The organism is Spiroplasma endosymbiont of Labia minor (assembly GCF_964019845.1).
Lineage (GTDB): Bacteria > Bacillota_I > Bacilli_A > Mycoplasmatales > Mycoplasmataceae.
Genome location: NZ_OZ026465.1, coordinates 576,716 through 634,386, shown reverse-complemented (window position 1 = coordinate 634,386; position 57,671 = coordinate 576,716). Strand labels below are relative to the sequence as shown.

Genomic DNA, 57,671 nt, shown 5'->3' with positions numbered 1-57,671 from the left:
TGGTATGGATTGTGGTTTAACAATTAAAAACTTTAATGATATAAAAGAAAATGATATTATAGAAGCATATAAAATTGAAGAGGTAAAATAAATTATGAGTAATGATATTAAAGTAGAACGATTGCAATCAACTATTTTACGTGAATTAAATTTAATGGTTAGAAATTTTTTGAATTCAGAAATAATCCCAAGTTTAACAGTTCATGAAGTTAGATTAACATCAGATTTATCTAAAGCAAAAGTTTTTTATTCATTTGTTGGTGATTATTTAAAAGAAGAAGTAACAGCAGAAATAGCTAATTATTTAAAAGAAATTAGACATAATTTGGCTGAAAAAGTTAGTATGAGGGCTGTACCAGAATTAGAATTTGTTTTTGATGATTCACTTGAAACTGCAAATAGAATTGATGAAATTTTAAATGATATAAATAAAGAGAATTAATCTCTTTTTTATTTTATGGTAATTTTATGCACAGATATTTTGCATTAAAAATAGATGAGACAACTTTTGATTTGAGAGGAGAAAATTATTATCATTTCAAAAATGTTGTGCGCATTAAAAATAATGAAAGAATTGAAATAATATTTGATAATTTGGGTTATATTGGTAATGTTAAATCAGATAATAATGGTATTATTACATTGGAAAATATTTCAATTCATAAATCAAAACAAATTAAAACTATTGCAATTGTTGGTTTAATTAAAGAACAAAAATGAGATTTTATTTTGCAAAAACTTACAGAACTTGGAGTAACAGATATTATTCCAGTGCAGTTTAAAAGATCGATTGTAGAAATTAAACACGATAAAATTGAAAATAAAATTGCTAGATGAACTAGTATATGTGAAGATGCATCTGAACAATCTCATCAAACTTTTATTCCAAAAATTCATAATATTGTAAAAGATATAAATTTATTGAAAAATTATTTACAAGAACAAAACTTTCTTGCGTATGAATTAGAATCAAATCAAGCAATTTTTAATCCAAAAAAAAATATGACATCTTCTTTTATAATTGGACCAGAAGGTGGTTTTGATAAATTTGAAATTGAAAAACTCATAGATATAGGCTTTATTTCAGTAAAATTAGATGAAAAAATTTTTAGAACTGAAACTGCGGCAATTTATATGATGTCTATAATTAATTTTGTAAATAATTTATAGAAATATAGGAAAAAACTAATGAATTTTGAAAAATTAAATCGCGATGATGTTCGAAAAGACTATAAATTAATTAAAACAAGATTAAATGAAATTAGTATATCAAAACATGTCATAGAAAAAATTAATATTGAAATAAATAATATTAAGTTAATTTTAAAAAATATCGTTACAATAAAAATTCATGGCTCTTTTGCAACAATTGGATTATATAAAATTGATTCAGATCCAAAAATAGATTTATTAGGTATTGTGCATCTAAAGCAATCAATGTTTGATGTTTATGAAAATGAAATTGATAGTTATGAACATTTTGATGATTGTTTTATTTGTGATTATAATAAAATAGTTTATGAAAAATTATTTGAAATGTACAAAAATAATGATGAAATTGAAGTTGAATGGCAGAATCAAACAATCAGTGGCAATTTATTTCAAGATAATATAATTATTTCTGTGAAAATAGACGGTAAAATTTATAAAATTATTTATCGTTCTTGTCTATCATCTAAAAAAATTTACAAATTGATTTGTGTTCGTAATGTTTATCGTAGATCGTTTACATTGGAGTACGTAAGAAATTATAAAATTTTGGACAAATTATTATTGAAAAAATTATCATTTCTATTTTATGAAATATACTTAATTGCAAAAAATAATGGTTATAACAAAATGAAACTTTTATATATGAAATTAGCTATTTTATCAAAATTGCAATGATTTATTCAACAAAATAATATTTACATGCGAACTTGAACTTCGAGTTTATTTAAAATGTTTTTTACAAAAAATGAAGTTGTTGAATCTTTATTTACAACTAATGATTTTTATAATAAAAATGCAAAATTAATTACAAAAATTTATAGAAACGTTAAATTCAAAAAATTTAATTGAGTTTATCATGGTATGTTTCCTGATTTAAAAAACTTTGTCATTGAATTTACAAAATATGCAGAAGAACACAGTTCATTACGTAACGTTGGTGTGGAAAATAATGAACGCTCAATATACTTTATCTATGATATTAATGCATATATAATAAATCAATCTAAATCAAAAAATATATTAGTTCATAATTGAGAGAAAAAAATAGAAGATAGCGGTTTAAAAGTTACAAAAAAATATATATATCCAGACAATACAGACATAGGTACTTTTATGTTGTTTGCTATTTACTATCATATGGAATTAATATAAAATTAAAATGTATGAATGTTCAGGAGGTCATTACTTATGGCGGAAAACAAAAATACAGATTTAATCAAAAAAGCAAAAGCTAATTCAGAAAAAATTTTAACTGAAGCTTCAAAGGAAAATATTCATGGACAAGTTTATGAATTTAAATTTGATAAATCAGGAAATGTTATTGATGAAAATGGTAGTATAAGATTCACAAAAGAAGAATGGGATGCTTTGGAAGATACCGATGCCGAATAAAATAAGGCATTTATGGAACACTTTTGTGTTCCTTTATTTTTTATAAGGAGGCATGTTCATGATTTCAAATAATAAAATTCCTGATGTTTCAAAATTCACAAGAGCAGTAAATGCTAAAATTAATATAGATACAAATATAATCTCCGAAATTAATAAAATTTATAGCGAATTAAAAAAATTATTTTTAAAAAATAATTTTGATTTAAAAAAAATTGGTGAATATGCTTATAATTCATTAACAGATTATGATGATGTAATTAATATTGATTTAGCTTTAGTTAAATATTTTAAGCTTAAAAAATCAGATAATTTTAAAATTGTATTTCAAAAAATAGAAAATATATTGCAATCTTTTTTGACTAATAAATATAATATAACAATGTCACCTGATGATACATATGTCAAATTAAATACAAAAATTAAAAATAAAATTATCAATATTAGATTAATTTATGTTATTAAAGAAATAGATGGTCAATTTAATAAAATATATATTAATCGAAATGGAATTAAGCAAGAAGATGGAATACTTGATTTAACAAGTGCTTGAAAATATGCAAATAATCTTTCTTTAAATGTTTTAAATTCATTGAAAAAGTTAATAAAATTTATGTTAAAAGATGATTTTGAATATTATTATTTTTTAGATATGTTAATTCTTAGATGATGAAATGAACTACTTGCTACAAAATTAAACAAATATATTCGTAGAAAATTTTACGATACAATAAAAAATGAATGAAAACAAGTTAATGAAAAAGCATTTTTATCAAAAAAGAATTTAAAACATTTCATTAAAAAAAATATGAATTTTAGATTAATTATTAATTATATTCTTTCTAGAATATGATTGAAAAATACAGCGTATTTTTCAGAATTTTTATTTGAAAATGAAGAGCTTTTTTCTGGAATATCTAGATATTCATTATTTACAAATTCAATGTTTAAATTACCAGAAAATTGATTTGAGAAAATTGTTTTTTGTGATTTAAAAAATTATGACATTATGTATAATTATCAAAATAAAATATCAAATGATAATGGTTATTCTAAAATTATTTTTGATCATTCAAGAGATAAAGAAATTAGATATTTTATTTCGCCAATAATGAGAACAATTCCAGTTGGTTATCCATTTTATAAAAAATGAATTAATAATAAATCTAGTAATTTATATAAAAAATTAGATCAAAAAATTGCAGAGCAAATTAGGACTTTAAAGCAAAGAGAGGGAATGGAAGCTTTAAATAAAATTGCCCATCAGTGAATTACAATTTTGCAAAATAAAATCAGTTATTTAAAACCTTATTTTGACAAAAAATATCCAATGATATTGATAGATGAACCAGATGAATTAATTAATACAATTATCAATATGTCATCAAAATTAAAAGATAGTGATTTCTTAATTGGCTATGAAAAATAAAAAACACTAATATTGAAATTAACAATATTAGTGTTTTTTATTGATTGTTTAGGTTTCTTTTTAAATACTTATTTCTTTTTTCTATTAATGTTTTTTCATTTTTACCAATTGAATTATACATATCTCTAGATGAACGAATACGTAATTTTTTTAATTCTTCATCACAATAAATTCAAGTTAATCAAACAATATGAAAATGTCTTAAATATTTCAGTTCACTTTCATTATACATTTCATATGAAAGCATTGTTGCTTGACTTTGCGCAAAATCTATTCATTTTTGGGCATCAATATTTTGATGGTATGAATCGTGCGCAAGTTTTTGATATGAAGTTGTTTTTTTGATGATTGCATTTTCTAAAGATTGAAGAGTATCTGTTATTTCTGAAATAATTGCTCTATCAAATTGTTCTTTTGAATCATAGTGGTGTTTTAATAAATAAAACATTTTCACTTGTAAATTTGTAACTGGATTTCCTCCAGATAAAAATTCACGTTCAATAATAATATGAAATTCGCTGTCGATGCTTTTATAAAATTCAGATTTAAATTGCATTTGTATCTACCCCTAAAATGTGTTTACAAAAACCTTTATTCTTTAATTATATCACAATATGAATTTTATCTTTAAGATATTGAAGATGTACTAATTTTATTCAGTCCCGTGGTGTTTGTTATGTATCTATTCTGTTAAAAAAATGTTAAAATAGTTATAGAAATATATTTATTTCTATTAGAAACTTGCTTTTTAATTAAAATCAAAGTTTAATTTTTAGTTTTTAGAAAGGTTATTTATGAAAAAATTATTAAATTTATTATCAATTTTTGGTTTATCAGTTACTCCCGTTACTGCAGTATCGTGTGGTGTTGTAACCAATGACGAATGAATTACAAAAGACATCACTATTAACATTTCAATGTCAAATGCACCGACAATTGGAGCATTACGAAATTTAGTTCAGGGATATTTTAAAGTTAATGAATTAGCTTATTTTATATCTAATTGTGTAAAAAAAATGAACGATTATAATTTTCAAGAAAATATTGTTATAGGAAAAACTACTTGAAAGGATTTAACTGTAATAATAAGTGGTCATTTTATTGAAGATGGACCCTTAAAAGAATTATGGGATGCTGCAGAAAACAGTTTATCAGTTATTATGTTGTATGTAAAACGTGAATATTCAGAAGAAAGTAGTGATGACCCATCAAACACTAGTGATTATGTAATAACAAGATATCTTGTAGCAAGATTTAATATCACAAAAGAAAATGCCTAGATTTTTTTAAATAGTTTTTATGTAAATTACAATAAAAACCTGTCTAAATAAAATAATTATGAGTTTTTTATTGGTATTAGAAATTAGAAATTTCTTATTTTGCTTATTAAAACCTAAGATGAACCCCAAAAGTGGGACACATAAAAAAGTCAAAAAACATATCTAGGAAAATTAGTGTGAACCCCAAAAGTGGGACACATAAAAAAGTCAAAAAAACATATCTAGGAATAGATATGTTTTTTGTTTGTCTAAACCAGTAATTAATGGTTCCCCTGTCGTGAGATAGTGCTTTCTTCGTCATTTGTTACTGATTTAGGTAAAAAAGACATAATAGGAGAAAGTGCTGTTATGACAAAAAATAAAAAATAATTGATGAAGCTGAAATTATGTCAAAATATTTAAAAGAAATCACATTTGAATTTTAATTAGAAAACGAGATGACAGATAATGTAACAAGAACAAATAAAATTATATGAGGGCACTTTGAGCTTTTTAATTTTTTGTTTTTTACTTAAATATTAAAAAAATGCATACTAAAACACAAATGAATAAAAAAGCGTATTTTCCATTCCCTACCTTAAAGTTATGCACCCCAAAATTTAATATTATTTGCATTTTATTAATTTTTGGACTAGAATTATTTAGTCAAATTAAGGAGGACATTAGATATGAAAAAATTATTAAGTATATTAGCTATTTTAGGGCTTACAACAACTGCAACAACATCAGTTGTTGCTTGTGGCAAAATTCAAACAGAAGATAATGCAACTGATTTGAGTAAAGTTATTTTTCAAGAATATACAAACTTAGTAAATGACAATAAAAATATTAATGACCAAGAAATGATAGATGCAATTAAAAATGTGCAAGCAGAAATTTTAAATCAACTAAAAGAATCCATAACAAATAATATTACAGATATTGACTTTACAACAAACGCAGCAGATGTGATTATAGAAAATAGTGATTTATCAGCTGGAGTTGATGTGACAATTACTGCAACAGCTACTTCACAATATTTAAGAGGTAAAACAAGTATTGAAGTAATTTTTGGTTCGTTGTTAGATTTAAGTGCTTTAACAAATACTAATGTTGAATATCAAACATCAGGTGTTGCAATTACAGAAGCAGAAGCAAAACATAGATGATTTAATGCAAATTTGGAAACTTTAAAAGCAGCAAATAAAAGCGTAACTATTGATTGATTTGAAACATCAAATTTTAATCCTGGAGATGAAAAACATAATGGAAATGTAGATATTTCAGCAAATATAACTCAAAATAAAGAATTTTTAAATATATCAAAAACTTCAATTAAAACAGTTATAAAACAGTCAGGTACAATCGATAGTTCTGTTGACATACCAGAAGATAAAACTTTAGATTCCGGTTGCACTGCACTCATTCAACTTACAAATGGAACAATTCTTGCTGGAACAGGTTCGGGCTCAATTTACAAACTAACAGATGAAGGGAAGATTGATAAAAAAGTTGAAGATTTACTCGGTGTTGATTCGATATATCAACTTTCAAATGGTATTATTTTAGCTCTTACATATAATAATGCTAATGGTTCAATCTACAAACTAACAGACGAAGGAAAAATTGACACATCTGTAGGTAATGGAACGGGTATTATTGAAAGGGCACCGTTTGATGGACCAAAGATAAGAATTATAGAACTTTCAAATGGTTTAATATTAGTTGGGACAAGTCATGGTTCAATTTACAAACTAACAGCTGAAGGCAAAATTGATACCACTATTGGTGATGGAACTGGTAAAATAGTCGATGGAAAATTTTATAATTTCGGCCCTTTATCATTTACTCAACTTACAAACGGAACAATTATTACTGGAACAGCTGGTAAATCAATTTACAAGTTAACAGATGAAGGCAAAATTGATACATCAGTTGGTGATGGAACTGGTATTATAGAAAATGAAACTTTTGATGGTTATGTCACTTCTGTTTTTCAACTTTCAAATGGCACAATTTTAGCTGGTACAAGCTGAAAAAAAGATGAATACTTTGGTTCAATTTACAAATTAACAGATGAAGGTAAAATAGATCATTCAGTTGGTGATGGAACTGGTAAACTAGAAGATGAAGATTTAGAATTGGGTGTTTCTAATATTATTCAACTTACAAACGGAACAATTCTTGCTGGAACTGGTGGTCATTTATTTTATGAAGGAAAATTAAATGGTTCAATTTATAAATTGGTAAATTAATTTTTATAGATTAATAATTTAATGCAAATCAAAAAGTCAAAAAAACATATCTGGAATTAAGGGGAACCCCAAAAGGGGACACATAAAAAAGTCAAAAAGTATATCTATTCCTAGATATGTTTTTTGACTTTTATTTAGTATCACTTTTAAGTTTGTTCTAAATAGATATGTTAATTATTTAATATGCCATTAAAAATTATTAAATAAGCAAGTTTAAATTTACTAGATTAAAATTACTTTATTTGATAGTTTTATAAATTATATTAACTATATCATCAAAAATTCCATAATTTTATTAAGATAACAATTTACGATTCATTTAAATATAGTGATTGGTTAGTGCAATATACTTATGATATATCAAAAGATAAAGTTATTAGTGAATTAAAACCTTTAGCACAAAAGAAAGTTCAAAAAAGGAATATAAAACAAGTTATTAAAGATAAAAATTTAGAGAATGATCGAAAGCTAAAATGAAAAGTATACCGCAACTGTTTAAAATTAATTTCCAAAAAATGTAAACTTTTTGATTTGGCAATGGAAAAGGTTGAGAAATTAAATATTATTAATGATGCGATTATGAATTAGATATTAATACAATGCAGAAAAGGCAATTATTTAATTTTGGTGCAGAGACTGATAATTCAACTCTGCTCAGATTTGCAGAAGAAAAAATGCGGAGTTGCATTTCTATTAAATATAAATACATTTAATAGAAATAACTTATACTAAAAATGAATATAAAATTGGTTTGATTTTATATTTTTTTAATTCTCTTAAAAAAAATAAAAATGATTATCATAAATAACAACCAATAATACGTAGGTAGGGTTGAATAAAATTTGGTTCAAAAAAATGTTATAATTAAAGCATAAATGTATGTAACATTTATTTTCTGCAATTTTTTTATTTGCAAATATTAGTTTTAAAAATCATCAAATTAATTAAAGAGTTTTTATTTAATAATTTTAATAGCATTTCCTTTTACAAAAAATATTAATTTTAGAATGATTTTAATAACATATTAACATTTACTTCTAAATTAAATAATTATATTAATTAGAAATAAGGTATAATTTTTAATTTATAAGTCAGGAGGTCAATTTAATGAAAAAAATTTTATCATTTATAATATTAGTAAATCTGTCTACTGCAAGCTTCACTAATTTAATTTCATGCGCTACTATAGAAATTGATAATGGTTCAGATGGCAAATATAATAGAGAATTTAACAATGCTGTAAAAGAAAATAAAAAAGATTTTACATTAGATGAATTAAAATCAATTAATCAAACAGTTTTAAAACATTCACCATTTGCAACTACAAAATATTTCATAAAGCAAAATGATAGTATAACTATTAAATTCAAAATGGATGGCATTGAAACATATGATGAATTAATCACGAAATATCCAGATATGAAATTATTTAGTATTTCAATATTTTACGGTGGTATTTTTGCATCTTATGGTTTAACAAAGTCAAATAGTAAACAAGAATTACCTTTAAAAAAAGATAATGGTTTTCAGTACAACAAAGAATATACTTTTACTGCAAATATTTCTGGATTCTTATTTTTTACAGATTTTCCTTGATTTCAGAAAGAAGATATTTCAAAGATAAGAAATGGAATAACCGTTAAATCTAATAAATTAATGGAAAATTTATATTATAATTTTAATGAAAATTCTTATTCAAATTCAGAAATATGGAACGAATTGTATAAGCTTGAAAGTAGATATAAATTTACCAGAAATTCTGTGTTGGATGAAACCATAATACCTGATAATCCATTTATGATTCTTGAAGGAAAAAAATTTATATATATTATTGAAGTTAAGAGACTATTGACTTATTTGACATTCAGAATGGAAAAAGATATTGATTATCATAATTTTTCTATAAATGCATTAGTAAATTATTTAGATGCTGCAAGAGAAGCATCTGATGAAAATTATGGTCTAAATGAAAATTATTATGGTAATGATTATGCACCAAATTACAAATTAATGGCCTTTGACAATGATGCTGGTGCTGGTCAATATTATGCTACAGATATGTATATTTCTATGCATGATGTTTGTTTTGAAGAAGTTAATGGTAAATATGTGGGTAAAAGTAATTGAGGCTTAAATGTTAAAACTGTTTATGATTCGTTGATACTAAATCCATCATTAAATTTAACAAATGCAAAAAATGATAATGAGGCATTGAAAAAAATGAAGGCAGAAATTAATTGAGGTTTATGACATGAAATCGGTCACACATACCAAAATACAAACTATAAATTAAGTTGATGAACTGAAGTTACTGTTAATATAAACTCATTTATGATTTCCAGAAAATTTTATGAAGAGAATGCAGATCCTAGCAATTATGATAGCACAACAGGTTGATTAGTTAAATGATATGATAATAGTAACGAATATATAACAAAGATAAAAGCACTAGCAACTAATGGAATTACTTTTGCAAATCTTAATTTATATAACGAATATGTGACAACAGATTATGGAGCATTATTTTGATTTCAACTAATATCAGCTTTTGGTGACCAGTTTATACCGACATTAAATCACTATTATCGTGTAAATAAAGATGAATTAACGAATCTTAAAAATGATACGGAAAAACTAGATACACTAATAGAGGTTATTTCAAAAATAACAAGAACAAATATAACTAAATTTTCCAAATGATGAAATATTGAATTATCGGATGAAACAAAAACAATGATGAATGCATTGGGTGAAGATACCAGTGATAAAATAACTGATAATTTATTAAAAAATAAATGATATCAGCCATACGAAGATAAAATAGCTGTTGATAATTTGGGCAATTATTATGATAAACTTTATCATTTACCAGGTGATGACAATACACAAATATCAATTGATGAAACAATTATTTTAGAAGATTTTGGTTCGTATATTATTAAAAAATTAACAAATAAAAATATGAATTTTTCTGGGACAATTTTTGTGAGCAAAAAAAATAGTGACTAATTAAGATTGAATAAAATTGTTGGAGTATAAAAAGTTAACATTTTAATAAAAATTTTTGTTCGTTTTAAAACGAATTTTTAATTTGTGTAGATTTTAAAATAAAAAAGTGTTAATATGAAATGAGGAAAGAAAGGACGTATTTTATGAAAAAATTATTAACATTATTAATGTCTTCTAGTTTATTAATTTCTATTTCATCAACTGTGGTTTCATGTAAAACTATTGGCTTAATTTCTTATTCAGATATTATGAATTTAAATAGTGATCTGTCATTTCAGTTAGATTCGTATAAAAATAATTTAGAAGAATCGGTAGCAAAGGAATTATGATTTCAAAAAAATAAGGATAAAATAATTGGTGTAGCATCAGAGGCAACTGTTGATTGATTTGATAGTGCAAATTTTGAACCAGGAGATACTTTAAATTCAGGAAAAATAAAAATTTCTGCAACAAAGGAACATCCAGAATTTACAAATGAGGTTGAAATTACCATCAAAATCTTACCGGCTGTTGGAACACTTGACCATTCTGTTGGTAACGGAACTGGAATTATAGAAAATGAAACTTTTGATTCTGGTGTGTATTCAATGATTCAGCTTTCAAATGGAATTATTCTTGCCGGAACAAATGCTGGATCTATGTATAAATTAACAGATGAAGGCAAAATTGATACTTCTATTGGTAATGGAGGTATAATAGAAAATAAATTAGGATCTGTTAATTACTTGTTTCAACATTCAAACGGTCTTATTTTAGCTTCATTTGGAGGCAACATAATTTGTAAATTAACAGACAATGGTAAACTTGATACCTCTGTTGGTGATGGAACTGGAATTGTGCAGAGCTTTGATTCTGCTGGCAACGTGCAATGATTGCAAGAACTTTCAAACGGAAAAATTCTAGCTGGATTAGATAATGATAAAATTTATCAACTAACAAATGAAGGCAAAATTGATACATCAGTTGGTGATGGAACTGGAATATTATATGATAATATTGTAACAAAAGAAAGTTCAATTTCTAAATTGTCAAATGGAAAAATTTTTCTTTCATCTGATAAAATAATTTATCAATTAAATGAAGATGGAAGTATAGATACTTCTGTTGGTGGTGGAACTGGTAAAATAGATGAAGAATTTACTTCTACGATTAGTTCAATAATTCAACTTTCAAACGGCGTTATCATTTTGTTAGCGACAAATGGATCAATTTACAAACTGACAGATGAAGGCAAAATTGATAAATCTATTAATAATGGTTCAGGTATACTTGAAAATGGAACATTAAAAAAATATTTATATGCTCACTGTATTCAGCTTTCAAATGGTTTTATATTACAAGGAGCAGGAATAAATATTGAACGTGGTTCAATTTATAAATTAGTTAATTAAATTTAATTTTTATAAAATTGTATTAATAGTACTAAGTAAAATGATAGTAATTACATGGGTGTATAGGACTTATAACAAAGAAGTAGGGTCAAATAGGAAAAGACGATAAATATCGTCTTTTTTTGTTCTTTTGTAAAACCAAATAAACACTTCGTATAAATATTGGAAAGAGATTTTAATATGCATGCGAGAATAGAATTCAAATATATGAGTTTTTCCAGAAGTTCTAAAGAATTTAGACTTCTATACAAAATTGAAGAATTTAGTTCTTATCAATTAGAATGAGAAGAAATCATTAAATTTGAATTACCTACTTGCAGTAAAGTTAAAGAATGTTTAATTTAATTAAAAAATAATTTATATGAAGTGTATGAAATGTTAAATCTAGAAATTACGTTTGAGGCATTTAATTTAAATTTCAAAGAAGACCAAAAAGTATGAGAGTTGATTTATATGAATAGTTACTATTTAGGAATCGATATTTTTGGAAATAGAACAACCTCAATTTTTGATGGTTTTAATATTCATACTTTTTTAGTAAAGAGTGAAAAGAACATTTTAAATTTATCCAAAAAATTAGGGATTTATACCCATCAATAAATGAGACCTTTACAAAATAATGTAGCTAATACAGATATGGTTTCATATGCAAGCTAATAGGTACTATTGAAATTAAATATAAAAATATATTTAAAATTAATTCATTTATGATTAAAAACTTTAAAGATAAAATTCTAAATAATAAAAAATCGATTGAAGGTCTCATATCAAAAACTGGTCGTGCTGGGGGTTGATTTCGGTACTCCAAACGTGTTAATGAGCATGAAGTAGATGTAATTATTATTTATTATTATGGATCAGCAAAAAAAGAAAATCAGATAAGAATTATTTAAATTCTATTTATAGAGATTGGGTAGAGACACCTTATGCGACTTGCGAAAGCGGCAAAATTGTACTCCGGTTATGGTATACGTGAACCATTAGAGACGCATCTCTTAAAAGGCGGAGTAGTTTTGGAGTTGCGTTCAAAACACATCTAGCATTAGCTAGAAGTAGATAGTTTTAACTATGGCAGTCTTAACTCTTACGAGTTGCAAAAGCGAGACTCCTGAAAAAGTTTTTGGGGGCAGAAAATGTAAATGATGCTCGCGTGCATACTGGCCGTTGCGTGGTGACGGAAAGAATGGCACTTTGCTCTTTTGTAGGGCAAAGTGTGTCTAACCTGAGCGGGCTCTGGAAAGAATGTGATTTTTCTCGAAGGTTTTAAATAATTCAAGAAAAGAAAAATATGAAGAATAAATAAATGTAATAAAGAATTTAGTTACTATCCAAATTCAAGTTGTTTAATGGTAAAAGGTAAAGTTCTAAAAGTTTGTAATGAATGCAAGTTAATTGAAATTTCATTACGTTTAAAAAAATTATATAGAGGTCCAAATATAAAAATAATGAAGCATATTGAAGAGTTAATGGGAATTATTGACACTCAATCAAAAACTATTTCAAAATTAATTTTAGATAAAAATATAGATAAACCAAAAACTGTAAAAGTTGAAATGATAGAAGAGTGAGATTTGTAATATGGAAAAAGAAATAATTAAACATAATTTAATTCATTTATCGGGTTAAGTTTATTAAACTCAGAAGAACATCCTGGTAAAAATGCTAATGGCTCTGTTGAATGATTAATTAGGAAAATTAAGATAATATTTGATAATAATCAATGAATAGATTTAATTTTTGAAAACTTGGAATTATGAAATAAATATAAAAAAATTCCAATTGGTTATTATATTGAAGTTAATGGGTTATTAAAAAATTTATTTAATAGAAAAGCTAATCAATCTAAAGCTCAAATTGAAGTTCTTGAAGTCCTATATACGTGTCCAATTAAAACAACAACAAAAAGATAAATTTTTAATGTCTAATGATACCTTACAAAAAAGAAACTAAAGCTAAAAGGAGATAAATCATGATTGATAGATTTATAACCCCGCTAACATAATCTGGTGGAAAAAGTAAACAATGAAAATTATTGAAAAGTTATTTTCTCAAGAATACAAAAAATATGAAATATATTAAAGGTGCAAATAAAGCATTATCATTTTAGACTTACAAAAATAATTTAATAAAATATTATCTAGCACAGTTGATGTTGTTATGAAACCTATACAAAAACTGGTTACTAAAATTAAGAAAAAGGTAATTAAAAAAGCTGACCCATTAGTTAAAAAATGGGTATATCAAAATTAGATAAAGCAACATATAAAAACATTGATAAAATTTTAATTCAAGTTATTTCTGAGTGAATTTTAGGTTATAAAGTTCAATCCTTACCAACCGGAACATACACAGTGATGATCTATTTTAAAAATCCAAAATATGAACCAAGAATATTCTATTGAAATCAAAAAGAAATGATATCATGGTAACTGCATGTAATAAACAGAGAGCAGGAGAATATTACAAAAGAAATTTAGAACTAGGTTATCATTTAACGAATTCATCAATTCTAGGTGCATTGAATTTTTTACCACCAATAATGATTGGCTTTATTAAAGAAGGAATTAGAACATGAAATGAAATAAAAAAATAAAGAAACTTATTAATACATTAAAAACTGATTCAAATTCATATTTAAATGACGCAATGAAAAAAGCTAATAAATTATTAAATGCAAAGAAAAATAATTTTATTGTTGCTACAGTATTTTCATCTGTATTTTTTAGAGGAGCATTAAAGAATTTTTTAAATCATAAGTCAAATAAAAACTATTTTAGAGAACACTTAATCAAAAAGGAAATACAAAAATCTAACAATAAAATTAAAGAAATCAAGACAATTCATTAACTATTCTAAAAAACCAAACTTCTTTTTTAATTTATAAGAAAATATATCATTTTGCTATAGGAGGAATTCATATGAACAAAAATAAAAAATTTTGCAATTTTGCAATTTTGAAAGTATTACCTTTATTGTTATCATTAGGTCTTTTGATAGGTATTGGTTATATTGTTAACGCTATACCATTTATCAACAAATTAGATAAATCAGACACTATTGCTATTATTGCAGCATTTGCTGTAATCTCAGCATTTATTTTCTTTGGATTATTTTATAAAGCAATTCAAATGTTAGATAAAGCTCGTATTGAAAAAGCTATTGATGCAAAATTAATGCTTGGACATAGAATTGTGTCAGCTGATATTTCAAATGCTCAGGATGCAAAAGATTATGCAAAAACTAAAAAATTTGAAATGGAAAAAACAATTCAAGAGCATAATGCTGCAATTAGAACTGTTAAACATTTTGAAAAGGCGCATAGGGCGTATAGGGCGCATAACAAAATTTGTATTTTCTGATTGATTAAGTTAAAATAAAGAAAATATAAGAAATGAAAGAAGGAGTTCTATTTGCGTAAATTATTATGTATGATAGGTACAATTGGTATTACAGTAATGAGTACCTCATCAGTTGTGTCTTGTGTTACTGTTTCACTACATCCAACAAAAATAAACTTGAATACTATAAACTTGAATACTATTAATAACTATGTAAATAATAATAATAATGTAACAGATCAAGATATTGTTGAAGCCATTAACAATATACAGGCTCAAATTTTGCAGCAATTTCAAGCAAATGATTTAACAAGCAAAGTGACAGAGAATGATTTTACAACAGATGTAGTTAAAATTGTAAAACCTGGTGATTTATCACAAGGTGTTACAGTGACAATTATTGCTACAAGTGATTCGTTATGAATATATGGTTCAACAAATATCAGTGTTAGTTTCATTAATAAATCAGATGCTAATTTAGATTTGAGAAATTTAAAGAATGCTATTGAATATAAAACAAGTGGTACATTAATTTCTGAAGTTGAAGCTAAACAAAAATGATTTGATTTAAATATGACGGAATTGAGAATAATAAATGAAAATGTTAACATTTCTTGATTTACAACCATTAATTTCAGTGCAGGTAATAAAAATACGCTAGGAAATATTGATATTTCTGCAACAACAATTCATAATAAACAATTTACAAATACAACATCAGTATCCATTAAAACAATTATAAAGCAATCAGGTACGATTGATGATTCTGCAGCTAATCAAGGAATGATTGAAAGTATTGCTACTACTGCAATGATTCAACTTTCAAATGGAACTATTTTAGTTGGATCATTTGGTGGATCAATTTATAAATTAACAGATGAAGGTAAAATAGATCATTCAGTTGGTGATGGAACTGGTAAATTAGATGATAGTTTTGATAATTCAATTAATTCGTTTGTTGAACTTACAAATGGTCTTATTTTAGCCGGAACAAGTGGTGGTTTAATTTACAAACTAACAGCTGAAGGCAAAAATGATAATATATTAGAAGATCGTTTAGATCATGATGTTTTTTCACTTGTTCAACTTTCAAACGGAACTATTTTAGCTGGAACATTAAGTAACTCAATTTATAAACTAACATCAGAAGGTAAAATTGATACATCAGTTGGTAACGGAACTGGTAAAATAGAAGATAAAACTTTTGATGGTGTCGTGACTTCAATTACTGAGCTTTCAAATGGAACTATTTTAGCTGGTACAAATAATGGTTCAATTTACAAGTTAACAGATGAAGGTAAAATTGATACATCAGTTGGTAACGGAACTGGTAAAATACTAAATAATGTTTTTACAACTTATGTTAGGCCAATAATATTTCAACTTGTTAATGGAACTATTTTAGTTGGAATTGGTAACTCAATTTACAAATTAACAGATGAAGGTAAAATTGATAAATCAGTTGGTAACGGAACTGGTAAAATAGAAGATAAATTTAGATTTACTATTGCTACATTTATAGAACTTTCAAACGGAATTTTTTTGGCTGGAACATCAGGAGGAATTTATAAATTGGTAAATTAAATTTAATTAAGTGTTTTAAAATATATTTTTTAAGTTAATTTACATAAGGAAAGATAAGACAGTTATGTCAATTAAAACGTATTCTGTTATGTAAAAAAATCACGAAAAAAGATATATTGTTAACAATTAGTTAAAACCTGTACATAAATTTAAGATAACCTCAAAAGTGGGATACATAAAAAAATCAAAAAGCATATCTAGGAATAGATATGATTTTTGACTTTTATTTAGTATCACTTTTAAGTTTGTTCTAAATAGATATGTTAATTATTTAATATACTATTAAATAATTATTAAATAAGTAAGTTTAAATTTACTAGATTAAAATTACTTTATTTGATAGTTTTATAAATTATTATATTAACTATATATCCTACAATAATATAAATAATGAAATGATTAATTAATAATAATGATTTTGTAATTAAAATTTTTATTTGAATTATATTTATATTAACTAAAAAAAGTTTATACTATAAATATAATAAATAATGTGCAAGCAGTAATTTTTATTTTAGGAGGTTATTTATAAAATGAAAAATTTATTATATTTTTTGGGAGCAGTTTCATTAATAACTAGCACTACATTTGGCACATCTTCTTGTGCAATAACTACTATTGAATCTGGTAATCAAAGTGACGGTGATTTGGATTTATCAATATTAAGTAATGATGTCTCGTGAGATTTAAATCATAATAAAATGCCAACAGAGGATTCTATCATAGAAATATGATTTAAGCAAAATGAGAATAGGCTGAAAAAAGTAGATGATAAAGTCTCTGCTGATTGATTTGAAGCTTATAATTTTAGTGTTGAAAATAATAGTTTAAGAGGATCTGTTTATATTATATCGAAGTCTATACATAACAGTGAATTTAAATATGCAGCAAATGTTTCAATTTTTTTAAAACATTTTGGAACAATTGAAAAAGTTATTAGCACTATGCCAAGCCAAGAATACTCAAATGGATGTATTTATCAACTTTCAAACGGAATTATTTTATATGGAAGTGGTAATATTATATATAGACTAACATCAGAAGGAAAAATAGATACGTCCGTTGGTAATGGTACTGGTAAGCTTGATGAAGTTGGTTCTCATCTATATGACATAGTATCAATAATAGAACTTGAAAACGGTAACATTTTTGCTTTAACAAATTCAGCATTTTATAAATTAAAAAATGATGGACATATAGATAGATTAATTGGCAATGGAACTGGAAGAATTGAAAATGATTTTAAAGATGACATTAGTTCAATTATACAACTTTCAAATAACACAATTTTAGTTTCTGTAATCAATAGTGGCAAGAGTTCAATTTATAGATTAACAGGCGAAGGTAAAATTGATACATCTGTTGGTATTAATGGTAAAATAGAAGACAAAACTTTAGATGGTGCAGTTTACTCGGTAACAGAATTGTCTAATGGATTAATAGTTGCAGGAACAGCTTCTGGTTCAATTTACAAACTAACAGATGAAGGACATATTGATATATGAAGTGGTAATTCAGGAGTTATTGATTCTGATACAAGCATAAAATTGAATTGCATTTCACAATTTTCTGGTGTGATCATTGGTGCGACTTGAAAAAATAATGATAATTATGCTAAGACAGTTATATTAACAGATGAAGGTCATTTTGATAGAAATGCTGGATCTTTAGGAACAATTGAAAATTATCAGGGTACAATAAGTTCTGTGGTTACTCTTAAAAATGGAAAAGTATTTGCTATTTATAACACTCTAGAAAATCAAAATTGAAAAAGTCAAGTTGTTCAATTAGCTAATTAATTTTTGTTAGTTTACAATTATTTTATTGTGCAAACAAGTGTAATATTCAAATTTAAATAGAAATTTAACGAGAGTTTTTATTTTCAATTTCACCGGCTAAATTAAAGAGCAACAAAATTACGAATTATTTAATACTTGCAATAGTATTATTGACAATAGTTTTATTTATATTGATTATCATAATTTTTATTTATAAAAATAAATTTTAAAAAATATAGGTAAAATAATCAAACATATTTAACACAGTTAAATGAGATAAATAAAATAAAAAATCAGTTAATTAAAGAAAATCAAAAATGAATTATTTGTATTGGAAAATTTAAGAAATGAAAAGCTTGAAGAATACATAATGGATAATTCAAATAAAATAGACTAATTTTTTGCAGAAATCTCAAAGAGTATAAATGTAAATACTAATGAAAGTAAACTATTTGAAACCATAATGTTGAAAATTTGTGGCAGTAGTAAATTAAGATCAAAATTAATTATGACTCTTGTTGAATTTAAAAAACAAAATCGCTGAAATTTAATAATTAGTTTGTTTGGTACGTATTGATTATTTAATTCATCAAAACAAGAGAAAAATTCTTGAATTGTTAATTTTTTACCATTAAAATCGTTATCTATCCTGAATTTAGTAATAATTATTTAGATTAGATTATTTGTATAACATCCAATAGTCAATGTTGGAAAATTTAATAAATAATGAACAAAATGATATGGTTTTGATGACAATGATTCTTTGAGAAAATAATATTTTCCATTTTAACAGGATATAAAAAATGAAACAAATAACGATCTTGACAAATTAGATTTTAATGAAGTTTCACAAGTACTAAACGATATCAGTTAAGTTAAATTAATAAATAAAAAAGGAGCATAATAATTTTTATGGATTTAAATCAACTAAATATTGACATATGAAATAAAGCAATAGATTGTGAATGTGGTGATGAATCACAAGATAGTGGCGGTAAGCATAAACTTTGTGGTATTTGCAAAGAAACTATGGTTTTTGACGCACACGAAAGTAAAAAAGGACATCAAAATTCAATCTATAGATGAAATATAGATTATATAAGACCATTATCAAAAGGTGGTAAAAACAATTTTGAAAATATGCATGCAGTTCATGTAGAGTGCAATCAAAATAAAATAATCTAAATGATATTTTATATATTTAAAACCGTTAGTTAATCTGCAGTTTTTTGGTTAATAATAAAATTAATATTATTCTAACTCACTAATTGTAATTACAGAAGTTACATTCATGTTGACTTTTAACATTTTGTAGATACAATGAAAATGTGAAAAATAATTTTCACATGAATGGAAGGAATTTATTATATGAAAATATTATTAAATTTATTATCTACAGTAAGCTTAATATCTGGTGGTGCTAGTGGTGTAGTTATTTCAAATAATAGTTATGCAACAATGTTTTCATCATTTTATAGCAGTTCAATTTACAAATTAACAGATGAAGGTAAAATTGATACCTCTGTTGGCGATGGTACTGGAATATTGGAAGATAAAACACTTAAAGGACCTACGGCTTCAATCACGGAATTTTCAAATAATATGATTATAGCTACTATAAATTTAAATGACACCTCAGTTTATAAATTAACAGACGAAGGTAAAATTGATACCTCTGTTGGCGCTGGTACTGGAATAATTTATCAATCACCATCTGCAATAAGAACGGTAATTCAACTTTCAAATGGTCTTATTTTAGCTGGAACAGTTAGTAATTCAATCTACAAATTAAATGATGATGGTACTATTGCAAATATTATAGAAAATCAAACTTTTGATGGTCCTGTTTATTCAATTACTCAACTTTCAAATGGCACAATTTTAGCGGCAACTCGTAATTCAACAGGTACTTCAATCTATAAATTAAATCAAAATGGTACAATTAATAGTATTGTTGCAAAAATTATGGCAGATAGAATTATTTCAATTACTCAACTTTCAAATGGAACAATTTTAGCTTCAACATCAAATCTATTGGGTGAAATCTATAAATTAAATTCCGATGGTACTTTTAATAGTGTTATAGAATCTGGAACTTTAGATGGAATACTTCATACAATTATGCAACTTTCAAATGGTCTTATTTTAGCTGGAACAGATAGAGGGTCAATTTACAAACTAACAGATGAAGGTAAAATTGATACATCAGTTGGTGATGGAACTGGAAAACTGGAAGATAAAACTTTAGATTCAGGCATACTTTCTTTAGTGGAACTTTCAAACGGAATTATTTTAGCTGGAACAAGTTGGACTTTTCATTAATTATTTATAGATAGACAAAATATTTGTTTTGTTCATATTTTTTTATTTATGTGATTCAATTGCAAAATTTAGATATTATCATCAAAAAGAAATATTTCAATCATCACAGAATGAAAAAATTTTGATATTAAAAATACATATATTATGACTTTTATAGAATTAGCAGATTATAATTTTTATAATATTGATAAATATTTAATGAAAGAAGAAAATGACGACTATGATAAAAATAACGTGAATGAATGCTACTTTTTCGCCAATTGAAGCTTATGGTAAACATATAAAACACAACAAATTTATTGTGTTAATTTTAAAATTTTTGATAAGCAAATCACAAGTATTGAAATAGAATCCTAAATTTAAAATTGGTCATGATTCAAATACTGTTAAAGATGACATTAAAAAGCAATTAAGAGAAAAATTTGTGTCAACGGATATCGATACATTTATCACTACTTTTAAACCAGTTGGAAAATACGGATGAAGTATAATCGATAGACATTATGACATCAAGCGTTTGTTATCTGAAGGAAAAATATTTTTCTCATCAAATTTAACTGTAACCAAAAAAATTGGTGACAATGAAATTGTTGTAAAAAAATATGGTCATTTATATGATGCATTATATCGATGCATAAATAATCAAGATAAATTATATCGTGATGAAAAAAGTATCAAAAATAAAAGAATTTTGGATTATATTAATGCATTTGAACATGCCATAAGTTATTGAAAAAGCTATTTATTTCAATGATAAATAATTTTATAATTAATGTATGAAAAATATTAACAGTTATGAAATAAAAATGAACGGATTTAATGTCACAGCATTAGATCAGATTGAATTTTTTGATACAAATCATAAAAATGCTTTAGATGCTTGTGTTCAAGATATTGTGCAGCAAATAGAACAGAAGGATTTAGAAATTAAACACGCTAGCTTCAGATTCAAAGAGGGATGAATTATTGATGGTTATGTATCTAGAAAACTTTTAACTTCATTTGGGGAAATCAAATTTAAAGTTACTAGATATTTTAATAAAATTACAAAACAGTATAAAGTTTTGGTTTTTGATTTTATAGGAATTAAGAAATATGAAAGAGTGGCTACAGAATTCAAACAAAAATATTAACATATTTAAGAGGAGTTACAAAGTATCGATATATTATTAAAGCCTTTCCAAGAGCAATCATTCATAAATCAACAATATCTAGAATATTTAAACAAATTAATTTGGAAGAATTAATAGAGATTGCCCGCAGCAATCAATATCAAATTCCAAATGATATTGTAAAATATGATACTGTATATATTTTTACAGATGATACTTATAAGATGGCATTTGTAGATAAGAAAAAAGGTAATTACAAGCATATAATTAGAAATTTCACTTTTTGTTTGGGGAAGATAAATCAAAAAGACAGTAGAGGCTCAAAGTTAATTCATAAAAGAGTTAAGCATTTAATTTATGAATGCAAATCTGATAAAAATTATAATCTAATTAATAAATCGATAATTTTAATTTATCAAACTGTAAAACAAATGTATGGAGAAAAAGATTGAAAATTTGTTGTAACAGGTGATGGGGCATCATATATAAAAACGTTAGCTAGTCAATTAAATGCAAAAATAGTTTTGGATTATTTTCATTTAGTAAAAGAAATGCGTGTGTTATTTCCGCTTTGAAGAAGTAACAAAGAACATCGCGAAAAATTAGCAGAATTTTTAGCTGCAGTTAGGAAAGATCCAGAATATTTTATTCTAAATTATCTTAACCCTGCAATTAAACATGATTTTATTCCTGGTAAATTAATTCAACTTAAGTATCTAAAAAATTATATAAAACAAAATATACAAGGAATATTAAATTATAAGCAAGATTGATATTTTGGTTCATGCACAGAATCGTGTATTTGACATTTTATTAAGTCAAAATGTGTTGCAAAGACATACAATATTAAAACATTAGATAATATTCTATGCTCTGAAGAGGCGTGAATTAATAATATAAATCCATATGAAATCTGATTAGAAGATATTTATATTGATCAACAAGAACAAATTTATAGCAATAATTTTGTTCCAAAAGAAAGTGATGTTTATCAACACAATATTGATATTCCAATATTAAATTCAAATCTGAAAATAGCTGGTGCATTAAAAGAATTAATGTACAACTATTATTAGAAATAATTAAAATATCATATTTGATATAATTTTTTGCTTGGATAAATTTTAATAAAGTCAAAAATAAAATTTTATTAATTAAAATTATGATATTATTTTTTTGACAAAGGGTTTTTGCAACTTAAAAAATGTCTGTCTTTTATTATTTTTTTAAATTGCATTAAAAAAAAGCTCATATACTCCGATTAAATTGCAACTCCTCCATAGGGTTTATATTGCTAAATAAAAGTGCTATAATAAATATATAAATGTGAATTAGCATTTATTTTTAAGTAATTTTATACATTTAATGAAAGGTTTATATATATGAAAAAATTATTAAATTTATTAGCAGTTTTTGGTTTGGCTTCATCTGTAGCTTCATCTGTTGTTTCATGTGGAAATGTATCAAATGTTAACACATCATTAACTGGTTCAATAGACACATCAGTTGGTAATGGAACTGGTAAACTAGAAGATGGAACTTTGGATGGCAATGTTTATACTATCACTCAACTTTCAAATGGAATTATTCTTGCTGGTACTTCTGGGAAATCTGTTTATAAACTAACAGATGAAGGTAAAATTGATACATCAGTTGGTGATGGAACAGGTAAATTAGAAGATGAAACTTTTGATGGTGCAATAGAAACAATCACTCAACTTGAAGATGGAACTATCTTAGCTGGAACTGATGCCGGTTCAATCTACAAATTAACAGATGAAGGTAAAATTGACACCTCTGTTGGTGGTGGAACAGGAAAACTAGAAGACAAAACTTTTGATAGTCGTGTAGAAACAATCGAGAAACTTGAGAATGGAACCATTATAGTTGGAACACTTTCTGCTTCAATCTACAAATTAACAGCCGAAGGTAAAATTGATACTACTGTTGGTGGTGGAACAGGAAAACTAGAAGACAAAACTTTTGATAGTCGTGTAGAAACAATAGATCAGCTTCCTTTAAAAAAAACTAGTGTTCTTGCTGGAACTTATAGTGGTTCAATTTATAGATTAACAGCAGATGGTAAAATTGATACTACTGTTGGTAATGCAGGAGTAATTGAGAATCTAAAAAAAATAGCTTATGTAATTATTCAAGTTAAAAACGGCGCAGTTATTGTCGGTTCAACTAATGGAACTATTTTTAGATTAACAGATGAAGGCAAAATTGATACATCTATTGGTGACGGAACTGGGAAAATTGCGGATAATTCATTTGAAGGAAGTATGTTATCTTTGACTGAACTTTCAAATGGAATAATCATTGGTGGTTCAAATAGTACTATTTATAAATTAATTAATTAAAAAAATTATTTATCATTAGGAAATGATATTGCTTAATTTAAGAATTAATGTTTATATTGCAATTAACAAATAAAATATCTAGCAGATAGAAATAATGTCTATCTGTTTTTATTTTTTTTATGTTTAAATATTTTGCTTGTTAATTTAAATATAAAATAAAATCATTTTTTATTAAAAATTCAAGAATAGATTATAATATTGAAAACAGTTTATATTAAAAGATAAATTCAAAAAATGATTTAATAATGTATTAAAATAGAATTAAGAATGTGAGTAATTTATAGGAATTTAAAATGTTAAAAATATTTACAAACAAATTAATTAAGCTTTTATTTTATAATCACAAAATTATTATCTAAAAATGATTGAGATTCGATTCAAGCATTTTTAGATAATTTATTTTCTGAATTAAAAAGTAATAGATTCTCAAAATTAGCACAATATAAATATTTGTATAATTACATAAAAAATCATAAATTGGGTATTTTGAATATGCAAAAACAATATGGCCAATCTCATACCGAAGGACAAATAAGTTCATTTATAAAGCAATTATTTGCATATGGCAAAAAAATATATAGTTACTCTGCATTTTGCAATATTTTAAAAATAAAATTCTTAAAGATTAATGGTTATGATTTTAAAAATTTATTATTAATAAACAACGATGAATATTTTTTTAATAAAAATTTAAGTAATTATCATAAGAAATTTAAGAGCTCGTCAGATATTAAATTTTATTTAAATAAAAATAATAGTAGAATTAGTGCATTTACTCCAAATGAAAAATATAGATCAGATATTCATAAATTTTATGAGTTAAGATGGAAGAAAAAAGAGGACAATAATTCAGATAATTATTATTATCTGCAATTTTTTACTTGCATATTTTTATTATTTTATTGTAAAAAATATAGATATTTGATTTTAGATATGTTAAATTAATTGTGAGAGAAGAATTTTCACTAAACGTTTAACTGATACTTTTGATTGAAAAGTATTATTCCCCCAATAATTTTATTCAGTCTTTAGTTCAATTAGGACTATTATTTAGGTCGATTTAGTGTTAATATTTAAGTAGTATTTGATTTTTAATCTAAAAAATAATATATTTTAATATATAAAAAAATAGATTTCATAACAAATATTAAAATTTATTTTATAAAGATAAATCTATAAAATAAGGAGTCGCGATATGACATTAGAAAATTTTTTAATAAAAAAATCATCTAAAAAATCATTAATTGATAACTCACCTACATCAATTCTAATTATTTATAAACAAAAATTAAATTCAAATGCTGTTCAATTTTATTATTTTGATTCGTTTGCGGAAATCATTCCAGGAATAAAACAAAAATTTAATCAAAATGAAATAAAATATCTTTTTGATGCACCTTATTCTGTTTGTTTTTTGTACATAGAGACAGAAGAAAATTTTGATTTTATCACAAATACTGAATTAAAAATTAATGCAAAAAATCAAGGTGCGTTGACCACTAAAATTTTAAATTCGATTAAATTTACTGAAAATTATATGGAAAATTTTTATGCTCAATTTTTATTACAAAGACCAGATTCATTGATAAAAATTGTAGATCGCATAAAACAGAAAAAAAATATAAATAAAGAAAATATTAGTAAATTTTGAAAATCAGAAATTAAAGAAATTTTTAAGGCATCATATTTATTTTCATCAATAAATAGAACAAATAAAATTAATTGTATAGGATTAAATGAATTTGAAGACGAAGAAAATAATGAGACTTATTTTTTTGTAACTTTTTACAATAAAAATACTGATAATTATTTTTTTGAAATAGATAAATTACCGCTGAAATATTCAGAAAAGGATTTTTTAGCAATACTTAAAAAATTTGATCTTTCAATTCAAACTAAAACATCAAATTCTATTCAAACTCAATATAGAAATAAATTTTCTTGACAAGCCATAAAAAATAGCAGAGAATAATTTTTATGAATAAAAAATATGATTATAAAATAGATGAATCATGAATATATAGCATGGATAGTAATCAACCAAAAATTATTAATTTACAACCACAAAAATTCATTACAATTACGGGCAAAGGTAGTCCAAATGATGATGAATATAAAGAAAAATCTAAGGTTTTGTATAGTATTGCGCATTATATAAAAAATATTGAGCAAAAACCGCAATTATGATTTAATTATGAGATTTGACCTTTAGAGATATTTTGAACTTTAACAGATGATTTTAATTGATATTTTGATCAATCAAGATTAATTTATAAAATGATGATTAAACAACCTGATTTTGTGAATGCTGATATGCTCAGTTTTTATATTAATCAATTTATAGATGAAATAGGTAATAAAGAAATTGCTTCACAAGTGAAATTGGAAATTGTTGGGGAGTCTATGGTTTCGCAAATTTTACATACAGGTTATTTTGAAACAGAACCAAAAACATTTGCTATTTTAGACGAGTGATTATACAAACAAGGTTTTGCGAGAATAGAAAAAAATATTCATAAAGAAATTTATTTGATAAATTCAAATAATAATGATCAAACTTTTGTGCCAAAAACGATTTTACGATCAAGAGTAAAACAAAAAGAAATAAAGTAAATTATGTCTTTTCTTAACTAATTTTTTTTGTTATATTTTAGATAGTAAGATAGGGCGGTATTTATACATGATTCAACCATCTGGAATATTGCTGGTTAATAAACCAGCTGGTATAACTTCTAATAATTTAATTCAAAAAATAAAACATAAATTAAATATAAAAAAAATAGGACACGCAGGAACTTTAGATCCATTAGCTACAGGATTAATGGTTATTTTAGTAAATCAAGCTACAAAAATTTCAAATTATTTATTAACAAAAGATAAAGCATATGAAGTTGTTATGCAACTTTTTATAAAAACAGACTCAGATGATATTACTGGAGCAATGATTGAGCAAGAAGTTGCTCAAAAATTAAGAAAAAGAGATATTAAATTAATAATAGATAAATATAATGGTTATATGTATGAACAATTACCACCAATTTTTTCAGCAATAAAAGTAAATGGTGTAAGAGCGTATAAACACGCATTTGAAGGAACTGCAGATACATTAGTTTTAAGTCCAAGAACAGTAACAATTAATAGTTGTAAATTAATTAATTATGATTCAAAAAATAATACAATTACTTTAACTGTGAAATGTTCAAAGGGAACATACATTCGTTCATTGGTGAATGATATTGCAAATGATTTAGGGACTATTGCAACAGTTAAAGAATTAAATCGCATATCATCTGGTGAATTTTTACTTGAACAGGCAAAAACAATAGAAGAAATTCAAAATTCTGATTTAATTTCTATTTATGATGCTTTGATGACAAATTCACAAGTGATAGTAAAATATCATAATGATCGTGATGTCAAACAAGGTAAAACAATAAATTTATTGAATCAAATTGCACCTGTGGTTTTTATTGCAGATAATAAAAATAACATTATTGCAATTTATACTCACACAGCTAAAAATCTATACGTATGTAAGCGAGGCTTATGAGAAGATGATCCAAGTATAATTAAAACTGAAGCAGAAAGTGATGATTATCAATGAAATATATAAATATACAAGATGATATAATGAATTTTAAATTAAATGAGGATGTAATTGTTACAATTGGTAATTTTGATGGTTTACATAGAATGCACAGATTAATTTTCCATAAAGTACAAAATATCGCCGGTAATTCTAAACTTAAGAAAGTTTTAATTACATTTGATAAAAAAATTTCAGATAAAAAAGATTCGTTTGCCGGAAGAATTTTATCGCCAACGGAATTTAAAAAACGATTAGAAAAAAATTTTGAATTTGATTATGTCATTGAACTTGAAATTTCAAAAAAATTAATTGAAACAGGAGTTGATAATTTTTTAAAATGATTATCAAATAATTTAAATGTTAAAAAAATAGTTATTGGTGAAGATTTTTCATTTGGCCATAAAGCAGAAGGAAAGGTCAATGATTTAAAAAAACATTTTGGTAAATCGAATGTATATGTAGAAACTAGAAATGGAGATATTTCTTCATCATTAGTTAAAAAAGCTTTAGCAAATGGAGAACTTAGAAAAGTTAATTTTATGCTTGTAGAACCTATTGTTTTTGTATTTAATGACGAGAATAAATTAATTTTCCCAGAAACTGCTGTAAAATCAGGAACATATAGTTTTCATGATTTGAATCGTTTAAGAACCTTTGATTTAGATGAAAATCGTTATGCCAATAATTTAGGTGATAATAGAATTATCGAAGTTTTAAAAATAAAGTAATAAATTATAGTTTGAATCAAAATGACTTGCCTTTTATATAATTAAATTTAAATTTCTTTTTAAAACAAATAATTTTTTTGTTATAGTTATATATGGATTTGGTAACCATTAAGTTGATTTTCCCTTGAATTTCTATTTGATTACCGGTTTCTAAAAAAACAAAGAAGGGGATTTAAAATGATTTCAAAAGAAAGAAAAACAGAAATTATTAATGCATATGGTGCTACAGATAAAGATACAGGAAGACCAGAAGTTCAAATTGCTTTATTAACTGAGAATATTGAAAATTTAACAGGACATTTACAATTACATAAAAAAGATATTACATCACGTAGATCGTTATTAAAAAAAGTTGCGCAAAGACGTCACTTATTAAATTTTTTAATAAAAACAGATGTAGAAAGATACAAAACAATAATCGCAAAACTAAATATAAGAAAATAACTATTTATAAGGTGAACCCCACTTTTGGGGTTCACCTTATTATAATAGTTTTTTTATTTTTAAACCTTTAAAAAAACAGTAGATAAAACTTAAAATTCGTGCTATAATATAGAAGTATTTTAGCGAGTAGTCAGGTTACGACGCTACTAAAATGAAGATCAATCAGAAAAGGATGGTTATTTATATGGCAGCAAAAAACAAATTAGCTATTGAAAGAGCGGCTCGTAATGCAGCTAAGCAACGTCATTTACAAACACGAAAAAAAGATACAGATCCAAAACCTACAAAAATTAAAAATGAAACTGTTAAATTATCAGAAGTTCAAGAAAAATTTATTTGAGAAAAAGGTGAACCTGTTTCAGGACATAATCAAAATATTTATCGTCGTGATATTGCAGGAGCACTTTTAAAAATTCAAGAAAAAAATTTGGAATCAGAATTTGGATGAGTTTTAACTTTAATAGATCCAAAAGCAGAAGCAGATGATGTTAACAATATTGTTGCAATGCACTGAATGAATGCAAAAATTAGACGTGAAAATGGAATTCCTTGAATGGCACCTGTTGTTGGTTCATATGATACAAAAGAAACATATAATAAATTATTAGATCACAAGGTTTCTGGAGATGCATTAGATAAAGCTAAAAAAACTAATTTATTCCAATCAAATATTGTTGAAGCTAGAAAAATTAATATCAAAATCCGTAAAGGTTAAAATAAAAGGCTTCATGGCCTTTTTTTTATTTGTAAAATTTAATTATTTAATTGAAGTGTTTGACATAAAAAATTTGCTATAATTCTAGCAAAGGGGATTATTATATGAAAAATGAAAGAGATTATATAAATAAATTTTCAATGAATAGAAGGGAAAGTTCAGATATTAAAAACGTCTTTAAAAAAGAAAAACATATAAATTATTATGATTGTATACAAATGTTGCGTTATAAATTTATTTCATTAAAAGCAACATATGAACCAAAAAAAGAAGAAAACAGAAATTTATATTTAGAAAGAGATATTGATAATTTAGAGAAAGAAATTTATTTAATGGAAGTTAAATATAATGAAAAAATAGGAAAAAAAATGCGTCAAAAAAAACTTGATTTATTCAAAAATTTAGATGATAAATTATTTGGAAGAACTTTAAATGTATTAAGAAATGATTAAACAAGCATCTTTTATAACATCAGCTGCAGATAAAAATGGTTGAATTAATGATGATATTTCTGAAATTTGTTTTGTGGGTAGATCAAATGTAGGGAAATCGTCGCTTATAAATGCCTTAACAAATCAAAAATCACTTGCAAATACATCGTCTGTTCCGGGAAAAACTAGATTACTTAATTTTTTTTCAATTAATAATAACAAATGACGAATCGTTGATGCACCAGGTTATGGTTACGCAAAAATTTCTCTATCACAAAAAGAAAAATTTGCAAATTTAATGGAAGACTATCTTACTTTAAGAAAAAATCTTAAATTTGTATGTCAACTAATTGATTTAAGACATAAACCTTCAAATGATGATATAGATATGTACAATTTTTTGAAATATCACAATATTCAAGTTTGAATAATTGCAACAAAATTAGATAAAATTAAAAAAAATGATATGAAAAAAAATATAGGAATTATTAAATTGACATTAAATTTAATTGATTCTGATTCTTTTTTTGTTGTGTCAGTATCAAAAAATAACAAGCAAAGTATACAAACTTTAAGCGAAAAATTGGATAATTCTTTGTAGAAATTATCTTTTTTTGGTTTAATTAAACATTTAGATAGGAAATAGCAGATGACATTAAAACAATTTAAAAAAAAGTTGGCAAATAAGCTTTTTTTTCTAGAAGCAACCGAAATTGAAGAAATAATAAAAAAATATGAAAATTTAATATTAGAAGAAATACATAAAGGTAGTATTGAAGAAATTGTGCTGCAGCAATATAGTGTAGAAGAAATAGTAAATAAAACTTATTTTGATTTACCCACAAAAAGAAAAGAAGAATTGACAGTAAATAGAAAAAGAAGTTCAATGCAAATATTTGGGGAAATTATAGGATTTTTCTGAGCATTATTGTTTGCATCTCCATTTTTAATATTATTTGCAGCTTCCTTTTTGTTTATATCTTTTTTTGTATATATTGCTGGAGGAATGTGATTTATAGTTAGGTATATAATTTGTTTTACAATCAAAATATTTAATCCTAAATCTGCACTTGCAGAAAAAATCAGACAGACTAATTTTTTCTTATTTCCATGAATTGGTAAAGTAATTTTTAAGAAAGGTAACAAATAAATATGACAATCAAAAATGTAATTAAATATACAAACAAAACTATTCAAAAATTAAGAAAATCACTTTATTTTTTGGATACAGAAACAAAAGAATCGATAATTAAAAATTATCATAACCAAATTAGTGAAATGTTTAAACAAGGTTTATCTGAAAAAGAAGTCTCAGATAAAATTAATATTGAAGAAATTGCACTTAATGCAAGAAACGAGTTTTCATCTCACACAATAAAATTAGCTAAAGCAAAGAAAAATTCAAATGTTATTTTTCAAATCATAGCTTTACCATGAATGTGATTATTTTTTTCACCACTTTTTATTTTATTTGTGACTTTTTTACTTTTAACTGTTGGTTCGCCAGGTGTATTTTTTTTCAGTTTCATTTCATTTAATATATTAGATTTTTGAAGAGCGGTTGCATTAATTTACGGAGGTTTATTCGCTACTGTTTTATTAATTTTGATTTCATTTTTTTTAATGGCCGTTACTTGAATACCTACAAGATCTTTATTAGTATGAACAATTCAAATTTTTAATCCCATTTCATTAAGCGCAGCAAAAATAAAAAATTTTAGTTTTTTAAAATTATTTAAAAAAATACCTAAATATTCAAAAATACTAATTTTAGCAAGTTTCTTAGCTTTGGCTGGTATATCAATACTATCTAATTTTTCTTCAAAAAATACATTGTATGGATCAATGTTATATGATAATTTTTTTCATAGTCAAAAATTAGTAATTTTAGATAATAATTGATTATCAATAGATAATATTGATTATTCAAATAAAATTTCAAACGACAAAATAGAGTCTTTAAAATTTACAATTAATGGATTTGACGCGGTTCGTTTTGATAAATCATCAATTGAAGCAGAAAATATTGATGGTGTTGATGATGTTTTAGACATTACAAGATATTATAATACAAAAGAAAATAATAAATATTCAATAACAACAAACTATAATGAAAAAGATAATGTTTTTATTATTAATGCTAACTTAAGTTGACAATTTTATTCATTTAGTATTTATGAAAAATTACATATTGATACACTACCATATTATGAAAATTCCTTTGATAAAATAACAAAATAAAATTAAAATGAAAGTGTGAATGAAATGTCTTCAATTAATTTAGGAATAATAATTTTTTTTAGCATTTGAATTTTAGCACTTATTGTATCTGGTATACTTGGTTGAGTTTATCAAATAAAACATAAAACTTTCAAAATAGTAAGAGAAGAAATTAGACAAGAATTAATAAAGTACAAAGATAAAATTAATTTGGAAGCTATAAATATTAATTTCGAATTACCAAACAATGAAATTTCATACGTTTTAATTGAAAATATATCTGTTATTGAAATTGATAATAAAAAATATATTAAAAAATTTTCTAAACAAAATAATTTTAAAGAAACTGAAAATGAAGATTCTGATTTTGCTTGAGAAAATGATTTGTACAAATTAATGAATAATAAAAAAATAATTTGAGATTATGATGGCAAATTGTATGCAACAAATTTAAGAATCATGATAGATGCACCAATGAATTATATACAAATTTCGTATAAGGATATAAAAAATTTATTTTCAACAATTATTTATGATAATAAAGAGTATTATTTTGGATTTATTATTTACACAGATAATAAGATTTATAAAATAAAAACATCTGATATAAAATCATATTGTAAACTAAAGAAAATTTGAAAGGAATCGTAGATATTAATGATTAATTCATTTGTTATTTCCACATTTGTAGTCTTTCTTATATCGTGAGTACTGATTTTGTTTTTTGTTTTTGATACATTTAAAAGAATGTATCAAGTTAAAAAATTCTTTAAAATAGCAAAACAAAAATATGTTAATAAGACTAATATTATTTTAATTTTTATTTATTGTTTATTGTTTAATATTTTTATTCCGATTGTATCTTTAATTATGATTTCATTATATTTGGTTAATCATATTATTTTAATTGGTTATTTTGGAATAGGTATTTGTATTTTTGATTTGATAGTATTTATAATTTTTATTATTTGTATAAACAAATTAAGAATGAACAGCATAATAGTTAATGCAAAGGATAATTTAATTTTCACAGATTTAATAATTTCATATAATAATATATTGAAAATAGTTTTTGATTTTACTCTGCGATGAATATATTTTTACTACAATGATAATGATAGTAAATCATTATATAAATTTAAATATTCTCATAATTTAAAAATATTTCTAGATGCAAAACAAGAAAATTAATTGTAATCTATTTTGATTAGAAATTCAACAGATATTCGCAAAAATATGCTATAATTATAGTAATTAAAAGTGGGCGATTTCATGGAAAAACAAAAAAAAATTATAAATATATTTAACGTTATGTCTTTAGTGCTATCAATAGTTGCGGTAGCTGGTTTACTTTATTCATTTCTCGATGGATTTAAAAATTATGCAGGATCAGGTATTGCTGCACAGAATAGACTATCAACATCAAACAATATTTGAGATATAACATCAATTTATAATTTTTCATCAACAGTTATTCAATTTAATTTTGGATCATTATTTGTCATAATTTTCGGAATTTCAGGTTTGTTATTTTTAATAACATTTATTTTTCAAATAATTAATGCGGTTAATGCAAAAAAAGGTGAATGAAAATCAATGTTTGTATTTTCAATATTATGTGTAATATTTTCATTTATGGGTTTATTGGCTGCTGCGTTTCCGATGATTGTAGCATTTTTGTATACAAATATTTTAAATAATTCTACTCAGACGGGTAAAATTACTTTAAATTTATTTGTACAAATTTTTATGGATCTTAATGCATCTGCAAATACTAGTTTAATACCATCATTTAGTATTGATGGTATTAATACAAGTATTTTAAATATTTTTGGGATACAGGGAGATAATTTACAAGCTTTAGGAACAAATTCAATTGGTTTCTTTACAATGATCGGATTATCAGTTTTAGCATTATTGATGGTTTTAATTTTATTGTTTGATTTCTTCAAATTAATTTTTAGTAAAATAAAAAATAGAAAAACATCACCACCAATATCAAATTTGACAGAATCAACTTTTTCTTCAAATTTAATTCCAAATGCATTTTCAATTCAGGAATTAAGAAGTTTAGTTAATGGAGTGTATGATCAAAAGCAAAAAAAAGACTTATTATCAAAACTTTCTTCACTTGAAAAACAACAACAAAATTATAATTCAATAATAAATAAATTAAATTCTGTAGCTGAAAATAAAAGAGAAGGTTTAAGAATTAAAGCTAATGGTTTGATGTCAAGAATGAATTCTGCAGCAAACGAAATTAGAATGTCAATTTCTAATTTAACTTTATCAAATGATTTTAATAATTCAAATCCAATGATGAATAATCAATTTAATACTCAACAACAATCACCATATAATCAAATGCCATATCCTGCAATGCAATCAAATATGAATCCAATGATTAATTCATCAATGATGAACCCTGCAATGAATGCAAATCCAATGCTAAATGGCAATCCAATGTATAATATGAATCCAATGTATAATATGAATCCAATGATGAACCCTGCAATGAATGCAAATCCAATGCTAAATGGCAATCCAATGTATAATATGAATCCAATGATGGGTATGCCTGGAATGGGTGGTATGGGTATGATGAATCCATCGATGAGTGGTATTCAAAATATTATTCCAATACCAACTCCATATCCAATTTATGTACCATATACACAACCATCAATGCCACAAATGCAACAACCAATGAATTCATCAATGAATCCATCAATGATGAACCCACAATTTAATAATATGCAACCACAACAAAATCAAAATTTTCAAAATAAATAATTAATTAATAATAAGGTGGAATAGATAAATGTCAAAGAAAAAAAAATTAAAGAATTTAATTAATGAAAGTGCACAAAGCAATTTTTTAAGTAATAATCAAATGAATAATTACCAAATGGCGCAAAATCAAGCTATGTTAGAATATGGCGAAATGATGCGACAATATAATCAACAGGTTTTGGGAATGCAATTTCGAAGAATGATAGAAATGTCAAGAATTAATTTTTTGCAGCCATTAACAGTTCAACCGCAAATTTTAATGCAACAACCAACACCTTATCAAGTATTTTATCCAAATTTTGTCAATTATCCGCTACCAAAACAAAATTCAAATGTTAAGCAAACAGCTAAACCAAAAATTAATTTAGATCAATCTGAATTCAATACCGAAATAAAACCAAATCAATAAGATTTGGTTTTTTATGATATGATATATTTATAATTATCTATATTGACAATTATCTATATAATGTATAATATAAATATATTGAGGTAAATACAATGAAACAAAAAATAAATAAAAAAACATTAACTGAAAATAATATAAAAGAACACAACCATTCAGAACACAACCATTCAGAACACAACCATTCAGAACACAACCATTCAGAACACAACCATTCAGAACACAACCATTCAGAACACAACCATTCAGAACACAACCATTCAGAACACAACCATTCAGAACACAACCATTCAGAACACAACCATTCAGAACATGTTGATCAATTTTATATTCCTTTTTTTCAAAAAAAATGAACTATAAATGAAATTTTTAGATTATTAAATTTAATTGTTTCTGTAATTTTTTCGTTGTCGTTATTATTTGCAATGATTAAAAGTTATCCGTTTAATTATTTAAGTAATAAATATTATCAATGAGCAGCATCAACAATAGTTATCTTTTTAACTGGTTGAAAATATTTTTTATCATTTTTTCATGAATTGTTTATCATGAAAGAACCTGGCATGTATACTTTAATTTTTATGGCAACTTTATTATCATATGGATATGGAATTTTCTTAATTTTTAGAAATTTTAATAATTATGAATTGACTTTTGAATCAGGTACAATAATAATTACTGTTTTATTAATTGGAGACACTATTTCTGCTGTATTGAATAAAAAAATTTCAAATAACATTAAAAATACTTTAAGTTTAGAAAACAAAAAGGCAAATTTAGTGAATAATAATTTTGAAAATGAAAAATTAATTGAAATTATAAACTTAAAAATAGGAGACATTGTCTTAATTAAAAAAGGTGAAAAAATACCAAGTGATGGAAAAATTATTAAAAAAAATGCACTATTAGATGAATCGATGTTAACTGGAGAGGCAAATTATGTGCAAAAAACAATGAATGATAATGTTTATGGTGGAACTGTCAATGTTGGCGATTATTTTTATGTACAAATAGATAAGGAAATAGATAAAACTTTAATGTCTGAAATTGCAAATAAGGTTAATGAGATTAAACATCAAAAATCAAAGATTGGCAAAATCGCAGATAGAATAGCTATGCTATTTATACCTTTCGTAATAATTTTAGCTGTACTTGGTTTTTTATTGCAATATTATATTTTTGAAAAACAAAATGTGGCATTTGCAATAAATACATTTGTATCCGTAATAATTATTGCCTGTCCGTGTGCTTTGGGTTTGGCAACTCCACTTGCACTTGCAATTGGAATTTCAAAAGCAACAAAATACGGAATTATTTTTAATAATGTTGATGTATTTGACAAAATTAATAAAATTAATGCAATTGCTTTTGATAAAACAGGAACAATAACAACTGGAAAATTAATGGTTAGCAAAATTTATGGAACCAATCAAAATAATGCATTAATTTATAATATTGAAAAATTCTCGAATCATCCAATTGCAAAATCTATAACAAAATTTTTAGAACTTGAAAAAAATATTGAGCCCATTAATTTTGATGATTATAATGAAATTTTAGGAGAAGGAGTAATTGCAAAGATAAAAAATAATACATATAGAATCATAGCTTTCAAAGATGATGATTTTGATGAATTGATTAATTTTAATGAAAAAACTAAAAATGAATTAACAGAGGATATGAAAAAAAATAATGTGTTTATAGCTTTTTATGTAAATAATTCAATTGAAAATGTAATTTTATTGTCTGATGAAATTAGATTAGATGCAGTCAAAACTATAGAGAAATTAAATTTAAAGAAAATAGAATCATTTATGATAACAGGTGATAATGACAAAAATGCAAAAAAAATTGCAGCTATTCTTGGTATAAAAAATTTCTATGCAAATGTTTTACCAATACAAAAATCTGAAATTGTTAAAACAATTCAAGCACAAAACAAAATAGTAGCATATGTTGGTGATGGTTTGAATGATATTGTTGCTTTACAACAATCGGATTTAGCAATTTCTATGAATAATAATTCATCTGCAATAACAAATTCAAGTGATATTACAATTGTGAAAGAACAATTATTTTCTATTTATCAAGCTTTGATTTGTGTCAAATTAACTAGAAAAATTATGATTTCTAATTTTCTTTGAGCTTTTGGATATAATATAGTTGCATTGTCACTTGCAATGTTTGGCATTATTCCACCAATGTTTTCTGCTATTGCAATGGGTTTATCAAATATTACGGTATTACTTAATTCTTTAATTTTTAATGCTTTAAAGATTAAATTTTAATTGAAAAGGAAAAAGATTATGTCTTATAATTATTCAAAATTTGCAAATATTTTTAAAACAATGTCTGATCCAACGAGACTAAAAATTTTAGAAATTTTATCTTTTTCTGTTGAGCCATGTGCAAATGATATTTTAAAGCAATTGAAAATAACACAACCAACATTGTCTTATCATCTAAGTATTTTAGTTGAGGCAAATATTGTTATTGCAATTAAAAATAAACAGCAGAAACAATATAAAATCAATAAATCAATGTTTACGGAAATGCATCATTTTATAATGAAAATAGATGAGAACAATGACCAGAATTTAAAAAACATCCAAAAATAATTAAATTTTTGGATGTTTCAAACGTTAATTATATCTTTTTGCAAGCATTTGTAATAATTTACATAAGCCAATTGATAGTGAAAAATAGATTATATAACCAAATAAATAATTAAAAAATGTGTATAAGGCTGCAAAATTTCAAACATTTAATTTTAAATTTTTAAATGTTGTATTTCATTCGTTTATAGCTGTTTGATTTGAATCTGGATATAAAATAATAAAATAGCTTGCCAAACCAATTGTATTACATATTCACATTGCAATAAAAATTAAACTAAAAGATATAGTCATTTTACAATAATATTGTTTTTTTAACTTGATTGAATTTCTAATTGAAAATATAAAACCAAACAATGTTGGAATAAATGGCAATAAAATTCCATTTATCAAAAACATTTGTCAGACCACTAAAAATGGTGGTCAAATTAAATATGATATTATAGTTGCTACAATAGTTAACATAAAACTTTTTAATCAACCTTTATAGTATGAAAATAAAATGATTGGCAAAAAAGAAAGATTAATATTAAAAGGATAAATAATCGTCACAAGTAGATTATTGATAAATTGAAACAATACAGCTAAAGCACAAAACATTGAAATAATCGTGATATCAAAAATTGATCATTTAATTGAAAAATGAAATTTCAAAAAATTAATTCGTTTTAAATTATGTTGATTAATATCGTTTTGGCTAGTATTTACAATTGCATCATCTAACAGTCCCTGGTTCTGTTGATTTTCTTGCATAACTCTCCTTGCAGTATTTTAACTTGCAAAAATATTTTAGCAAATATTATTTATTATATAAACATTTAAATTAATTTATTTAAAGTTATTATTGTTGTGATATTATTTTTATTAAGTGAGGTAATTATGAATGACTATTTAATGAAAAGTGATTCTGAAATTGAAATTGAATATAAGACTGACTTAAATAATGGACTAAGTGAAAACGAGGCCAAGATTAGACTTGAACAAAATGGTAAAAATGAATTGCCAAAAGCAAAACAGAAATCTTGAGCGTTAATTTTTTTATTGGCATTAGTAAAACCAATTCAATTAATTTTAATTGTAGCAGCTGTTATATCAGTGATTTTTCCTATGATTAATAATGGTTGAAAAGTAGATTTAACAGAATTTATCGATTTTATTGTTATTATGGCAATCGTGATTATTGATGCAATCTTAGAAACTGTACAGACTATGAAGGCTCATAAATCAATGGAAGCGTTAAAATCATTATCAAAACCAATAACTGTTGTTTTGCGTGAAGGTCAGCAAAAAGAAATAGATGCTTCAGAACTAGTAATAGGTGATGTTATTGTGTTGGAGGCAGGTAAATATATACCAGCAGAGCTTAGATTAATTGACGCACAAGATTTATCAATTGATGAATCAATTTTGACAGGTGAATCTGTTCCGGTAGAAAAAACAGATGAACCGTTATTAAAACAAACCATCATCTTAGCTGAAATGACAAACATTGCTTTTATGGGAACTTTTATTACAGCAGGAAGAGCAACGGGTATTGTGATTAAAACTGCAAAAGAATCAGAAATAGGCAAAATAGCTGTTAATTTATCTGCAAATGATAATCACGTAACACCATTAGAAAAAAAATTAAATCGTTTTTCATTTTGAATTTCAGGTTTATCATTTGTTATTGCTGCTTTAATCTTTTTATCATTGTTTTTTGTTGGTCAAAAAACAATGTGAGTAGATTATTTAATGGTGGCTATTACATTGGCTATTGGTGTCATACCAGAATCATTATCAGCAGTTGTCTCTATTACATTGTCTTTTTCAACAAAAAGAATGGCATCACAAAATGTTATTGTTAAACAACTTGCGGCTGTAGAAACTTTGGGTTCTGTAAATGTTATTTGTACAGATAAAACAGGAACTTTAACACAAAACAAAATGACTGTTGTAAAAGTTATTGTAGATAACAAAATAGTTGCAAGTCAAGATTTCATTAAAGAAGGAACGGATGAACATAAAGATTTATTTTTAAAAGCATTAGTGCTTCCAAATGATTCAGTAACAGAAGGTAAAGAACGTATAGGCGATCCAACAGAATTAGCACTTGTAGATTATGCAGATTTAATGGGTTATGATGAACAAAAATCAAGAAAAAAATGAGAAAGAATTGATGAAATTCCATTTGATTCTGAAAGAAAATTAATGACGTCTGTTAATAAAATAGATGGAGTATTGCATACTTTTACAAAAGGAGCTATTGATCAAATTTTAACTTCTTGTGATGAAATTTTAATTGATAATAAAATTAGAAAAATTACTCCTCAAATAATTAAAGATTTGCAAGCGAAAGCAGATGAACTTTCAAATCAAGCATTAAGAGTCTTAGCTTTTGCCTATAATACAGATTATGATGATGAACCAGATAAAGATGACATTGAAAAAAATTTGATTTTTATAGGTGCTGTTGCCATGATAGATCCAGTAAGGGAAACAGCTGTTGAAGCTGTTAAAGAAGCACATAAAGCTGGTATTAAAGTAGTAATGATAACAGGTGATCACGCAACAACCGCTTTAGCAATTGCAAAAGATTTAGATTTAGCTTACACAGAATATGAAGTTATTTCATCTGATAGATTAGCTACAATGTCTGATGAAGATCTAAGAAGAATTGTAGATCAAATCACGGTTTATGCTAGAGTGAATCCAGAACATAAAGTTCGTATTGTTGATGCTTTACAATCGCAAAATAAAATTGTTTCAATGACGGGTGATGGAGTCAATGATGCTCCATCACTTGCCAAAGCTGATGTTGGTGTTGCTATGGGTATTACTGGTACAGATGTTGCAAAAGAAGCTGCAAATGTTATTTTAACAGATGATAATTTTTTGACAATTATGAAGGGTGTCAATGAAGGCAGAAATGTTTATCAAAAAATTAAACGTGCTGTTACTTTTGTTATGGGTGTCAATTTATCAAATGTTTTAAGTATATTTTTAATTTCTGTATTTGTACGTATGTCGCCACTTGAAGCGACAAATATTTTATGAATGAATTTAATTGTAGAATCAGTGTTAGCTATAGCCATTGGTATGGGACCAAATGATAAGACTTTAATGACAAGTAAACCAAAACCAAGGAGTGCTAAATTATTTGAAGGATTATGATTATCATTGTTTAAAATTATTGTATTTAACACAATTGCGGGAATAGGCGCTTATTTTATTGGACAATTATTTTATTTTAGCCTTCCGCAAATATCTGATATTTTTGATCGCTATGGTTATAATCATAATTATTCAGCTTGACTGGAAATTTTAAAAAATCCAGCAACTTCAATAGATGAAAAACAAATAGTTACTGTGCTTGGTAGAACTTGTATGTTCATTGTAATAACTTGCGCGCCTTGTGGTTTTGTTAATTTTATTAAATTAACAAATTGAAAAAATTCAAAAAAAATTAATTGATTGATTAATAAACCATTAGTCTATGCTTCACTTGGAGCGTTTATTTTAAATTTCTTAGTTGTTTTTATTCCAACTGTTAATAATGAAATTTTTAAATTAACCTCAATAAATGATTGAAATAAAAATAATGCATGATTAATTTTAATTTCAATTGCAATTATTCTTTGACCTAATTTAACAATTTTACTTTCAGATGCAATGATTTTCTTGTCTTATCATTATTTTCCAAAATCTTGGGAAAGAAATAGGTCAATAGTTTCAAAAATGGTTGCAAACGACCGTAAAATTGACGAAATGATTAAAAAAAAGAGAAAAAATAAAAATAATTAATATAGGCCGTTATGCAAAGGTGTGGGGTTTTTAAAAAAGAAAATATATATAGATCAAAACTACTTGCTAATTATAATATTTGTGGTATATAATGAATTTTGTAACATAACCTCACTGCACTAGCAATGAGGTTTTATTTATATTTTAGAAAGAAGAAAAACATGACAGGAAAAACAAATACAAATAATAAACATGTTCTAGATCATGATACATCTCAAGGAATGTTGGAGATAAAAACTCAATTATTCACTAAACGTGAATGAATTTTACGTTATGCATCTCCTTTAGGTTCATTGCTTTTTATGGCCGGACCGATGATTATGATAACTTTAGTTAATGGTCTTTATGGAATAATTGATAAACAATTAACTTTAAATTTTGCCATGGAACAAATTAAAGATATGTATTTTAATCCAGGAGCTACAACAGAGGGATTACAAATTTGATCACCAAATGAAGCTTTAGGAAATATTAGTATAGAAGAGTTTGCGAAGCAATTAATAAACGTTTCAACACAGTATTCAAATACTATTGTCACTATCTTGATGGCACTTTCTTTGCTGACATCTGTTGGAACAGCCATTCGTTTTGGCCAAGCGATGGGTGCTAGAGATAAAGAAAAAATGGACAGATACATAGTTACTGGCTTAATTCAAACAGCAGTTATGTCAATCATTGGAACATTAATTTTACATTTCATTTATCCATATATTATAACAACTCAAGCCGGTATTGACTTTGATAACAGATTACAATCACTGCAATATCAATTAGCTTCAGAATATACAGATACATTTATTATGGGATTTTCATTGCTTGCTTTTGCAACATATATTTCCACATTAATGAGAACTGAAGGTAAAGTTTGATGAGTAATTGGTATTAATTTAACTTCGGTTGTAATAAATATTGTTTTAGGAATAGTTTTCATGGAAAACTTGGGCATGGGCATGAAAGGCGCAGTTTACGGTTCCATGACTGCTTGATCATTTATGATTTTATCTGGCTTAACTGTGATAATTCTTTCAAAAAATACTTTACTAATTCCAGACATTAAAAAATATAAATTCATTTTTAGAGAAGCTGGTAAAGTTTGACTTAATGGATTATCACCATTTATTTCAAACTTAGTTTTTGCAATTATTTCTTATACTTCAACTATTTTAATTACTAATTTACATGATGTTAAAGATTTAGATTATAAAAATATAATTCAAATATTATTATTGAGTAGAGATAGTAATGGCAATGTATTTAATGTTGTTAGTGGAGAGCAGCTACCAGTAAGTATGTTTGATCCAGGGCAAATGGACCCAGAAGTTTTCTTTAAACAATTTCAACCATATGCAGAAGAAAACATTACAACTTCAATTCAGGTGTTATCTTCAACATCACCATGAATAGCTATTTTATATGCACCAATATTAGGAATGATGCAAGGTGGAAATGCTAACTTTGCATATAATTATGGTGCTGGTAAAAGAGAACGTATGCGTAAAATCTTTATTATTATGCTTACTTGTAATTTAACATGAGCTGCCTGTGTCATGATAATCATGATTATTGTAGGGGGACCGATGATGGCAGCATTTTATGGACCAGATGATAAAAAATGATGATTCGTAATGTATTATAGTTGCTTTATTGTAACGCCATTTACATTCTCTGCTATTTCTTTATATCAAGGAATGGGTAAAACCAAATGAGCTTTATTGATAGCATTAATGAGAGCGATTGTATTCCAATTAGCATTTATTTTTATGGGTTATGCAATTGCAAAAAATACTTCAAATGATGGTTCAAAAGATTGATTATTCTTTTTAATTGCATCTTTCCAAGAATTATTATCTGCTGGTTTTGCAGTGCTTATTTTATTGCATACAATAAGAAGTGCAAAAAAACGTGACCGTTTACATGACGATGTAGATTCATTTGTTTCACCAACATATGCGCAAGCAATTGCAAACGAAATATCTATTGAACATAGAAAATCAAGTAATTATATTAATAATAAATTTGATAAATCAATTGCAAAAGTAGAAGTTAGAATGAGTAAAACTCCTGATTTTCTGAATGAACAAATTGAAAAATTAAATATTAAAAGAAACCAACTATTAGGTCATACAAATATAAAAGCTAAATTGAATTACCAAAAAAATGATATTTATGCAAAATATGAAAAAGAAATTCTATTGATAAAAGAAAAAATAAATTTAGCAAAAGAAACTAAAAATAAAATTGAAGTAATTGATGAAATTAAATTACTTCAAAAAATTAAACATGAACGTAATACAGAAATTAGAAAACAAGCAAAAATAAATCATGATTTAAAAAAACAATGAATAGAAGAATTAAAAAGTGATTTAAATGCAGATATTAACAGTAGTATTAAAAATATTTAATTTGTTATACAAAAAAACATTTAATAAAATAAATGTTTTTTTGTTTTAAATAGAAATTTTTTCAAAATTGAAGTAAATTATATTTGACAGGCCTAAATAAGATATGAATAAAATAAATTTAAAATTATTAGATTTTATAAAATTAAATAAGAGAAATGAATTGTATAAAACAATTTTCTATTTATGAAAGAATAAAGTTAAAATTACAATTCAAAATATAGTACAACATTCAAAATTATCTTTGAAAAATATAACAAATGAAGTTGATAAAAATAACGGTTTAAAAGAAATTAAATAATTATTGGAATCTGCAAATGTAGATATTGAATTTGATAATTTTTTGAATAAAAATGATTCAGAAATGTATTTTAAAATTATTGAAGCAACATCTATAATTAATGGTGATTTTCAATGAATTTTAATTAAGCATATATTCTTAAATTCGGCTGATTTTTTTATTTTTACGGATTTCAAATATTATTACTATGGAGAATAATTAAAAAAATATTTTCTGGATTCAGGAAATTGTGTGAATGTATTGTATGATGTGGAATTATTTATTGAATTATTTATTAATTCAAAATATGAAAATAAGTGTTTTATTATCATATCTGATATGGATGATAGTGAAAGTATAATTACTGTTTTAAATATAGCTAAAAACTATAAAATACCATTAGTTTGTATTACAGATAATGAATATTCAAATTTAGTTAATTATTCACATGTTTTTTTAAAAATAATTTCATCTGTTTCTGGCAATCCATTTAAATCATTTAATATTGAAATTTCACTATAATATATTTTAAAAAAATTGGGTGAATTAATTTATCTGAGTCAACCACAAAAAAAAGAATTAAAAATTCAAAAAGCGCTTTCTGATTTATAAAATATTTTTAAGATATAAATAATATAATCGAATCTAATATTTGATATAATCAACAAAAGAGGGTGAAAATATGAAGAAATTATTAATTTTACTTAGTTCTTTTGCAGTATTTTTAGGTAGCAGTTTAACAACTATTTCGTGTGGTTTAAATAATAATTATGTTTCTTCGCCAGCTTTACAAATTAATTCTATAAGAGAAATAAACAGAAATTCATTAGATAAAATTAATTTTAAAATAGGTACAAAAGGGGCAAACGGTCTTTCAACTTTAATTTCAACAATGTTAGAATCTTTTTTAGGTGGATCTTTGGATTCTAATTTGGTCGGATTTATTTCGGCAAATGCGAAAGCCTTTTTAATGGCAAATGAAACATTAAATCAATTAGCAACAATTAATGGGATGAATTGAATTACATACAAATTGCAAAAACAATTTTCTTGATTAAGATTTACAGATTTCAACCAAGATGAAGATGTTTTTGATACTTTAAATGGCTTAGCATCAACAGCTTGAATACCAACAGTTAATGACTGAGCATTATCTGTGACTTTTTTGCAAGATGATTTTACCTATTGATCTGCAGATACAGATTTAGCTTATATGCGTATTAATATAATTGGTAGAGTAGAATATGATAATGAAAAAGTAATTCTGGATTCATCGAAAACCAATTTGGCAGCTGTTCGTTTTGATGAAAATGGTCAAACTGGTGCAAATTTAATTGTTGATGATCCAACTTATGGTCAAATTTCAAATGGTTGAATGGGTGGAACACTACCAATTGATATTAGAAATTCATTTGATGAAAATTATGGTGAAGTTAGCTCTGCTTTTTTTGAATATATGCCATCTGTTTCTGATTTTAATAATTTTTCAATTAATTCAAATATTAATGATTTATTAAAACTAGCTATTGCACAAAATAGCATTTATGATTTTATTTTAGATGAATTAAAAAACAATCCAAGTTATTTGAGTGATTATATTAATATATCAGAAAACACTAATAGATTAAAAATACCAGTAGCCACAGGTATTATGTATTCTTTAATGATTCGTAGAACTTCAGAAGGACTTGCTGGTGGTTTTGATGAAAATAATTTATTTGCCTATGATAATTTATATACATTAATTATTTTTTCTTTAAAAAGTGCTGTTTCAAAATCAACTTTACCGAAATTAATTAAAGAAGAAATTACTAAAAATCTAGAATTAATTGCAAATGTAGGTTCAGATGGAGATAGTACAACTGCTATCGAAGCAAAACAATTAATTACTAGTTTTAAAACTAGAATGATGACATTTTATAATTTATACAGAGCAGATTTAATTGGCAATTCATTGTTTGTAACAGATATCAGAACAATTAAATTTGATACAAGTGATGAATTATTAAATGAAAACTTAACTTATGGCAAAAAACCCATCAACTTTGATATTGAAATGGGTGAAATTGGAATTTCTGCCACAGAGCAACTACAATTGCATATATATCAAAGAAAAGATTCAGAAACAGCTGTGGATGCTCCAGAAAATGAAAATTTGGGTTATTGATTTATTCCTGATCAAAAAGATTCATCAATGCTTTTAGACAATAAGATTTCGTGATCAGATTATTATTTTAGAAATATATCAAATAGTTTGCGAATGAACTACTATGCTCAATTTCAAAGTGACTATAATATTTTAAATAACGTTTGATCAATTTCAACAGGAATTACAGATATTACTCAAGGGTCATTATTTGATTGAAATTCGGTTGATAAATATGATGATAATGATCCAAATTGATGATATGGAACTGATATTGAAAATATTTTAGGGCAAGATACTACTAAATGAAGTGCAGATAAAGTTTCACAAAGAATTGACTCTGTTGTTAGATCGATATTTGCTCAATTCTATGATATTAAAAATGTTATTTCAAAAAATAAAAATTTATGAAATTATGGTATGTCAATTAATGATATAGACAAAAAATATGATCCAAATAACCCCTCATTAAATCCTACTGATATTTATGTAAATAATGATGATTTATCTTATTCATCTGTTTATATTGAAAATAATGGTGGCGTTACAGCAAATATTTATGCAACAGATAGAACTAGAAGTTCATCAACATCAAGAGCTACAAATCACATCGTTAAATGAGGTTTAAATAATTATGGAGATCGAAATGGTAATAATAAACCTCCAGATCCAACAAAAACACAAGACCAAGTTTATAATTATACAATAATGGCAAGACAAGTGTATGCAAATGGAAGTGTTAATAAAGACGATGTAATTGATTACAATAATTGAGTGTTAAATCCGGATTCACAAAAATGATTAAATGGAATTTTACATTTTTATATTCAATATCAAGTATATTCAAAAAATCCTTCAGATCCTTCAGATCCAAATTATAAATCTTTTAATGGTTTATATGAATTATGACATAGTATTGTTAAATCAAAATTTTAAATAATTTTGATTTTTTTATTTGTTATTTTTATTTCTTGTTATAATACAAACAGTTTTGGTACAAGTTCATAGAAAAGAATATGTATGAACTTTGATGAAATTAATAAATATTGAATTTATTTGCAAAAATTAATAAATAATTAAAAAAGGAAATTTAAAAATAATGAAAGCAAAATTATAAGTGGGATTTGCATAATTAAATTAAAATGTGAATTATCAGATTTTCATTTAACACAATCTGATGATTTTTTCTTACCCATGATAATAGAAGTTTTCAATGATGATAATGATTTCATAAAATATAAAAAGAATATTTTGACTCAATTAAAAAATATCTATTTTACAGCTGAAAATAATTTACAAGAATTACTTAAAAAGGAAAAATATATTGACCTATTTACAAAAATGATTTTAATTATGAGAGAATTTAATATTTCATTCAATAAATTGGAGGTTACATTAATTAAAAAGTATTCTTTCAATATTAGTATTCAAAATGATGAATTAATTAATTTTTTTGAATTAAAATTTTCCATATTTGATTTTTTCAATAAACCTTATGTTTTATTATGAAATGTGTTTAATAAATGTGTTGACATAAATGATTGTAAATATTTAATTGATTTTCTTAAAAGACAATTAACTAAATTTAAAAAAATATCTGTAAATAATTTGCAAAATATTTTAAGTTTAGTAAAATTATTGAACGAAATTAAATTAAACTAAAATTATAAAAATCTAAATAATGAGATAATTTTTTTAATAAATGAATTAATGTTATTAAGTAATGATAATTCTAATTTTTTTGAAAAAATAAAATGTACATTTATAAATTATACTTCATTTATAAATTACAAATTAGATGAAAATATAAGGGAATTATCATTAAAACCTCAAAATGAATTGATTTTTTCAAGTACTGATTCATATACAATTGTTGCTATTTATATTGATTCCATTTATTCCAAAACAATATTTAAAAGCTTCAATCAATATTTAGTCGGAATTTATGTAATTAATAATACTGATTATTTTTTTGATAAATTTGGTGCCTTAAATTCAGCATTAAATTCTTATTTAAAATATGATGAATTTATTATTAATCGCTTAAGAGCAAATGAAAATGGTCAAATTTCCATTGATAATATATTTGCGAAACTAGCATTGATTAAAAAAAATATTAAAAATTTAGAGATGAACATTGAGCAAAAAATATTATTTTCTATTAATGTAAATACAGTGAGAAATAAGAACTTATACATTAAAAAATTACTGGAAGTAATTAGGCAAGACAATTCAATTTCATATGGATTAAATAGTTTAGAAATAATAAATTTTTTACCATCTATTTCTATACAAAAATTAGAAGATATTTGATTTTTATCATCAAATGAGCAATTATTAGCACTAGATACGCTTATTTTTATGGGCGAAACATTTTACTCATTTTTGAACTATAAAATAGGCTTAGCATATTATAATTTAAATAAATTTATTGTTGAAATTTATGATTTTATAAATAAAACAAATAACTTAAAAATAAAATTTCAAAATAAAAGTAATATAAAATTAAAATGAAATACAATAATTAATTTACATGCAGAAATTATTAATATTTGAGATCCGCAAGAAATTACATCATATACAAATTTAGATTTGTTATGAAAATTCTAAAAAATTTTTGAAATAATGTTATACTAACAGTGTTAAGGAGTAAATTAATAGATTATCCAGAGAATTGACGATTGGTGCGAGTCATATAATTTATTTTTTGAAGGTTGTAATGTTTAATATTTTAAGATTTAAAAATAATTAAGTGGACATTTGTCAATAAGGATGGTACCGCGGGTTGTATAGATATGGCTCGTTCCTGTGCATTAATTGCTAGGAGCGATTTTTATTTTGGAGGAAAAATATGTTAGATAAAAAATATGACGGAAAATTAATAGAAAAAGATATGTATAAACAATGAATCGAGCAAAAAATATTTGAGGCAAATCCTCATTCACAAAAAGAACCTTTTTCTATTGTAATACCGCCACCAAACGTAACAGGCAAATTACATTTAGGACATGCACTTGATTATTCAATTCAAGATCTCTTGATAAGATTTAAAAAATTAAAAGGTTATGATACTTTATGAATTCCTGGTATGGATCATGCCGGAATTGCAACACAAGCAAAAGTTGAACAAAAATTAAAAGAACAAGGAATTTCTAGATATGACATTGGTCGCGATAAATTTGTAGAAGAAATATGAAAATGAAAAGAAGAATACGCTCAAATTATTCGTGAACAATGAGGTAAATTGGGTTTATCTTTAGATTATTCTCAAGAAGCTTTTACATATTCTGATGATTTAAATAAAATAGTCAATAAAGTTTTTGTAGAAATGTATAATAAAAACTTAATATACAAGGCTAAAAGAATCATTAATTGAGATATGCAATTAAAAACCGCGTTATCAAATATAGAAGTTATTTATAAAGAAATAGATGGTGAAATGTTTTATGTTAAATATTTATCACAAGACAAAAAAATGTATTTACTTGTGGCAACAACAAGACCAGAAACTATGTTCGGAGATGTTTGTTTAGTTGCAAATCCTCATGATGAACGATTTGGCAAATATATTGGTAAAAAATTTATTAATCCTGCAAATAATGAATTGATTGAATTGATAGCAGATGAATATGTCGACATAGAATTTGGTACTGGTATTATGAAATGTACACCAGCTCATGATCAAAATGATTATGAAATAGGTGTAAGACATAATTTGACTATGCCAATAATAATGAATGAAGATGGAACGATGAATGAATTTGCAGGTGAGTATGTTAATTTAGATCGTTTTGAAGTTAGAAAAAAATTAATAAATCAATTTGAACAAGAAGATATTTTACATCATATAGAAAAAATTAAACATCAAGTTGGTTTTTCAGAACGTTCAAATACAATAGTTGAACCATATCTATCTGAACAATGATTTGTAAAAATGTCAGATTTAGCAAAGCAGGTAGTTGATAACCAAAAATCAGATAATGCAATAGATTTTTTCCCAAATAGATTTAATGATACTTTAAATTCATGAATGACCAACACATATGATTGAACAATTTCTCGACAATTATGATGGGGACACAGAATACCAGTTTGATATAAAAAAGACAACAAAAAAGAAGTATATGTTGGAGAATTACCACCAGTTGACGTTGATAAATGAATTCAAGATGAAGATGTACTAGATACATGATTTTCTTCTGCACTTTGACCGTTTTCAACTCTTGGGTGAAATAGTAAAGATAAAACTTATTTTAAAAGATATTTTCCAACAAGTGTTCTAGTGACTGGATACGATATAATTTTTTTCTGAGTGGCAAGAATGATTTTTCAATCACTTCAATTTACAAATCAAATACCATTTAAAAAAGTCTTAATTCATGGATTGATACGAGATGAACAAGGCAGAAAAATGTCAAAATCTTTAGGGAACGGTATAGATCCAATGGATGTTATTGATGAATATGGTGCTGATTCTTTAAGATTTAGTTTATTAACAAATACGACACCTGGACAAGATTTGAAATTTTCACAAGAAAAAATAAAAGCATCTTGAAATTTTGTCAATAAATTGTGGAATGCATCTAGATTTGTATTTTTGAATTTAGCAGATGAAAAAATTGAAGATAAAATTGATATTAAAAAAGCAACAACTGAAAATGCAATTGACTTATGAATTTTACATGAATTTTCAATTTTCAAAAATGAAATGAATGATATATTCGAAAAATTTGAATTTTCACTAGCTGGCAAAAAAATTTATGATTTTATTTGAAATAAATATTGTTCTTGATATATTGAAATGTCAAAAGTTAATCTTGAATCATCAGATGCGTTAACAAAATTATTTACATTGACAACATTAAAATATGTTTTAAAAAATATATTAATTATTTGTCATCCAATAATTCCGTTTGTAACAGAAACATTATATAAAAAATTAACAAATACAGAAACTATTCTGAAATCGGAATGATCAAATGATAATTTTGAATTTGATGATTTATATTTTAACGATTTAATTTCTATTATAGAATCGATAAGAGAATTCAGACAATTGAATAATTTACTACAAAAAAAAGAATTGAAATTAATTATCACAAATATAAATGAAAAAAATAATGAAATTTTTAATAATAATATTGATTCAATTAATAAATATTTGAAGAAAATAATTAATGCAGATATATCATTTGATTTATCTAGCTCTGATAGATTTTCTATTCCACTAAAAAATTTTATTTTAGAAATTGATAAATTGAATTTATTTGATAGTAATCAAATAAAAAAAGAATTAGAAAAAAAGTTCAGTGAATTAACAAATGAAATTATTAGGTCTGAAAAAATACTTAGAAATGAAGATTTTATTAACAAAGCATCTAGTGAAAAAATATTGAGTGAACAAAATAAATATGATTCTTATTTAGAACAGTTAGAAAAGATTAAAAAAAGATTAAAAAATTTATAAAATGTTTATAAAAACCCATCAGATATTTTTCTATGATATTATTTTTTTAGGAGGGTTATTTGTGAATAAATATACCAGCCAAAAAAAGTTCGAATAATGAATTGTTTATTAAAGGAAAGTGTAAACAAAATACATGAACGAACTAAAAAATTTCATAGTTTTATTTTAAAATTATGATTGTTTGCAAAAGATAATATATTAAAAAAGTTTGAAATGTTATTTTTCTATAGATTTATGACAAAAGAATACTATCTATATGAAAATCATATTAATGATTTAATAGATAATATAATGGCATTTGATTTTATAGAAAAAATTATTTATAAGCCAAATACATATATAGAAACATTAATTGGAATATCTATTCCAAATTTTTGAAATGTAATAAGTTATAAAACAAAATTATCAAGCGTAGATAATATTATGAAAATGCAAAATATATTTTATAAAAAATCTTTGAATTTCTTTTACGTTTATAGAAGAATTAAAAAATGCAGTTACATTGATGATTTTTTTGATTTTATTCAAAATGAATTTTCATTTCCTGAATTTCCTGACGAACTTAAAATTATAAATAAAAAACAATATAAAGATCATGATGTTAAAAACGCATTGAAACAAAATCGGAATGAAATTCATTTATTCTTTTCAAAAATAAATAAAAATAGAAACATTTTTTAATGAGAAAACAAACTATTTTAATTTTTATTGCGTTCATTATATTGTTGACAATTGATGGATTTTTAATTTTTATATTTACAGATAATACATCAAATGGTGATTTACCATTGATGAGGAAGCGCTATTTATTATGACAAGTTAAGTATAATTTGCCAATAATAGAAAGTGCACAATCAGAAATAGAACAAATTGAACTTCCTAATGAAAAAATTAAATTAAAATCTTTATTAGAACAAAAACATATAAGATTAATTTGGTTTGAAAAATTACCATGGCAAACTTTAAATAGATTTTTATATGATACTGTTACAATAAACATAATACCTACATATGATTGTGTGAAAAAAATAAAACATAGTGATGCATCAGATAATGATCTTTTAAATATTGGTGTTCCTGAATTAATTAGAGCAAATTGTTTATTTTATCTTCATGAGCAAAAGACAATTGAAAGAATTTTTCTTGAATTAGAATCATTATTTTCAGAAAATAAATTATCTGAAATGTTTGACGATGCAATTAAAAAATTATTTATATAAAAAGAATATATTAATTGTATTAGTATGTCACATTTTTATTATTTTTTCTTTATATTTTAATATGGTTTGACTTTTGATTCCAATAATTTTTTTATACCTTGTATTTGTAATCAAAAAAATAAAATATTATTGATGATCATTAATATCAATAATATTTTTGATTTCTTTTTATTTGTTATTGTATGATGTTAATAATTATTATTTGGGATATGTTATAAAAAATCAGGATGGAATTGTTGTTAATGTTAATTTATCTTATGTTATTGTAAAAACCAGAGATATGTTTTTATATATAAAAATACCATTTAACGAGCATTTTTATATAGATGAACATATAAAAATATCTGGTAAATTAGTAGATTTAGGTGAAAATAATTATTATTCTTTTAATTTTTCAAAATATTTAAATTTTAAAAATGTATTTTTTAAATTAGATATTTCAAAAATAGAAAAACTAAATTCTAATTCCATAAGATATTTATTTTGAAAATGAATTAATAATTTAAATTTATCTGATTTATTTTTAGCATCAATTTCATCGGATTATTTAAAAAATAATAAAATTTATGATGATCTAGAAACGTTAGGTCTAACTTTCATGCTCAATTTTTCGAGTTTATACGGATTTGTATTAACTTGAATAATATCCAAATTCAGAAATTTTAAAATTAGATTTACTATTAATTTCACTATTTTGATGATATTGATTTTTTATGCTTATTAATTAATTTTCTTTTGTCTTTTATAAGATTTTTAACCATGTTTTTTATTTTATCATTTAGTAAAATAATTAAAAGGAAATTTTCAATAAATGAAAAGTTTTGCTTGTCTATTATTTTTGTTTTGGATATAAAACCATTAGATTTATTTTCGTCAGGTTGAATATATATTTTAGTTGCTTTTTTAGCTTTTAATTATTGATATAAAAATGAGAAAAAATCTTACTTTAAATTATGAATATTTTCTTTATTTGTATTTTCTCCACTTGAAGCTTATTTTAATCATTCCATAAATTTTATTACTGAATTTTTATATATGATTTTATTGCCATTATTTACTTTTTTAGGATTCATTTCTTTATTTCTTTCACTTGCACATATTAATGAAGGGGGTATTTGGCTTTCTGATATAGTAGATAATGGACTACAATTAATTGGACAAATAAAATTAATAATTAATATTGGCGATATAAATTTATTTTTTATAATAATGTTTTACGTTTTCCTATTTTTATTAATGAAAATGAGATTTCATTTGCAAATAAAAACTATAATTTATGGATTTTGAATATTTATTTTTTCAAGCATAATTATTTTAAATGGTTTCTTGACATCGAAAATTAGTCTAAACATGTTAAATGTTGGTAACGGAAATTCTTTTATATTGGAAAATGATAAATATAATTATTCATTAGTTTTTGATGCCGGAGTTGGAATGGGCAAAAATAAAAATACTCTTTCAGATTACATAAAATATAAAGGAATAAATTATTTAAAATATATTTTTTTAAGTCATTCTGATTCAGATCACATTAATTCTTTAGCCCAAATAAAACAAACCGTAATAATCGGCAAAATATATGGTCCAGAACCACTTGAACATCTTTATATAAAATATAAAGATGTTCGAATATGAATTTTTAATATTTTTTTAAATCGAACTGTTTCAAATTAAGAAAGCAATATTTTTTATATAAAAATGCACGATACTAGCATACTTTTCATGGGAGATTCAACTATAAAAACTGAATATTTATTATTAAATAATTCAGAATTTAAATCTATAGTTAATGATGCAGATTATTATCAAGTTGGGAATCATGGAAGTAAAACATAAACTAGTTATCAATTTCTGGAATTCATTAAACCAAAAAATTGTTTAATTTCTGGCGAAAATAACGATAATTTGCATTTTCCAGATCCAAGTGTAATTGAAAATCTCAAGGCAATAGGTTGTAAAATCGATATCACAAACGGAATTAATAATTTTGCTTATTTAATAAATTAAAATTAAAATTATACAAAAAAACCTCTATTTTAAAGAGGTTTTTGTATTTAAGCAGACATTAAACGTGATTTTTCGCGAGCAGCTTTATTTGATTTTCAAACACCCTTAGTCACTGCTTTATCTACCATACTTACTGCATTATTGATTAAAGTGTCTTTATCAGCATCATTGTTTGTTTTTGCAATCAAAGCTTTTTTAATTGCTGTTTTAACAGATGATTTAAAACTTTTATTTGCTAAACGACTTTTTTCGTTAGTGATAATGCGTTTTTCTTTAGATTTTATATTAGCCATTTTTACGCTCCTTTTGAATTATTACAACAAATAGAGTATAGCAAAAATTGCAAAGATATACAAAAAATTATTTTTTAATTCAAAATAGTATTTTAAGCAATTCATTTTATAAAAACAATAGGGTAAGTATAAGATATTTTCTTTATTTATTTTAAATTTGCTATTTTTAGTGTTAAATATTAGAGGTGATTGTGAAAATGTTTTTAGTTTACGGTGAAGATGAATATTTAAATAAAAAACAAATTGAAAAAATAATTAATCTAATTTCAGAAAATAAAAATTATGATGTTGAAAAATTTTCAGTAATTAATGATAGTTTTGATGACATAATAAATTCTGCATTAACAGTGTCAATGTTTGAAGACGCGAAAATAACAATTGTAAATGATTCGTATTTTCTAACTGAACAAAAAATTCAATTACATAAAACATACTCAATTGAAAAATTAGAGTTATTACTAAATAATATACCAGAAGAAAACACGCTAATATTTAATGTTAAAACTAAAACTTATTCAAAAAGATTAAAAATAGTCAATAAAATAACAGAAATGGCGAAAGTTATAGAAGTAAAACAACTAGAACCCGATAATATTAGAAATGTTATTGTATCTGGTTTTAAAAAGCATAATATTAAAGCTTCAGATAAAATAATAGATTATTTATTAATGGTTTTGCCTGTAAATATGAATATTATTTCAAATGAGCTTTCCAAAATCTATTTATTTAACGATGAATTAACATTTGAAAATATTAAAACAATTATAAATGATTATCGTGAAGAAGATATTTTCAATTTAAATAATTATTATTTAGAAAATGATGCCATAAAATTTATTAAAGAATTAAAATTATTTATGAATAAAAATAATGATTTATTTTCCGTTTTAGGTTTACTAGCAGCCAATTTAATAATTTTGCGAAATAGCTTATTATTATTGAATGAAGGTTTGAATTCAAATGAAATAGCTTCTAAATTAAGTCTAAATCCATATAGAATTAAAAAAATATTGCAAATAAAAAGCAAAAATATTGCTGATATTAACGAAAAATTATTAAATTTGTGAAGTTTGAATTACAATATAAAAAGTGGAAATTATGATATGAAAATATTACCAGAAATAGAATTACTAAAAACAATCACTAAAGGGGGAAAATATTAATGCAGCCACAAAAAGTTTATGAAAGTGCAGTATATCTTCTAAGTAATTTAATTGCAGATGAAAAATTACGTTATGAATTAAGCATTACAGAAACATTAAAAGAAAAAACAATTAATTTAATTAATGGAATGCTATATTTAGAATTTGATCATCAAACAGAAATGAACAATACTAAATTTGCACCAATATTTGCAAAAGCATATGTAAATATTACAAAAGAAAAAACAGAATTTGAAAAACCATCTAATTCATCAGTTGAAAAAGTCTATTCTTCTTATTCTGAATTAATTGCTTATTTAGTTACTAAATTTAATGCAGATAAAAATAAAATAGAATCTACAAACATTAAACCAAATGAGGATGAAATTAAATTAAATGCCAAAATTACTGCTGATATGAAAGAAAAATATAAACAGCCAGAACCAGATGTAATTCAAAAAAATGAACAAAAACAAGATTCAGTTAAATTTGAAAATAAAAATAATACTAATGGTCAGACTGCAAATAATAATAATCCAAATCTAAATCAAA

64 protein-coding genes (2 of these 64 running past the window's edge) are annotated in these 57,671 nt (G+C 24.3%); 60 read left to right on the top strand and 4 right to left on the bottom strand.

The annotated features are described in order from the left end of the window. The 6 genes in view from infB to AACK85_RS03260 are tightly spaced (at most 58 nt apart) and all read left to right on the top strand, a layout consistent with a single transcriptional unit that may run on beyond the window. Positions 1-91, top strand: partial view of a translation initiation factor IF-2 gene (infB, locus tag AACK85_RS03285; protein ID WP_338969341.1) — the end only. It extends 1,802 nt beyond the left edge of the window; the window shows 91 of its 1,893 coding nt (coding positions 1,803-1,893); its start codon lies beyond the left edge, outside the window; the stop codon is at positions 89-91. Positions 92-94: 3 nt separating this feature from the next. Next, positions 95-442: a 30S ribosome-binding factor RbfA gene (gene rbfA, locus AACK85_RS03280; protein WP_338969340.1), complete on the top strand. Its 348-nt coding sequence runs from the start codon at positions 95-97 to the stop codon at positions 440-442. 26 nt (positions 443-468) lie between these two features. Beyond that, positions 469-1,170 (top strand): RsmE family RNA methyltransferase, encoded by a 702-nt coding sequence (locus tag AACK85_RS03275; protein ID WP_338969339.1) that lies wholly within the window; start codon positions 469-471, stop codon positions 1,168-1,170. An 18-nt stretch (positions 1,171-1,188) separates the two neighbouring features. After that, positions 1,189-2,364, top strand: a complete 1,176-nt coding sequence (locus AACK85_RS03270; protein ID WP_338969338.1) for a hypothetical protein — start codon at positions 1,189-1,191, stop codon at positions 2,362-2,364. 36 nt (positions 2,365-2,400) lie between these two features. Further along, positions 2,401-2,604, top strand: a complete 204-nt coding sequence (locus tag AACK85_RS03265; RefSeq protein WP_338969337.1) for a hypothetical protein — start codon at positions 2,401-2,403, stop codon at positions 2,602-2,604. A gap of 58 nt (positions 2,605-2,662) precedes the next feature. Beyond that, on the top strand, positions 2,663-4,030 hold the full coding sequence (locus AACK85_RS03260; RefSeq protein WP_338969336.1) for a hypothetical protein: 1,368 nt from the start codon (positions 2,663-2,665) through the stop codon (positions 4,028-4,030). A 37-nt stretch (positions 4,031-4,067) separates the two neighbouring features. On the opposite strand, the gene AACK85_RS03255 is transcribed toward AACK85_RS03260, so the two are convergent. Continuing rightward, positions 4,068-4,586 (bottom strand): hypothetical protein, encoded by a 519-nt coding sequence (locus AACK85_RS03255; protein WP_338969335.1) that lies wholly within the window; start codon positions 4,584-4,586, stop codon positions 4,068-4,070. 238 nt (positions 4,587-4,824) lie between these two features. Here AACK85_RS03255 and AACK85_RS03250 point away from each other — a divergent pair, with 238 nt between their 5' ends. The 37 genes from AACK85_RS03250 (at position 4,825) to AACK85_RS03070 (ending at position 35,770) form a co-directional block, all read left to right on the top strand. Then, positions 4,825-5,310, top strand: a complete 486-nt coding sequence (locus AACK85_RS03250; RefSeq protein WP_338969334.1) for a hypothetical protein — start codon at positions 4,825-4,827, stop codon at positions 5,308-5,310. Positions 5,311-5,978: 668 nt separating this feature from the next. Next, positions 5,979-7,544 (top strand): lipoprotein, encoded by a 1,566-nt coding sequence (locus AACK85_RS03245; protein ID WP_338969333.1) that lies wholly within the window; start codon positions 5,979-5,981, stop codon positions 7,542-7,544. Between the two features lie 339 nt (positions 7,545-7,883). Then, complete coding sequence (locus AACK85_RS03240; RefSeq protein ID WP_338969332.1) at positions 7,884-8,132, top strand: hypothetical protein; 249 nt, start codon at positions 7,884-7,886, stop codon at positions 8,130-8,132. Positions 8,133-8,651: 519 nt separating this feature from the next. Further along, on the top strand, positions 8,652-10,553 hold the full coding sequence (locus tag AACK85_RS03235) for a M60 family metallopeptidase (RefSeq protein ID WP_338969331.1): 1,902 nt from the start codon (positions 8,652-8,654) through the stop codon (positions 10,551-10,553). Positions 10,554-10,696: 143 nt separating this feature from the next. Beyond that, on the top strand, positions 10,697-11,944 hold the full coding sequence (locus tag AACK85_RS03230) for a hypothetical protein (RefSeq protein ID WP_338969330.1): 1,248 nt from the start codon (positions 10,697-10,699) through the stop codon (positions 11,942-11,944). Positions 11,945-12,124: 180 nt separating this feature from the next. Next, positions 12,125-12,289 carry a hypothetical protein gene (locus AACK85_RS03225; RefSeq protein ID WP_338969329.1) on the top strand — a complete coding sequence of 55 codons (165 nt, stop codon included), beginning with the start codon at positions 12,125-12,127 and terminating at the stop codon, positions 12,287-12,289. A gap of 30 nt (positions 12,290-12,319) precedes the next feature. Continuing rightward, on the top strand, positions 12,320-12,544 hold the full coding sequence (locus AACK85_RS03220; protein WP_338969328.1) for a hypothetical protein: 225 nt from the start codon (positions 12,320-12,322) through the stop codon (positions 12,542-12,544). 107 nt (positions 12,545-12,651) lie between these two features. Next, positions 12,652-12,837: a hypothetical protein gene (locus AACK85_RS03215; protein ID WP_338969327.1), complete on the top strand. Its 186-nt coding sequence runs from the start codon at positions 12,652-12,654 to the stop codon at positions 12,835-12,837. 453 nt (positions 12,838-13,290) lie between these two features. Beyond that, positions 13,291-13,521 carry a hypothetical protein gene (locus AACK85_RS03210; RefSeq protein ID WP_338969326.1) on the top strand — a complete coding sequence of 77 codons (231 nt, stop codon included), beginning with the start codon at positions 13,291-13,293 and terminating at the stop codon, positions 13,519-13,521. 654 nt (positions 13,522-14,175) lie between these two features. Beyond that, entirely contained in the window at positions 14,176-14,373 is a 198-nt protein-coding gene (locus AACK85_RS03205; RefSeq protein ID WP_338969325.1) for a hypothetical protein, read from the top strand. Next, positions 14,367-14,537 (top strand): hypothetical protein, encoded by a 171-nt coding sequence (locus AACK85_RS03200; protein ID WP_338969324.1) that lies wholly within the window; start codon positions 14,367-14,369, stop codon positions 14,535-14,537. The genes AACK85_RS03205 and AACK85_RS03200 overlap by 7 nt, the downstream gene beginning before the upstream one ends. After that, positions 14,516-14,791 (top strand): hypothetical protein, encoded by a 276-nt coding sequence (locus AACK85_RS03195; RefSeq protein ID WP_338969323.1) that lies wholly within the window; start codon positions 14,516-14,518, stop codon positions 14,789-14,791. Before AACK85_RS03200 ends, AACK85_RS03195 begins: the two co-directional genes overlap by 22 nt. 71 nt (positions 14,792-14,862) lie before the next feature. Next, entirely contained in the window at positions 14,863-15,321 is a 459-nt protein-coding gene (locus AACK85_RS03190; protein WP_338969322.1) for a hypothetical protein, read from the top strand. A 33-nt stretch (positions 15,322-15,354) separates the two neighbouring features. Next, the gene (locus tag AACK85_RS03185) at positions 15,355-16,866 is read left to right on the top strand and encodes a hypothetical protein (RefSeq protein WP_338969321.1); all 1,512 of its coding nucleotides are present in this window, start codon (positions 15,355-15,357) and stop codon (positions 16,864-16,866) included. Between the two features lie 533 nt (positions 16,867-17,399). Then, positions 17,400-18,665 (top strand): hypothetical protein, encoded by a 1,266-nt coding sequence (locus AACK85_RS03180; RefSeq protein WP_338969320.1) that lies wholly within the window; start codon positions 17,400-17,402, stop codon positions 18,663-18,665. An 891-nt stretch (positions 18,666-19,556) separates the two neighbouring features. After that, entirely contained in the window at positions 19,557-19,829 is a 273-nt protein-coding gene (locus AACK85_RS03175) for an HNH endonuclease (RefSeq protein ID WP_338969319.1), read from the top strand. A 183-nt stretch (positions 19,830-20,012) separates the two neighbouring features. After that, entirely contained in the window at positions 20,013-20,966 is a 954-nt protein-coding gene (locus tag AACK85_RS03170) for a hypothetical protein (protein WP_338969318.1), read from the top strand. 220 nt (positions 20,967-21,186) lie between these two features. Beyond that, positions 21,187-21,315 (top strand): hypothetical protein, encoded by a 129-nt coding sequence (locus AACK85_RS03165; RefSeq protein ID WP_338969317.1) that lies wholly within the window; start codon positions 21,187-21,189, stop codon positions 21,313-21,315. A 75-nt stretch (positions 21,316-21,390) separates the two neighbouring features. Continuing rightward, entirely contained in the window at positions 21,391-21,723 is a 333-nt protein-coding gene (locus AACK85_RS03160) for a hypothetical protein (RefSeq protein WP_338969316.1), read from the top strand. Between the two features lie 19 nt (positions 21,724-21,742). After that, a complete protein-coding gene (locus AACK85_RS03155) occupies positions 21,743-22,099 on the top strand; it encodes a UPF0236 family transposase-like protein (protein ID WP_338969315.1) in 357 nt (118 codons plus the stop codon). A gap of 101 nt (positions 22,100-22,200) precedes the next feature. Then, positions 22,201-23,154 (top strand): hypothetical protein, encoded by a 954-nt coding sequence (locus AACK85_RS03150; protein ID WP_338969314.1) that lies wholly within the window; start codon positions 22,201-22,203, stop codon positions 23,152-23,154. Positions 23,155-23,460: 306 nt separating this feature from the next. Then, positions 23,461-24,441 (top strand): lipoprotein, encoded by a 981-nt coding sequence (locus tag AACK85_RS03145; protein WP_338969313.1) that lies wholly within the window; start codon positions 23,461-23,463, stop codon positions 24,439-24,441. 492 nt (positions 24,442-24,933) lie between these two features. After that, positions 24,934-25,386 (top strand): hypothetical protein, encoded by a 453-nt coding sequence (locus tag AACK85_RS03140; protein WP_338969312.1) that lies wholly within the window; start codon positions 24,934-24,936, stop codon positions 25,384-25,386. Between the two features lie 250 nt (positions 25,387-25,636). Further along, positions 25,637-26,413: a hypothetical protein gene (locus tag AACK85_RS03135; protein WP_338969311.1), complete on the top strand. Its 777-nt coding sequence runs from the start codon at positions 25,637-25,639 to the stop codon at positions 26,411-26,413. 5 nt (positions 26,414-26,418) lie between these two features. Beyond that, positions 26,419-27,054, top strand: a complete 636-nt coding sequence (locus AACK85_RS03130) for a hypothetical protein (RefSeq protein WP_338969310.1) — start codon at positions 26,419-26,421, stop codon at positions 27,052-27,054. Positions 27,055-27,121: 67 nt separating this feature from the next. Then, complete coding sequence (gene truB, locus AACK85_RS03125; RefSeq protein WP_338969309.1) at positions 27,122-28,054, top strand: tRNA pseudouridine(55) synthase TruB; 933 nt, start codon at positions 27,122-27,124, stop codon at positions 28,052-28,054. Beyond that, on the top strand, positions 28,042-28,758 hold the full coding sequence (locus tag AACK85_RS03120; RefSeq protein ID WP_338969308.1) for a hypothetical protein: 717 nt from the start codon (positions 28,042-28,044) through the stop codon (positions 28,756-28,758). Before truB ends, AACK85_RS03120 begins: the two co-directional genes overlap by 13 nt. A gap of 177 nt (positions 28,759-28,935) precedes the next feature. After that, positions 28,936-29,202: a 30S ribosomal protein S15 gene (rpsO, locus tag AACK85_RS03115; protein ID WP_338969307.1), complete on the top strand. Its 267-nt coding sequence runs from the start codon at positions 28,936-28,938 to the stop codon at positions 29,200-29,202. Positions 29,203-29,386: 184 nt separating this feature from the next. Further along, positions 29,387-29,917, top strand: coding sequence for a hypothetical protein (locus AACK85_RS03110; protein ID WP_338969306.1), 531 nt, complete (start codon positions 29,387-29,389; stop codon positions 29,915-29,917). 104 nt (positions 29,918-30,021) lie between these two features. Further along, the gene (locus AACK85_RS03105) at positions 30,022-30,369 is read left to right on the top strand and encodes a hypothetical protein (protein WP_338969305.1); all 348 of its coding nucleotides are present in this window, start codon (positions 30,022-30,024) and stop codon (positions 30,367-30,369) included. Next, positions 30,362-30,949 (top strand): ribosome biogenesis GTP-binding protein YihA/YsxC, encoded by a 588-nt coding sequence (yihA, locus tag AACK85_RS03100; protein ID WP_338969304.1) that lies wholly within the window; start codon positions 30,362-30,364, stop codon positions 30,947-30,949. The genes AACK85_RS03105 and yihA overlap by 8 nt, the downstream gene beginning before the upstream one ends. Positions 30,950-30,997: 48 nt before the next feature. Then, complete coding sequence (locus AACK85_RS03095) at positions 30,998-31,498, top strand: hypothetical protein (protein ID WP_338969303.1); 501 nt, start codon at positions 30,998-31,000, stop codon at positions 31,496-31,498. A gap of 2 nt (positions 31,499-31,500) precedes the next feature. Beyond that, positions 31,501-32,589, top strand: a complete 1,089-nt coding sequence (locus AACK85_RS03090; protein ID WP_338969302.1) for a hypothetical protein — start codon at positions 31,501-31,503, stop codon at positions 32,587-32,589. 24 nt (positions 32,590-32,613) lie between these two features. Further along, positions 32,614-33,219 carry a hypothetical protein gene (locus AACK85_RS03085; protein WP_338969301.1) on the top strand — a complete coding sequence of 202 codons (606 nt, stop codon included), beginning with the start codon at positions 32,614-32,616 and terminating at the stop codon, positions 33,217-33,219. Positions 33,220-33,225: 6 nt separating this feature from the next. Beyond that, on the top strand, positions 33,226-33,759 hold the full coding sequence (locus AACK85_RS03080; protein ID WP_338969300.1) for a hypothetical protein: 534 nt from the start codon (positions 33,226-33,228) through the stop codon (positions 33,757-33,759). 81 nt (positions 33,760-33,840) lie between these two features. Beyond that, the gene (locus AACK85_RS03075; RefSeq protein WP_338969299.1) at positions 33,841-35,361 is read left to right on the top strand and encodes a hypothetical protein; all 1,521 of its coding nucleotides are present in this window, start codon (positions 33,841-33,843) and stop codon (positions 35,359-35,361) included. Between the two features lie 28 nt (positions 35,362-35,389). Then, the gene (locus tag AACK85_RS03070; protein ID WP_338969298.1) at positions 35,390-35,770 is read left to right on the top strand and encodes a hypothetical protein; all 381 of its coding nucleotides are present in this window, start codon (positions 35,390-35,392) and stop codon (positions 35,768-35,770) included. A gap of 33 nt (positions 35,771-35,803) precedes the next feature. On the opposite strand, the gene AACK85_RS05010 is transcribed toward AACK85_RS03070, so the two are convergent. Beyond that, positions 35,804-36,031 carry a pentapeptide repeat-containing protein gene (locus AACK85_RS05010; protein ID WP_422397545.1) on the bottom strand — a complete coding sequence of 76 codons (228 nt, stop codon included), beginning with the start codon at positions 36,029-36,031 and terminating at the stop codon, positions 35,804-35,806. Positions 36,032-36,192: 161 nt separating this feature from the next. Here AACK85_RS05010 and AACK85_RS03065 point away from each other — a divergent pair, with 161 nt between their 5' ends. Both AACK85_RS03065 and AACK85_RS03060 read left to right on the top strand, forming a co-directional pair. Beyond that, positions 36,193-38,055 carry a heavy metal translocating P-type ATPase gene (locus tag AACK85_RS03065; RefSeq protein ID WP_422397544.1) on the top strand — a complete coding sequence of 621 codons (1,863 nt, stop codon included), beginning with the start codon at positions 36,193-36,195 and terminating at the stop codon, positions 38,053-38,055. Positions 38,056-38,073: 18 nt separating this feature from the next. Further along, the gene (locus AACK85_RS03060; protein WP_338969296.1) at positions 38,074-38,385 is read left to right on the top strand and encodes a metalloregulator ArsR/SmtB family transcription factor; all 312 of its coding nucleotides are present in this window, start codon (positions 38,074-38,076) and stop codon (positions 38,383-38,385) included. A 24-nt stretch (positions 38,386-38,409) separates the two neighbouring features. On the opposite strand, the gene AACK85_RS03055 is transcribed toward AACK85_RS03060, so the two are convergent. Beyond that, a complete protein-coding gene (locus AACK85_RS03055; RefSeq protein WP_338969295.1) occupies positions 38,410-39,135 on the bottom strand; it encodes an ECF transporter S component in 726 nt (241 codons plus the stop codon). Positions 39,136-39,261: 126 nt separating this feature from the next. Here AACK85_RS03055 and AACK85_RS03050 point away from each other — a divergent pair, with 126 nt between their 5' ends. The 13 genes from AACK85_RS03050 to AACK85_RS02990 all read left to right on the top strand — a co-directional run bounded on the left by AACK85_RS03050 (position 39,262) and on the right by AACK85_RS02990 (position 55,351). Further along, positions 39,262-42,165: a cation-translocating P-type ATPase gene (locus tag AACK85_RS03050; RefSeq protein WP_338969294.1), complete on the top strand. Its 2,904-nt coding sequence runs from the start codon at positions 39,262-39,264 to the stop codon at positions 42,163-42,165. A gap of 161 nt (positions 42,166-42,326) precedes the next feature. Continuing rightward, positions 42,327-44,567: an MATE family efflux transporter gene (locus AACK85_RS03045; RefSeq protein ID WP_338969293.1), complete on the top strand. Its 2,241-nt coding sequence runs from the start codon at positions 42,327-42,329 to the stop codon at positions 44,565-44,567. Between the two features lie 103 nt (positions 44,568-44,670). Continuing rightward, positions 44,671-44,865, top strand: a complete 195-nt coding sequence (locus AACK85_RS03040; protein ID WP_338969292.1) for a hypothetical protein — start codon at positions 44,671-44,673, stop codon at positions 44,863-44,865. Between the two features lie 3 nt (positions 44,866-44,868). After that, positions 44,869-45,063 (top strand): hypothetical protein, encoded by a 195-nt coding sequence (locus AACK85_RS03035; protein WP_338969291.1) that lies wholly within the window; start codon positions 44,869-44,871, stop codon positions 45,061-45,063. A gap of 33 nt (positions 45,064-45,096) precedes the next feature. Next, a complete protein-coding gene (locus AACK85_RS03030) occupies positions 45,097-45,366 on the top strand; it encodes a hypothetical protein (RefSeq protein WP_338969290.1) in 270 nt (89 codons plus the stop codon). A gap of 160 nt (positions 45,367-45,526) precedes the next feature. Beyond that, complete coding sequence (locus AACK85_RS03025; protein ID WP_338969289.1) at positions 45,527-47,926, top strand: hypothetical protein; 2,400 nt, start codon at positions 45,527-45,529, stop codon at positions 47,924-47,926. 258 nt (positions 47,927-48,184) lie between these two features. Beyond that, entirely contained in the window at positions 48,185-48,652 is a 468-nt protein-coding gene (locus AACK85_RS03020) for a hypothetical protein (RefSeq protein ID WP_338969287.1), read from the top strand. Between the two features lie 48 nt (positions 48,653-48,700). Then, a complete protein-coding gene (locus AACK85_RS03015; RefSeq protein WP_338969285.1) occupies positions 48,701-49,600 on the top strand; it encodes a hypothetical protein in 900 nt (299 codons plus the stop codon). A gap of 241 nt (positions 49,601-49,841) precedes the next feature. Beyond that, the gene (locus AACK85_RS03010) at positions 49,842-52,457 is read left to right on the top strand and encodes a valine--tRNA ligase (protein ID WP_338969283.1); all 2,616 of its coding nucleotides are present in this window, start codon (positions 49,842-49,844) and stop codon (positions 52,455-52,457) included. Positions 52,458-52,553: 96 nt separating this feature from the next. After that, positions 52,554-53,138 (top strand): hypothetical protein, encoded by a 585-nt coding sequence (locus AACK85_RS03005; RefSeq protein ID WP_338969282.1) that lies wholly within the window; start codon positions 52,554-52,556, stop codon positions 53,136-53,138. Next, positions 53,138-53,677, top strand: coding sequence for a hypothetical protein (locus AACK85_RS03000; protein WP_338969280.1), 540 nt, complete (start codon positions 53,138-53,140; stop codon positions 53,675-53,677). Before AACK85_RS03005 ends, AACK85_RS03000 begins: the two co-directional genes overlap by 1 nt. A gap of 202 nt (positions 53,678-53,879) precedes the next feature. Further along, positions 53,880-54,401, top strand: a complete 522-nt coding sequence (locus AACK85_RS02995) for a hypothetical protein (RefSeq protein ID WP_338969278.1) — start codon at positions 53,880-53,882, stop codon at positions 54,399-54,401. Between the two features lie 101 nt (positions 54,402-54,502). Continuing rightward, positions 54,503-55,351, top strand: a complete 849-nt coding sequence (locus AACK85_RS02990; RefSeq protein WP_338969276.1) for an MBL fold metallo-hydrolase — start codon at positions 54,503-54,505, stop codon at positions 55,349-55,351. Between the two features lie 380 nt (positions 55,352-55,731). Here AACK85_RS02990 and rpsT read toward each other — a convergent pair whose 3' ends face one another. Further along, positions 55,732-55,977, bottom strand: coding sequence for a 30S ribosomal protein S20 (gene rpsT / locus AACK85_RS02985; RefSeq protein ID WP_338969274.1), 246 nt, complete (start codon positions 55,975-55,977; stop codon positions 55,732-55,734). Between the two features lie 197 nt (positions 55,978-56,174). On the opposite strand from rpsT, the gene holA reads away from it, so the two are divergent. Further along, entirely contained in the window at positions 56,175-57,140 is a 966-nt protein-coding gene (gene holA / locus AACK85_RS02980; protein WP_338969272.1) for a DNA polymerase III subunit delta, read from the top strand. Next, positions 57,140-57,671, top strand: partial view of a hypothetical protein gene (locus AACK85_RS02975; protein WP_338969270.1) — the 5' portion only. Its footprint extends 908 nt past the window's final position; the window shows 532 of its 1,440 coding nt (coding positions 1-532); it begins with the start codon at positions 57,140-57,142; its stop codon lies beyond the right edge, outside the window. Before holA ends, AACK85_RS02975 begins: the two co-directional genes overlap by 1 nt.